This is a genomic window from Bradyrhizobium manausense, assembly GCF_001440035.1.
GTDB classification, from domain to species: domain Bacteria; phylum Pseudomonadota; class Alphaproteobacteria; order Rhizobiales; family Xanthobacteraceae; genus Bradyrhizobium; species Bradyrhizobium manausense.
This window is the reverse complement of record NZ_LJYG01000102.1, coordinates 174,286-215,254: the sequence shown is the minus strand read 5'-3', so window position 1 is coordinate 215,254 and position 40,969 is coordinate 174,286. Positions and strand designations below refer to the sequence as shown.

Below are 40,969 nucleotides of genomic sequence, written 5' to 3'. Positions count from 1 at the left end.
GAGCCTCGAAGGGCGACGGCCCGGCTCTCGCCGCACGGCCGTTCATCCTTCGAGGCTCCCATGGGACGCGTTGCGTTCCATGCTTCGCACCTCCTGCGACAACCGCTTCGCGGTTGCGCGGGGATGACGGATCGAGATCTCGATTATCCGCCTCACGGAATCACCCCCATCGTCCGCATGAGGCCCCGCCCTCACCGCAAGCCCCCCCAATAGACATTTCCCACCCCCGGCGGCATCCTCCCGCCATCAATCGAGAACAGAGCCTGTCACACAGGCGTGGGAAACGTCATGCTGCAAACACGGTTCACAAAGCTTGTCGGTGTCGAGCACCCGATCGTCCAGGGCGGCATGCAGTGGGTCGGGCGCGCCGAGCTGGTCGCGGCGGTCGCCAATGCCGGTGCGCTCGGCTTCATCACCGCGCTGACCCAGCCGACGCCGGAGGACCTGACCCGCGAGATCGCGCGCTGCCGCGACCTCACCGACAAGCCGTTCGGCGTCAACCTCACCATCCTGCCGGCGATCAAGCCGCCGCCTTATGCCGAATACCGCGCCGCCATCATCGAGGCCGGCATCAAGGTGGTCGAGACCGCCGGCAACAAGCCGCAGGAGCATGTCGACGAGTTCAAAAGGCACGGCGTCAAGGTCGTGCACAAATGCACCAGCGTCCGCCATGCGCTCTCGGCCGAGCGGATGGGCGTCGACGCCATCTCGATCGACGGGTTCGAATGCGCCGGCCATCCCGGCGAGGACGATACCCCCGGCCTGATCCTGATCCCGGCCGCCGCCAACAAGGTCAAGATCCCCATGATCGCCTCCGGCGGCTTTGCCGATGCCCGCGGCCTGGTCGCGGCGCTGGCGCTCGGGGCCGAGGGCATCAACATGGGCACCCGCTTCATGGCGACCAAGGAGAGCCCGATCCATCAGCTCATCAAGGAGAAGATCGTCGCCAATGACGAGCGCGAGACCGAGCTGATCTTCCGCACCATGCGCAACACCTCGCGCGTCGCCAAGAACGAGATCTCGACCAAGGTCGTCGCGATGGAGAAGGAAGGCGCCAGGTTCGAGGACATCCGCGAGCTGGTTGCGGGCGCCCGCGGCAAGATGGTCTATGCCACAGGCAATTCGGACGAAGGCATCTGGTCGGCCGGCCAGGTGCAGGGCCTGATCCAGGACATCCCGAGTTGCGGCGAGCTGATCTCCCGCATCGTGCGGGAGGCGGAGGCGATCATCCGCGGCCGGCTCGAAGGCATGATCGTTCAACCAAACGCGCAAGCCGCGGAATAGTCACTGCAAGAAGCGAGAGTAATTCATGAAGGCTTACGTCTACGGCGCTGAAGGCGCTCGGATTTCCGACGTCGCTCAACCAAAGCCTAAAGGCACGCAGGTGCTGGTACGCGTCCGCGCCTGCGGTCTCAATCGCGCCGACACCGGTATGCGCAAGGGCCATGCCCATGGCGCGGCCGGCGGCGTCGGCACCGTGCTCGGCATGGAATGGGCCGGCGAAGTGGCCGAGCTCGGACCCGATGCGAAGGGCGTCAAAGTCGGGGATCGCATCATGGGCTCGGGCGGTGCCGCGTTCGCGGAGTATACGCTTGCCGACCATGGCCGGCTGTTCCGCGCGCCCTCGAACATGAATTTCGAGGAGGCCGCCACCCTGCCCGTCGCGCTCGCCACGATGCACAACGCCGTCGTCACCGTCGGTGGCGTGCAGCCGGGGCAGGCCGTGCTGATCCAGGGCGCAAGCTCGGGCGTCGGCTTGATGGCCATGCAAATCGCAAAGCTCAAGGGCGCAAAGCTGGTGATCGGATCCTCGACCGATGCCTATCGCCGCGGACGACTGAAGGACTACGGCGCCGACCTCGCGGTCGATTCCTCCGATCCCAAATGGGTCGACGAGGTGCTGAAGGCGACTGGCGGCGAAGGCGTCGACCTCATCGTCGACCAGGTCTCCGGCAAGGTCGCCAACCAGAACCTCGCGGCAACCAAGATCCTGGGCCGCATCGTCAATGTCGGCCGGCTCGGCGGCACCCATGCCGACTTCAACTTCGACCTCCATGCCGCCCGCCGCATCTCCTATATCGGCGTGACCTTCCGCACCCGCAGCATCGAGGAGGTCCGCGCGATCTTTGAGGAGGTCCGCAAGGACATCTGGGGCGCGGTGGAATCGCGAAAGCTTCAGCTGCCGATCGACCGCGTCTATGCGTTCTCCGACATCGACAAAGCGTTCGCGCACATGGAGGCGAACAAGCACCTGGGGAAGATCGTGGTGACGGTGCCGTAGCTCCGGCCGCGGCCGTCATTCCGGGGCGATGCAAAGCATCGAACCCGGAATCTCGAGATTCCGGGTTCGCCTGCGGCGCCCCGGAATGACAGGACTTGAGGGCGCATCCGCTCCTGCAACTCACTCGCGACTAGTTCTGTGGATCGTCGCTTGATGTTCGCGAACGCCCTGCTAAATCCCCGCCATGAGCGGACAACACGACAAGACATCGGTCGCGGCCATCTCGATCCTGGCCAGCGGCGGCATGGCGGCGGCCAAATTCGCGGTCGGGATCGCGATCGGATCGCTGGCGCTGATCTCCGAGGCGCTGCACTCCTCGATCGACCTGGTCGCGACCATCATCACCTGGGCGGTGGTGCGGGTCTCGGACAAGCCGGCCGACGACGAGCACCATTACGGCCACGGCAAGCTCGAGAGCGTCTCCGCGCTCGGTGTGACCGCCCTGCTCTATGTGCTCGCCGGCGGCATCCTGGTCGAATCCTACAGCCGGCTGCGCGAGGGAACCCCGCCGCCGACGATCTCGGCCGTGCCATTCGTGGTGCTGGTGCTCGACATCGCCGTCAATCTCTGGCGCGCCCGCGCCCTGCACAAGGCCGCGCGGGAAACGCGGAGCCAGGCGCTCGCGGCCGACGCGCTGCATTTTGCCTCCGATGTCATGGGCTCATTCGCTGTCATCATCGGCCTGATCCTTGCGGCCTTCGGCTTCTGGTGGGGCGACGCCGCGGCCGCCGCCGCGGTCGCCGTGATGATCGCCCTGCTCGGCCTGCGCATGGCGGGCTCGACGGTGCAGACGCTGGTCGACCGCGCGCCGGAAGGGGCACAGGACAAGGCCACCGCCGCGATCCGCAGCGTGCCCGGCGTGATCGACGTCGAGCGGCTGCGCGTGCGCATGGTCGGGGCGACCACTTTCATCGACAGCATCGTCAAGGTGCCCAGGACCTACCCGATCGACCGCGTCGAAGGCATCAAGCGCAACGCCGAAGCCGCCGTCGGCAAGATCTTCGGCGATGCCGACCTGTCCTTCGCCGCCGTCCCCGTCGCCCGCGACAACGAGACCGTGCGCGACCGCATCATGGTGATCGCGCGCAATTCGGGCCTCGCCATCCACCACGTCACGGTGCACGACCTGGGTGCGAAGCTGATCGTCAGCATCGACCTCGAGGTCGACGCCGACATGCAGCTCGAGGCCGCCCACGACGTCGCCAACAGGCTGGAGCGCAGCATCCAGGAAGAGTTCGGCGCTGACGTCGAGGTCGACGTCCATATCGAGCCGCTGGAGCCGGAACTGCCGTTCGGCGCCGATGCCGCGCCCGACAGGGTACAGACCATCGCCGCCGCGCTCACCGAATATGCCGCCGGCGGCGAGATTCACGACATCCATAATGTGCGCGTCCGCGACACCGAAGGCGGCGAGATCGTCAACTTCCATTGCCGCGCCGCGCCGTCGATGAGCGTGATCAAGGTTCATGAGCAAGTCGATGCGATCGAGCGCCGCTTGCGCCGCGCGTTCCCGAGCGTGAAGCGCGTCATCAGCCACGCCGAACCACCGCGCGCGTGAGGCGGAAAGCGCGAGGAGTCACACGTTCTCGTTTCGGACTCCTGATGCATGTGAGTTTGCGGAGCAGAAGCCGCGCAAACTCTGCATTGGATAAGAATTATTTCGCGTTAACCTTTCGTTGACTCTCGACAGCCTGCGCAAACTGGATTCAAATCGCTGTGATTCGAAAGCGTTGTGGGGCTGCTTTCGAATGGTGTTGCAGACAGGTTTTCAGGGGGCCGAAGGCATGGCGCGCGCAGACGCCGCGAACGCGTGCGTCCAATCCGATTCGATCAAGGGATTGGCGCAATCGATCGCGAAACCTGCCTATCATCGGCTCCTGATCGCGGAGCCGGCGCTGCGTCGCGCCGTGCCGACGCTCATCATTGCCTTCCTCATCACGATCTGCCTCGGCGCGTTCGTCCAGGTCGTCGACCAGACACGCCAGAAGCGCCTGGTGATCCAGAACGACATCTCGATGCTCGCCGAGCTGCTCGCCGAGCGCATCGACCGCGCGACCTCGTTGCGCGCCGAGCGACTGAAGGCCATCGAGAACCTGCCGACGCTGCTGCCCGACATGATCCCGAACAAGGCCAGGGTCTCGGGCCGCCACGTCGTCGTCACCTCGGCCGGCGTCAACGGTCACATCCTCGCCCGCATTCCGATCGACAGCGATCCAGCAGGCAACGACCGCCTGCTCGATGCGATCACCACCGCGCAGCTGCTTGCGGCGCCGCCGCGCGACAACAACGTCGCGGACATGACGCTGCCTGACGGCAGCACGGCGCTGGCGACCGCGCGGCCGATCAAGTCGTTGCCGGGTCTCGTCACGGTGATCCAGGAGCGCAACGAGCCGATCTGGGGCTCGGACGCAGCGCTGTCGGTGACGCTGTCGGCGACCACGGGCTTCGTCGTCCTGATCCTCGGCTTTGCCTTCCACTGGCAGTCGACCCGCGCCCGTGAAGGCGACCTCATCAACGACGCGGTGCGCGGCCGCATCGACACCGCGCTCAACCGCGGCCGCTGCGGCCTGTGGGACTGGGACCTGTCGCGCGGCCGGATCTTCTGGTCGCAATCGATGTTCTCGATGCTGGGCCTCGACGGCCGCAACGAGCTGCTCACTTTCGGCGAGGTCAATGCGCTGGTGAAGTCGGACGACATCGACCTGTTCGAGATCGCCGACCAGCTGATCTCCGGGAAGATCGACCACATCGACCAGACCTTCCGCATGCAGCACGTCGAGGGCCACTGGATCTGGCTGCGCGTCCGCTGCGAGCGAACCCGCGGCGCAAGTGATGCCGGCATCCACCTGATCGGCATCGCGGTCGACATCACCGAGCAGAAGAGCCTCGCCGAGCGGACCGTGGAAGCCGACCTGCGCCTGCGCGATGCGATCGAGACCATTCCGGAAGCCTTCGTGCTGTGGGACGCCAGCGACCGCCTGGTGCTCTGCAACTCGCACTTCCAGCGCCTGCACAAGCTGCCCGACACCGCGGTGATCCCCGGCACCTCCTACGAGACCGTGCTGGAAGTCGGCCGCATGCCCGAGGTCCGCACCCGCCACAACGACACCGGTGCCCAGGGGCCGGGCGCGCGCACCTTCGAGGCCCAGCTCGACGACGGCAGCTGGCTGCATATCAGCGAGCGACGGACCAAGGACGGCGGCTACGTCTCCGTCGGCACCGACATCACCCGCATCAAGGAGCACGAGCAGAAGCTCGTCGACAACGATCTGCGCCTGCGCGCCACCGTCATCGACCTCAAGCGCTCGCAGGCCGCGCTGGAGCGCCAGACCATCGAGCTCGCCGATCTCGCCGAGAAGTACCAGCGCGAGAAGACCCGGGCCGAGGAAGCCAACCAGACCAAGTCGAAGTTCCTCGCCAATATGAGCCACGAGCTGCGCACGCCGCTCAACGCCATCATCGGCTTCTCCGAGATCATGGGCTCGGGCATGTTCGGCGAGCTCGGCAGCGAGAAGTACCAGGAATACTGCCACGACATCCTGACCAGCGGTCACTATCTGCTCGAGGTCATCAACGACATCCTCGACATGTCCAAGATCGAGGCCGGCCGCATGAAGCTCGACATGGAAGAGCTCGACCTGTCGCAGACGTTGGCTGAATCCTTGCGCGTCGTCGCCGGCCGAGCCCAGGACAAGCACCTCAAGCTCGATGCCGACATCGGGAAATCGATCTCTGTCGTCGCCGACCGCCGCGCCACCAAGCAAATCGTCGTCAACCTGTTGTCCAACGCCGTGAAGTTCACGCCCGACGGCGGCCGCATCGTGGTGCGCAGCCGGCAGCTCGAGGACAGGATCGTGCTGATGATCGCCGATACCGGCATCGGCATCGCGCCGCACTCGCTGGCGCGGCTCGGACGTCCGTTCGAGCAGGTCGAGAGCCAGCTCACCAAGACCTATCACGGCTCCGGCCTTGGCCTTGCGATCGCGCGTTCGCTGGCGCAGCTCCACGGTGGCTCGATGAAGCTGCGCTCCAGGCTGGAAGTCGGCACCGTCGTCCGCGTGACGCTGCCGCGCGACGCCGTCAAGGTGGCGTCAGGGATTTCGGCCGCGGCGTAGGGCTCAATCAGCTCTGGTTGAATCGAAGCGACCCAAAAGCACCGCTCCAGTAGGGTGGGCAAAGGCGCACTTGCGCCGTGCCCACGCTGTGTTGGATCGACGCGGCTAAACCGCGTGGGCACGCTTCGCTTTGCCCACCCTACAAGGCTACCCCGATAGCCCTTACGACTGCAGCGACGGCGCGACTTCGCGGGCGATATTGACCAGCGCTGCGATCAGCGGCGTCATCGGGTCGCGCTGCGGGATGACGAGACCAATGCTGTAGGTGACCTCGGGGTCGACGATCGGGATGGTGCGGACCTTGTCGGACAGGCCGAGCGTCTCGGCGAGCTTGGCCGGCATCACGCTCGCCCACCGGCCGGTCTTGACGTGGGTGAACAGCACCAGCAGCGAATTCGATGTCAGCGTCGGCGTCGCCTCCGCGCCGACCGAGCGCAGCGCGCGGTCGATGATGCGGCGGTTCTGCATGTCAGGCGTCAGCAGGCACAGCGGCACCTGCCCGACCTCCTTCCAGGTCACCGTCTCGCGATCGCCGAACATCCCATCGGGCGCGGTGAGCAGACGATAGCTCTCATTGTAGAGCGGAATGGTGCGCACCTTGCCGATCGGCTCGTTCTCGATATAGGTCAGCCCCGCATCGACCTCGAGATTTTCGAGCAGCCCCAGCACCTCCGACGAGGTCGTCGAGCGGATGCTGAAGCGCACCTCGGGATGCCGCGCACGGAACGGCGTCGTCAATGACGCGACCATGCCGAGCACGGTCGGGATCGCCGCAATACGGATCTCGCCGGAGAGCTGATGCTTCAGTCCGTTGATCTCGTCGCGCATCGCACGAGCATCGCCGACGATGCGACGCGCCCAGTCGAGCGCCCGCTCGCCTTCGGGGGTGAAACCCTGGAAACGGGAGCCGCGCTGGACCAGCATCACGCCGAGGATCTCCTCGAGCTGCTTCAGCCCGGTCGACATGGTCGGCTGGGTCACGCCGCAGGCCTCTGCCGCCCGTCCAAAATGCCGCTCCTTGGCCAGCGCCAGCAGCAGTTCAAGCTTGTCGATCAATCGTCCGTCCCTTCGGATTCCAACGCGGCATGCAAGCTATCACGCCGGGGCTGCACCAACACGCAAAAACCGGCAGCCGATACGAGTTTCATTGCCTGACCGTATCGGTCGATTGCGCTTTCCGATCGATCCGAATTCGCAATCGCAGCATGAGACAGCTTTATTGATCTTCGAATGATTCCAAATAGTTTGCGGAAGGGACGCTCAATTTGAGAACGAAGAATGACAGTGGTTTTTGAGCCTTCATACGAGCCTTCATGCGAACCTTGGAACGAGATTCGCGGCGCCGAGATCATCGCCGAACATGCCAGCCAGGAAGGCGCAATGCTCGTCATCCTCCACGCGCTCCAGGCGGCGTTCGGCTACGTGCCGGAGGCCGCGATTCCCATGGTGGCGCAGGCGCTGAACCTGTCGCGCGCCGAGGTCCATGGCGTCTTCACCTTCTACCATGATTTCCGCCACAAGCCGGCCGGCCGCCATGTGCTGAAGCTGTGCCGCGCCGAGGCCTGCCAGGCCGCCGGCGGCGATGCGCTGGCGGCGCGCGCCGAGGCGAAGCTCGGCGTTTCGCTTGGCAACACCACTGCGGATGACCGCGTCACGCTGGAGCCGATCTACTGCCTCGGCCTCTGCTCGACCGCGCCGTCGGCGATGCTCGACGGCCGCCTCGTCGGACGGCTCGACGAGAAGCGCCTCGATGCGCTGGTTGCGGAGGCGCAGCGATGAATATGAGGATTTTTGTTCCGCGGGATGCGACGGCAATCGCCGTCGGCGCCGATGACGTCGTCACAGCGCTTGACCAGATCGCGCAGCAGCGCGGCCTGGCGATCGAGATCATCAGGACCGGCTCGCGCGGATTGCACTGGCTGGAGGCGATGGTCGAGGTGGCGACGCCTGCGGGCCGCGTCGCCTACGGGCCGGTGAGCGCCGAGGACGTCGCCTCCGTGCTCGAGTCCATGGCGAGCGACGGACCGCACGCGCTGCGGCTCGGCGTCACGGACGAGATCTCCTGGCTGAAGCGCCAGACNCCCGCCTCACCTTCGCCCGCTGCGGCGTGATCGATCCGCGTTCGCTCGACGACTATCGCGCCCATGGCGGCTACAAGGGTCTTGAGCGCGCGCTGTCGCTGGGCCCGGACGCGATCCTCGACGAAGTGACGACGTCGGGCCTGCGCGGCCGCGGCGGCGCCGGCTTTCCGACCGGCATCAAGTGGAAGACCGTGGCGCAGGCCAAGGCCGACCGTAAGTTCATCGTCTGCAATGCCGACGAAGGCGACAGCGGCACCTTTGCCGATCGCATGATCATGGAAGGCGATCCCTTCCTGGTCATCGAGGGCATGACCACCGCCGGCATCACCGTCGGGGCGACCAAAGGCTATATCTACATCCGCAGCGAATATCCGCACGCGGTCGAGGCGATGAATGCGGCCATCAAGGCCGCCAGGCGCGGCGGCTATCTCGGCGACAGGATCGGCGGCTCGACCCATAGCTTCGACATGGACGTGCGCGTCGGCGCCGGCGCCTATGTCTGCGGCGAGGAGACCTCGCTGCTGGAAAGCCTCGAAGGGCGCCGCGGCCTGGTGCGCGCAAAACCGCCGCTGCCGGCGCATCATGGCCTGTTCGGCAAGCCGACCGTCATCAACAACGTGCTGTCGTTTGCCGCCATCCCCTTCATCCTCGCCGAGGGCGCCAAGGCCTATGCCGATTTCGGCATGGGCCGTTCGCGCGGCACCATGCCGATCCAGCTCGCCGGCAATATCCGCCATGGCGGGCTGTTCGAAACCGCGTTCGGCGTGACGCTGGGCGAGCTCGTCGACGACATCGGCGGCGGCACGTTCACGGGACGCCCGGTGCGCGCGGTGCAGGTCGGCGGCCCGCTCGGCGCCTACTTCCCCCGCGCCCTGTTCGACACGCCGTTCGACTACGAGGCCTTCGCCGCGCGTGACGGCCTGATCGGCCATGGCGGCATCGTCGTGTTCGACGACAGCGTCGACATGCGCAAGCAGGCGCGCTTCGCCATGGAGTTCTGCGCCATCGAATCCTGCGGCAAGTGCACGCCCTGCCGCATCGGCTCGACCCGCGGCGTCGAGACCATCGAGAAGATCATCCGCGGCGAACGCGTCTCCGAAAATCTCGCGCTGGTCGAAGACCTCTGCAACACCATGAAATTCGGCTCGCTGTGCGCGCTCGGCGGCTTCACGCCCTACCCCGTGCTCAGCGCATTGAAGCACTTCCGGGAAGATTTTGTCCCGGCCCCGACCACGCTTCAGGCCGCGGAATAGGAGAACGACAATGTCGCTGATCGAAGAAATCGACTTTGGCACGCCGCGCTCCAAATCATCAACGATGGTCACACTGACCATCGACGGCAAAGAGGTCACGGTGCCCGAGGGCACCTCGATCATGCGCGCCGCGATGGACGCCGGCCACCAGATCCCAAAACTGTGCGCGACCGACATGGTCGATGCCTTCGGCTCCTGCCGCCTCTGCGTCGTCGAGATCGAGGGCCGCGCCGGCACGCCGGCCTCCTGCACCACGCCCGTGATGAACGGCCTGGTGGTCCACACCCAGAGCGAGCGGCTGAAGCAGCTGCGCAAGGGCGTGATGGAGCTCTACATCTCCGACCACCCGCTCGACTGTCTCACCTGCGGCGCCAATGGCGATTGCGAATTGCAGGACATGGCCGGCGCCGTGGGCCTGCGCGAAGTCCGCTACGGCTATGAGGGCGAGAATCACGTCTTCGCGAAATCCAACGGCGAGGTCAACGCCGCCTGGATGCCGAAGGACGAGTCCAACCCCTATTTCACCTACGATCCCTCCAAGTGCATCGTCTGCTCGCGCTGCGTCCGCGCCTGCGAGGAGGTGCAAGGCACCTTCGCGCTGACCATCTCCGGCCGCGGCTTCGACAGCCGAGTCTCGCCGGGCATGAGCGAGAGCTTCCTCGGCTCCGAATGTGTCTCCTGCGGTGCCTGCGTGCAGGCCTGCCCGACCGCGACGTTGACGGAAAAATCCGTGATCGAGATCGGACAGCCCGAGCACTCCGTCGTCACCACCTGTGCCTATTGCGGTGTCGGCTGCGCCTTCAAGGCGGAAATGCGCGGCGAGGAAGTGGTGCGCATGGTGCCCTACAAGGACGGCAAGGCCAATCGTGGCCATTCCTGCGTCAAGGGCCGCTTCGCCTGGGGCTACACCAACCACAAGGAGCGCATTCTTAAACCCATGATCCGCGAGCGGATCGAGGACCCGTGGAAGGAAGTGTCCTGGGACGAGGCGTTCTCCTTTGCCGCCGCCAGGATGCGCGGCATCCAGAAGAAATACGGCCGCGATGCCATCGGCGGCATCACCTCGTCCCGCTGCACCAATGAAGAGACCTATCTGGTGCAGAAGCTGATCCGCGCCGGCTTCGGCAACAACAATGTCGACACCTGCGCCCGCGTCTGCCATTCGCCAACCGGCTATGGCCTGTCGCAGACTTTCGGCACCTCGGCCGGCACGCAGGACTTCGACTCGGTCGAGGACACCGACGTCGCCGTCATCATCGGGGCCAACCCCGCCTCGGCTCACCCGGTGTTCGCCTCGCGCCTGAAGAAGCGGCTGCGCCAGGGCGCGAAGCTGATCGTGATCGATCCGCGCCGCACCGAGATGGTGGAATCACCGCATGTGAAGGCGCTGCACCTGCCGTTGATGCCCGGCACCAACGTCGCGGTCGTCACGGCGCTGGCGCATGTCATCGTCACCGAGGGCCTCGTCAACGAAGCCTTCGTGCGCGAGCGCTGCGACTGGAGCGAATTCGAGGAATGGGCCGCCTTCGTCGCGCAAGCAAAGCACAGCCCGGAAGCCACCGCGATCCTCACCGGGGTCGATCCGAAGGTGCTGCGCGAAGCCGCCCGCCTCTACGCCACCGGCGGCAATGGCGCGATCTATTACGGCCTCGGCGTCACCGAGCACAGCCAGGGCTCGACCACCGTGATCGCGATCGCCAATCTCGCGATGGCAACAGGCAATATCGGCCGTCCCGGCGTCGGTGTGAATCCGCTGCGCGGCCAGAACAACGTTCAAGGCTCCTGCGACATGGGCTCGTTCCCGCACGAGTTGCCCGGCTATCGCCACATCTCGGGTGATGCCGTGCGCGATCAGTTCGAGGCGCTGTGGAACGTCAAGCTCAACCCGGAGCCGGGCCTGCGCATTCCCAACATGTTCGATGCCGCGATCGAGGGCACGTTCATGGGCCTCTACGTGCAGGGCGAGGACATTCTCCAGTCCGATCCCAATACCAAGCATGTGGTGGCGGCGCTGTCGGCGATGGAATGCGTCATCGTTCACGACCTCTTCCTGAACGAGACCGCGAACTACGCCCATGTCTTCCTGCCCGGCTCGAGCTTCCTCGAGAAGGACGGCACCTTCACCAATGCCGAGCGCCGCATCCAGCGCGTCCGCAAGGTGATGTCGCCGAAGAACGGCATGGCCGACTGGGAGGTCACCATCGGCCTCGCCAAGGCGATGGGCTTTCCGATGAACTACAGCCACCCCTCGGAGATCATGGACGAAATCGCGGCGCTGACGCCGACTTTCACCGGCGTCTCCTATGCCAAGCTCGACGAGCTCGGCTCGGTGCAGTGGCCCTGCAACGAGAAGGCGCCCGAGGGCACGCCGGTGATGCATATCGACGGCTTCGTCCGCGGCAAGGGCAAGTTCATCGTCACCGAATATGTCGCGACCGACGAGCGCACCGGCCCCCGCTTCCCGCTGCTGCTCACCACCGGCCGTATCCTCAGCCAGTACAATGTCGGCGCGCAGACACGGCGCACCGAGAACGTGGTCTGGCATGCCGAGGACCGGCTGGAGATCCATCCCCACGACGCCGAGCAGCGCGGCGTGCGCGACGGCGACTGGGTGCGGCTGGCGAGCCGGGCCGGCGAGACCACGCTGCGCGCCGAAATCACCGACCGCGTGTCGCCGGGTGTCGTCTACACCACCTTCCATCATCCGGACACGCAGGCCAACGTGATCACCACAGACTATTCGGACTGGGCAACCAATTGTCCGGAATACAAGGTCACGGCGGTGCAGATCTCGCCCTCGAACGGGCCGTCCGACTGGCAGAAGAGCTACGACGCGCAGGCGCGGCACTCCCGCCGCATCGCGCCGGCCGAGGCCGCGGAGTAACCGCATGCACGTACCGGTCCGGGCCATCGACCGCGAGATCTGGCGCGACGCTGTCGCGTCGGCAGGAACGCGGCTGATCCCAGAGGAGACTCCGCTGGCGCTGACCTATAATGGCGGCACCTATGCCGTCATGATGGGGACGCCGCAGAACCTGGAAGATTTCGCCGTCGGTTTCAGCCTGGACGAAGGCATCATCAGGTCCGTCGACGACATCAAATCGCTCGATGTTGTCAGGCTCGACGACGGCATCGAGCTGCGCATGTGGTTGGAGTCGGAGGACGCCGCGTGCATCAGCGAGCGCCGCCGCCATATCGCAGGTCCCACCGGCTGCGGCATCTGCGGCATCGAGTCCATCGCCGAGGCCATACGGCCGCCGGCGATCGTGCCGCAGGGTCAGATCTTCACGCCGCGCCAGATCATGACGGCGATGCAGGCGATCGCTCCCCTGCAATCGATCAACATGCAGACCCGCGCAGTGCACGCCGCCGCCTTCTGGTCACCGTCGCACGGCATCGTCGCCTTGCGCGAGGACGTCGGCNNNNCCGCCACAACGCGCTCGACAAGCTCGCGGGCTCGCTTGCGCGCAGCCGGACAAGCGCATGCAACGGCATGGTGCTGCTGACGAGCCGCGTCTCCGTCGAGATGGTGCAGAAGACGGCTGCAATTGGTGCGCCCGTGATGGTCGCGGTCTCCGCGCCGACCGCGCTTGCAGTACGTACCGCGGAGGCTGCCGGCATCACGCTGACTGCAATTGCCCGCAACGACGGGTTTGAAGTGTTCACGCATCAGGGTCGCGTTGCCGCTGATTGTGCTCCGGAGATCATCGATGTCGTCGCCTGACCGCCTCGTCTACATGGCCAATCAGATCGGCACTTTCTTCCGCAGTCAGGGCCACGACAGGGCCGTGCCCGGGATCGCCGACCACATCAAGAAGTTCTGGGATCCCCGGATGAAGCGCGCCATCTTCGCGCATCTCGACGCGGGCGGCGCAGGGCTGGAGCCGAACGTGCTCGAAGCCCTCATTTCGCTCAAGCTGGCGACTTCCCTTCCAGAAGCGCGCTGAACACGCGCCGCACCTCGCTTTGCGTCTCCTTCACGCGTGCCTCCAGCGAGGAGAAATCCGGCGCGTCGCCGGCGCGCGCCATCACCCGCTGCAGATCGGTGCCCGCGGTTTCCGGCTTGAAGCGGTCGCTGACGCAGAGCCGCAGGATCTGCGTCAGATCATGATAGAGCCGCGCGGCGGCGCGCAGGATTTCGGTTTCAGGTTGCCCGATCACACCGAGCCTGCATGCATTATCCAGCACCTGCAACGTGCTGACATCGAGAATCTCGGGCTTGTCGTGGGCGTGCACAAGTTGCAGGTATTGCGCGATAAAATCGATGTCGACCATGCCACCCGAGGCGTATTTCAGGTCCCAATAGTCGGTCTCGCCCTTCTCCTGCGCGATCGCGCGGCGCATGTCGGCGACGTCGTTGGCGATGATGGCCCGGTCGCGGCGGCGGGTCAGGACCTCGCGGATAATCTGCTCGATGCGCGCGGTGAATTCGGGCGACGCCGACACCACGCGCGCGCGCGTCAACGCCATGTGCTCCCAGGTCCAGGCCTCATTGGCCTGGTAGTCCGCAAAGGAGACAAGGCTCGACGCCACGGGACCCGCGCGTCCCGAGGGCCGCAGCCGCATGTCGATCTCGTAGAGCACGCCGTAATTGGTGCGGGTCGTGAAGGCGCTGATCAGGCGCTGGGTGAGGCGGGCGAAATAATGCGCGCCCTGAAGTGATTTCTCGCCGTCCGAGTCCGGATGGTCGCTGTCGAAATCGTAGAGCAGGATCAGATCGAGATCCGAGGACGCGGTCATCTCGCGGCTGCCGAGCCGTCCCATGGCGATGATCGCGGTCTCCTGCCCCCTGATCCGGCCGTGTTGCGCGGCAAAGCGATCGGCGACGAGACCGTGGACGGTGTGAACGATGCCCTCGGCGACGTCGGCAAAAGCCGTACTGGCCTGCTGCGCCGAAACGGTGCCGGACAGGATGCGGGTGCCGATCAGGAACAGGCTCTCCTGTCCGAACAGGCGCAGCCGGTCCAGAAACTCCTCATAGGAGCCCGCATCCTGCACCGTGGCCGCAAGCCGTGCCGACAGTTCCCGCCGATCCGGCATCGCGCCGAAGAAGCGCGGATCGATCAGGCCGTCCATCAATTGCGGTTGCCGCGCCAGCATCTCGCCAAGCCGGGGCGCGGCGCCAAGCACCAGCGCCACGAGCGCGACGAGATCGCGGTTCTGGCCGAGCAGCGTGATCAGCCGGCCGCCGCGCTGGAGCGCCCGGAGGAAATGATCGAATGCCGTCACTGCGCGGTCCGGCTCCTCCGCATGCGCCAGGCCGTCGATCAAGGCCGGCACGAACTCGACGAAAGCGTTGCGCGTCTGCTTGTTGCGGAACACGCGATAATCCGCGGTGAGCCAGTCGCAGACGGTCTGCGCCACCGCGGCAGGCTTCTTGAAACCAAGCGTCGTCAAATGCTGGAGCAGGCGCGGATCGTCAGGGCCGACCCGATAATCGATCGCCGGCAGGCTTGCCGTGCCGGCCGGATCATCGCCCTCGAACAGTTTTTCGTAGTGCCCCTGGACGATCTCGAGCTGGTGCATCAGGTCGCGCGCAAAGGCCTCGCGGCTGCCATAGCCGAAGAACCAGGCGAATCGTTCGACCGCCTCCTTGTCATCAGGCAGCGCATGAGTCTGCTCGTCGGCGATCATCTGGAGACGATGCTCGATCCGGCGCAGGAATTCATAGGCCTTGGTCAGCTCGTCGCGGGCGGCGGAGGTGATCCAGTTGCGCGCGGCGAGGACATTGAGCGCGGCCAGCGTCGGCCGCACCCGCAATTCCGGATGGCGGCCGCCGGCGATCAGCTGCTGGGTCTGGGCGAAGAACTCGATCTCGCGGATGCCGCCGCGGCCGACCTTGACGTTGTGCCCCTCGACCGCAATCTCGCTCTGGCCGCGATAGGTCTGCATCTGCCGCTTCATGTCGTGCACGTCGGCAAGCGCGGCGAAGTCGAGATGCTTGCGCCAGACGAAGGGCGCGATTTCGGCCAGCAGCGCCTCGCCCGCTCTCGCGTCGCCGGCGCACGCCCGCGCCTTGATCATGGCGGCGCGCTCCCAGGTGCGCCCTTCCCGCTCGTAATAGTTCAGCGCTGCATCGCGCGAGATCGCGACTTGCGTCGAGGATGGATCGGGCCGCAGCCGCAGATCGACGCGGAACACGTAACCGTCATAGGTGCGCTGCTGGAGAATGCGCGCCAGGCCTTGCGTGACCCGCACGAAGAACGGCTGCGGCTCGATATCGGGCACAAGCGTCGCGGCATCGGGGTCGAAGAACACGATGAGATCGATGTCGCTGGAGTAGTTGAGCTCGCCGGCCCCCATCTTGCCCATGGCGAGCACGATCAGGCCGCAACCGACCTCGGGCGCCTCGGGATCTTCAGGCAGGATCTTGCCGCGTGCGGCTTCCTGACGCAGCAGGTACTGCAGCGCCGCCTGCACCGAGGAGACCGCGAGATCGGTCAACGCCGCCGTCACCCGCATCACCGGCCAGACCCCGCCGATGTCGCACAGCGCGATCAGCAGCGCCGCCTCAGCCTTCATACGGCGAAGCAGCCGCATCACCTCGGCTTCATCAGGCGCGGCAAGTACCGCGCCCCTCGCCTCCGCGATCAGCGCGGCGAGATGCGCATCCGGCTCGCATTCGAGCAACCGAATCAGGCGCAGCGGATCGGCGCGCACCAGATCGAACAAATAAGGCGAGAATTGCGCGATGCCGGCCAGGATGTCGCGCGCGAAGGGTTGAGCCAGCAGCGCTTCCAGACGAGCCAATTGGGCCGGCTCGAGCTCGGCCAGCCAGCTGTCGAAACGTCGTTCGTCTGATGTGGAAACGGCAATATGGGGAGCCTCCGCGAAGCGTGCGGCAAGGCTCTCGCCAGTCTTGTCCGCGTTTCCCGGCGCGGAGTGGTTCATGCCACCTTCTGTGGCACATCCGGCATTGGCGGGGCAACCCTGTCGCCGGCACCGGCGCGCGCCGGCAGCACCAGCGTGGCGACGAGGCCGGGATGGGCATCGCCCAGGCGCAATTCGCCGCCATGCAATGTGGCAACGGCCGCGGCGAGGCTGAGGCCGAGGCCGGAGCCCGGCATGGTGCGGCTCGCTTCCAGCCGCACGAAGCGCTCGATGGCGTGTTTGCGATCGCCTTCCGGAATTCCCGGGCCGCGATCGGTGACGCTGAGCAGCACCTGATCACCTTCGCGCCTGGCCTCGATCGTGATCTGACGCGCGTCCATGCTGACCACTGACCCCGCCGACTGCGTGGCCGGCTTGCCGTATTTGATCGCATTCTCGACCAGATTGGCGAGCGCCTGGCTGATCAATTCGCGATTGCCGTGAATGGGCGCTGCTTCCGTCTTGACCTTCAAGGTCATGCCGTCGTCTTCGGCGAGCGGCTCGTAGAGCTCGTGAATGCCGGCCGCGACATCGGCGGCATCGAAATCATCCATGTTGCCGCGCGCCTGACCGGATTCCGCGCGTGCGATCATCAGAAGCGCGTTGAAGGTGCGGATCAGCCCGTCGGATTCCTCGATGGTCCGCTCCAGCGCGGCGCGATAGTCGGCCTCGCAACCGGATTTCGCCAACGCCTCCTCGGCGCGGTTGCGCAGGCGCGTCAGCGGCGTCTTGAGATCGTGGGCGATGTTGTCGGAGACCTCTTTCAGCCCCGCCATCAGCGCCTCGATCCGCTCCAGCATGGCGTTGAGGTTTTCGGCGAGGCGATCGAGTTCGTCGCCGCTGCGCCCGACCGGCAGGCGCTCGCTGAGATCGCCGGTCATGATGCGATGCGCGGTGCCGCTCATCGCGTCGATCCGCGTCAACACCCTGCGCGCGACGAAGACGCCGCCGCCGAGGCCGAGCACGACGACGATCAGGATCGACCATTGCGCGGCCTTGGCGACGATGCCGAACAGGCGCCGCCGCTCGGCGAGATCACGGCCGATCAGGAGGCGGAAACCATTTTCCAATTCGATGACGCGAACGAGCGCCCGATGGTCGCGGTCATCCGTATCCTCGATCCGCCGATAGGCGGTCTCCGACCAGCCGATGGTCGCCATCACGCCCGGCGCCAGCGAGCCGACATTACCGGCGATCGCCTGGCCGGTGGGCGAGGTTATGAGGTAGAGATTGGCGCCCGGCCGCAACGCGCGGGACTCGATCGTGCGCGCGAGGCCGTACAGGCCGCGACGGCCGTAGATCTCGTTGATCTCCGAGGTCTCGGCATTCACCGTCTGCGTGATCTCTTCGGTGATCAGCCGCCGCGTGTTCCAGGCGAAATAGCCGAGCAGCGAAGCCGCGAAAATCGCAAACAAAAACAGGTAGACCAGCGTCAGCCGGAACGCCGTGGTGCGGACGAGTTTACCGAATGCCGTCACGGATCATACCCCGACTATCGCGACAGAAAGCAGCCGACTGCATCGCCATCGACGCCAAAACTAGTCAATTCGCTGCTCAGCCTACTCTTCGTGACAAGCATGAATTTCTGATCTTCGGGCTCAAAGACAAGCAGATAGCTTTTCTTGTCGTCCGCAACGACAGCACAGGACCTTCTTGTCTTGACGTCGTCGACAACCTCGATCCAATAAGGATCAACAAGCGCCTCTCTGAAGGTGCGAAGCTCCCGTTCCACTTTTTCGGGAGACCACGGATTGCCATACGCGCCTTTGGGCACGTCATAGACGTACTCATCGATTTCACGCTCGACGGTCCGTCTTAGCTCCCGAAGGTCCAGTTGGTGGGGCATCAGACCTCAAGCCACCTTCTTTAGCGTATTCCGTCTCTTATCATGTACCCGGCGCCGCGGATCGTGTGCAGCAGCGGCCGCTCGAACCCCTTGTCGATCTTGGAGCGCAGCCGCGAAATGTGCACGTCGATCACGTTGGTCTGCGGATCGAAATGATAGTCCCAGACGTTCTCCAGCAGCATGGTGCGCGTCACCACCTGGCCGGCATGCTTCATCAGATATTCAAGCAGGCGGAATTCGCGCGGCTGCAGCGTCAGCTCGTCCTTGCCGCGGGCAACGCGGTGGGAGAGGCGGTCGAGCTCGAGGTCGCCGACACGGTAGAGCGTGTCCTCTGCAGGCCCGCCGCGTCGGCGCGACAGCACCTCGACACGGGCGAGCAGCTCGGCGAAGGAATAGGGCTTCGGCAGATAGTCGTCGCCGCCGGCGCGCAGACCCTTGATGCGATCGTCGACCTGACCGAGCGCGGACAAGATCAGCACCGGTGTCGTGTCGCCCTTGTCGCGCAGCGCGCCGATCAGCGACAGCCCGTCGCGCTTGGGCAGCATGCGGTCGACCACCAGCACGTCGTAATCGCCACTCTCGGCCATGGCGAGGCCTTCCTCGCCGTCACCGGCGTGGTCGGCAATGTGTCCGACCTCGCGAAACGCCTTCACGAGATAGTCGGCGGATTCGCGGTCGTCTTCGATGATGAGGAGGCGCATCGTGCGTTCGGCGGCAGTCAAGGAGGTCAACCTTCTCTAAACATGGCGCTAGCGGCAATCGCATGCAAGCCGAGTGAGCGAGACTTGGTCGAGAACTTGGGTGGGCAAAAAGGGCGGGCGGTGAAGCTGGGGGGACCTCACCGCCCTATGCCTTCCGACGGAGGGGGGCGTATTCCACCGGAAGGTAGGCTGGGAAGCGAAAATTACGCTGCTTCCCCGAAGAGCGCCGGCGGCGGGGGCGACTGATGCCGGCGACACCCTTCATGTCGTAAGCCTCCTGAGGCTCAGCCCTTGTCAGCCCTTGGCGATGGGCACTGCGACAAAGCGCGACTGGCCGCCGCTCTTCACGCGCATCAGGACGCTGTTCTTGTTGTCGGTCCGCGCCGTGTTGATGGCGTCGCGGACGTCGCCGGCGGTGCTCACGCTCTTGCCGCCGACTTCGAGGATCACGTCGCCTTCCTTGAAGCCGCGTTCGGCCGCGGCGCTCTTCGGATCGACTTCGGTGACCACGACGCCGTCCTTGCCGGCGCCGGCCACGGAGTTGGCGGGCGCAACGGTCATGCCGAGCTTCGGCACGTCGGTGCCCTTGCTGGCGCCCTTGCCGCTGTCGTTATCGATGTCGGCCTTGGCCTCGACCGTGTTCGGCAGCTGGCCGAGGGTGAGGTTCACGACCTTGTCCTGGCCCTTGTGCAGCACGTTGAGCTTCACGGACGCGCCGGGCGCCATGCCGCCGATGGTGCGGGCGAGCTCGCGCGCATCCTTGACGGCTTCGCCGTTGACCGACGTGATCACGTCACCGGATTCGATGCCGGCCTTCGCGGCCGGACCATCCTTCTGCGGCTCCGCCACCAGCGCGCCTTCGGCCTTCTTCATGCCGAGGCTGTCGGCGATATCAGAGGTCACGGGCTGGATCTGCACGCCGATCCAGCCGCGGCTGACCGAGCCCTTGTCCTTCAGCTGGGCGACGACGCTCTTCACCGTCGCGGCAGGAATCGAGAACGCGATGCCGACGCTGCCGCCGGAGGGCGAGTAGATCGCGGTGTTGACACCCATCACCTCGCCGTTGGTGTCGAACGCCGGACCGCCGGAATTGCCCTTGTTCACGGGCGCGTCGATCTGAATGAAATCGTCATAGGGGCCGTTGCCGATGTCGCGGCCGCTGGCCGAGACGATGCCCGCGGTGACGGTGCCGCCGAGGCCGAAGGGGTTGCCGACCGCGAGCACCCAGTCGCCGATCCGCGGCTTGCTGTCCGCGAGCTTTGCGAACGGGAAGTTCGAGCCGCCCTCGACCTTGATCAGAGCCAGATCGGTACGCTGGTCGGTGCCGATCACCTTGGCGCTGTAGGTCTTGCCGTCGTCGGTGGTGACCTCGACCTTGTCGGCGCCGTCGACCACGTGGTTGTTGGTCACGGCATAACCGTCAGCCGAAATGAAGAAGCCGGAGCCCTGGCCCTGCACGACGCGGCCACGACCACCGCCCTTCAGACCGGGGATGCCATCCGGACCGCCGAAGCGGCGGAAGAAGCGCTCCATCGGCGAACCCGGCTGGAACGGCGAGGCGGAATCATCGCCGTCGTCGTTGCTCGCAGTTTTCTCCTTGATGTTGACCTTGACCGAGATCACCGAAGGCTTCACGCGCTCGACGATGTCGGCGAAACCGATCGGACGCTCGACCTTCTTGACCTCGTTGTTGACCTGCGCGTGGGCCGGGCTCGAGAACAGGTCCGCGGGCGACGTCGACGGGCTGAAGCCGTGGACGGCGATGCCGAGACCGGCGACGACCGAGGCCATCAGCGCGATCCTGCGGGCTGATAACACCGAGCGGCGGGGCCGCCGGTAGGACGGAAGGTTGGTGAGATCGGAACGGTCGGTCATGCAGAGGTCTCCAGCGCCTTGAAATCCATGCGGTGCCTGATAGCGGCACCTTTACGGACCTGAACATGGGGACTTGCGCCTTACCGCGCGCTGGCTGGCAGGTTAAACTTTTGTAATAAAGACGGTGCCGGGGTGCGGCAGTTTAGCGCAGCCGGAAAATCGTGATCTTACAGGAACTTAACGCGATTCCGGCAACCGGCGCCAGGCGCTTCAGCTGGCCCGGACGCTGGCGATGAATTCATCGACTTCGCGCTTCAGGGTTTCCGCCTGCTGCGACAGGTCGACGGCGGAATCCCGGGCCTCAGCCGCCATTCGGCCGGCCTCCGCCGACGTCGAGGTGATCTGGACAATGTGGTTGGAGACGTCGAGCGTGCCGCGCGCGGCGTCCTGGACGCTGCGGCTGATGTCCCTGCGTGGCATTGCGCTGCTGGGCTGTATCCACCTCGATCCCGGACATGATCGACGAGATCTCCGACAGCGTCTTCGAGATGGCGTCGATCGCCTCGCGCGTCTCCGCGGTGATGCCCTGGATGCTGGCGACGTGCGAGGTGATCTCCTCGGTCGCCTTGCTGGTTTGGTGCGCAAGGCTCTTCACTTCAGAGGCCACCACGGCAAAGCCCTTGCCGGCCTCGCCCGCCCGCGCCGCCTCGATCGTCGCATTGAGCGCGAGCAGGTTGGTCTGCGATGCGATCGCCTGCACCAGCTGGACGACCTCGCCGATCTTGTCGGCGGCATCCGACAGCGTATGGATGGTGTCGCGGCTCTTCTCGGCCTGGGTTGCGGCGCCTTCGGCGCGCTGGGTCGCATCCGTGACGCGACGGCTGATCGTGCCGATCGAGTTCGTCATCTCCTCCGCCGAGCCCGCCACCGTCTGCACGCTGGCGCTGGCCTGGCTCGCGGCGCTCGCGACCGCGTTGGCCTTGGTGCTGGTGTCGTTGGCGGTCTGCGACAGTGCCGCTGCGTTGCGTTTCAGGTGCACTGCCGACGATGCCACGCTGTCGACGACGCTGGCGACGAGTTCGTTGAAGCGCTTGATCCGTGCGTCCAGGAATTTCGACCGCTCGGCCTGGTGCCGGGCTTCATGCAGCTGCTGCTCGGTCAGGCGCCGCCGCTCGATCCCGTTGGTCTTGAACACCTCCAGCGCGCCGGCGAGCAGGCCGATCTCGTTGGTGCCGCCGAGGCCCGGAACCGGTGTCTCGAATTTCTGGTCGGCAACCTCGCGCATGGCGTGCACGATCGCCGCCAACGGACTGAGGATGCCGTTGCGCACGGCGAACCAGGTGACGAGGCAGATCGCGATCGCAACGACCGCGATCACAGCACAGGCGACCAGGAACCAGGAGAACGCGGTCTGGGCCTGCTGGTAGATCTGCATCGCGTGGTCGCGCGCAGGGCCGCTCAGCGCGGCAAAGTCAGACGACAGGCCGGTGATCTCGTTGTTGAGATAGAGCACCGCGACGAAGCCGGTGCCGCCGCCGATGCCCAGCAGGAACAATAATGCAGCGACGACGGCGCCAACCAGAAAGCGGATCGTCAGATTGCTGTTCGTGAACATCGCTTGAGCACTCAAAATCTGGAATCGAATCTTACGACAAGCTTCCAGACAAAGGTCAACAGAGCATGAAACGCGCTCCGCCCGCGATCACTGCGTCGGCTCAAGAGGACTTTGCGTCCTCGGACATCAACGCGGCGAGCTTCGCCTCCTCGTCCGGTGTCAGCGGCGGCGTCGGTACATCTGCACCTTCCCGCGCACGACGGCGGTTCTGCCGCCACAGTGCAAAGCCGCCTCCGGCGAGCAGCAGCGGCGCGAGCAACCAGAGCAGCATGGTCTGCCGTTCGAAGCGCGGCCTCAGCAGCACGAACTCGCCGTAGCGCGCGACCAGGAAATCGAGCACCTGCGAATTGCTGTCGCCGGCCGCGATCCGCTCCCGCACCAGCAGTCGCAAGTCGCGCGCGAGCGGCGCATCGGAATCGTCGATCGACTGGTTCTGGCAGACCATGCAGCGCAGCTCGCGCGACAATTCGCGCGCACGCGCCTCCTTGACGGGATCCGACATGATCTCGTCGGGTTGCACGGCATGCACCGCAGGCGCGGCCAGCAGCATCAGCGCTACGATCGCGAACATCATCCGACGCATCGATCACTCCGCCGGTTGCAGGCGCTGCTTGGCCCGCGCCGGCTTCGGCGCGCCGACGCGCAAGCGCCGGTCGGACAGCGACAGCATGCCGCCGAACGCCATCAGCACCGGGCCCCACCAGATCAGCAGCACGAACGGCTTGTGATAGATACGGACCGCGATGGCGCCCTCAGTGGTGACGTCACCGAGCGAGATGTAGAGCTGGCTCGCGCCGCGGGTCAAAAGCGCGGCCTCGGTGGTCGAGGAGCCGCGCGTCGTGAAGCTGCGCTTCGAGGGCGTCATGAGGCTGAGCGCTTCGCCGCCGCTGCTCACGTTGAACTGGGCGACCATCTCGCGATAGTTCGGCCCCTGGCGCTCGAGCAGGCCGTCGAGCTTCAACTCATAACCGGCGACCTCTGCGACGTCGTTCGGCTTCATCGTCGCGATATATTCGCTGTTCCAGGTCGTCTCGCAGACGATCCCGATCAGCGCGACGCCAAGACCGGCATGCGCAAACGCGGTGCCCCAGGCCGAGCGCGGCAATCCGCGGGCACGGTGTAGCGTCGTCGCAAACGGCAGGCGAAACAGGCCGGTTCGCTCAGCCATATCGGTCACGGGGCCGGCGATGACAAAGACCCCAAGTCCGATCGCGAGCGGCGCCAGCGCGCTGCCGCCGCGCGTCCAGGCCCAGATGATCGCGACCACGACAAGACCGGCGACCCCGGCGGCCAGCAGCCGCTGGGTGACGCCGAGCAGGTCGCCGCGCTTCCAGGCCAGCATCGGTCCGAACGGCACCGCAAGCAGCAGCAGCGCGAACAGCGGCACGAAGGTCAGATTGTAGAACGGTGCGCCCACCGACATCTTGAAGTCCGCGAGCACTTCCATCGCCAGTGGATAAAGCGTTCCGAACAGCACGACCGCGCAGGCCACCGTCAGCAGCAGATTGTTCAGCACCAGCGCACCCTCGCGCGAGATCGGTGCGAACAGGCCGCCCTGCTTCAGCGAGGTCGCGCGGCCCGCGAACAGCGACAGGCTGCCGCCGATGAACAGGCAGAGGATCAGCAGAATGAAGACCCCGCGGGTCGGATCGTTGGCGAAGGCATGCACGGAGGTGATGACGCCCGACCGCACCAGGAAGGTACCGAGCAACGACAGCGAGAAGGTCAGGATCGACAGAAGGATGGTCCAGACCTTCAGCGCGTTGCGCTTCTCCATCACCAGCGCCGAATGCAAGAGCGCAGTGCCGGCGAGCCAGGGCATCAGCGAGGCGTTCTCGACGGGGTCCCAGAACCACCAGCCGCCCCAGCCGAGCTCGTAATAGGCCCAGTAGGAGCCCATCGCGATGCCGAGCGTCAGGAAGATCCAGGCCATCAGCGTCCACGGCCTTACCCAGCGCGCCCAGGCCGCGTCGATCCGACCCTCGAGCAGCGCCGCGATGGCGAAGGAGAACGAGATCGAGAAGCCGACATAGCCGAGATAGAGCATCGGCGGATGCACGGCGAGACCGATATCCTGGAGCACCGGATTGAGGTCGCGTCCCTCGATCGGCGGATTGGCGATGCGCAGGAACGGGTTCGAGGTGATCAGGATGAAGAGATAGAAGGCGCTGGCGATCCAGGCCTGGACGGCGAGCACATGCGCATGCAGCGACAGCGGCAGATTGTTGCCGAAGGCCGCGACCAGTCCGCCGAACAGCGCGAGGATCGACACCCACAGCAGCATCGAGCCTTCATGGTTTCCCCACACACCGGTGATCTTGTAGATCAGCGGCTTCATGGAGTGGGAATTCTCGTAGACGTTGGCGACCGAGAAATCCGAGTTCACGTGCAACGTCACCAGCGCGACGAACGAGGCGCCGACGAACAGCAGCTGCGCCAGCGCGGTGGAGCGCGCCACGTTCATCAGCGCGGGATCGCGCAGGCGCGCGCCCATCACAGGCACGAAGGACTGGATCAGCGCCAGCGCGAGCGCCAGCACCAGCGCGTAATGTCCGGCTTCCGCGATCACCGCACCGCTCCCTGCGAATTGCCCTGCGCCGTCGCCGCCGCGGGCTTTCCGGCATAATCGTCCTTCCAATGGCCCTGCTTCTTCAAGGCATCGGCGACGTCCTTGGGCATGTAAGTCTCGTCGTGCTTGGCGAGCACGGTGTCGGCCTTGAACACGCCGCTGGCATCGAGCGCGCCCTCGGCGACGACGCCCTGCCCTTCGCGGAACAGATCCGGCAGGATGCCCTTGTAGGCAACCGGCAGTTTGGCGCCGCCGTCCGCGACCTCAAACGTCACGGCGAGATTGTCGCCGCGCTGGAGCGAACCGGGCTGCACCAGTCCGCCGAGGCGAAAGCGCTTGCCGGGGGCGACATGCTTCTCGGCTACCATGGTCGGGGTCGAGAAGAACACGATGGAGTCGCGAAGTGCGTTGAGCACCAGCGCGGCCGCGAGCGCGAGCACGGCGAGCGAGCCGCCGATGATGGTCATACGTCGCTGCTTGCGCGTCATGGCGTATCCGTTCTCCGCTCGTCTTTCGCGGCGACGATCATCCGTCGAGCCCGAGATTCTTGAGGCCTTCATTGAGCTGGCGCAGCCGCTCGGCATCCCCGGCGACCGCCTGGCGGGCATCGGTCGTCGCACCAAGCGCCTTGTCGCGATCACCCATCACAAGATAAGCGCGAACCAGGCGCAGCCAGCCCTCGACGTCGTCGCCGTTCTGCCTGAGACGCGTGGCAAGACGTTCGACCATGCCGCGGATCATCGCGTTGCGATCGCCGTCGTTCATCTCCTTGGTGGCCGCGATGGTCTCGTCGGACAGCGCCGGCAACGTCACACCGCCACCGCCGACCCGCGCCAGCGAGGTCTGCACCAGCGGCCGCCACGGCGCATCCGCCGGCGCCTTCGCCAGCAGCGCGCGCCAGATATTGGCCGCGTCCTCCTTGCGGCCGTCCTGCTCGGCGGCGAGCCCCAGGAAATAGTTCGCCTTGGGATCGTCAGCGCTCAGCGCATGTGCGCGCTCGAACTCGGCCTTGGCCTCCGCCGTCACCACGCCGCCTGCAGCGGCCGTGATCGCCTCACCGAGATCGGCGCGGCGCTCCGGGCTTTCGCCATTGTAGGTGAGCGAATTGCGATAGGCGCGCACCGCCTCGTCGAAACGGCCGAGCCGCTCCAGCACCGGCGCAAGCACGTTCCAGCCGCGGCCGTCGGTCGGATTCTTCTCCAGGTGCTGCTGAACCTGCGCGACCAGGTTCTCGAGCGACTGTGCCATGCCGGGCCCCGCGCCGCGCTGTCGCTGCGCCAGCGGGAAATCACGAAGCGCAGGCGAGCCGAGCGGGACGTAGATCGCGACCGCCACCAAGGGCAGGCCGACGAGCGCGAGAACGGATGCCGCCCGGCGCCATTTCAGGCTGGAATCCGGCGCGGGCATGGGCTCGCTGCCAGCAGCGGCGAGCAGCCTGCAGCTGATCTCGATTCGCGCCGCCTCGGCTTCCGGCGCGGCGATCAGTCCGGCGGCAAGGTCGCGCTCGATCTCGGCCAGCTGGTCCTTGTAGACCGCGACGTCACTGCCTTGATTGTCGGGACGCCCGCCACGGCCGAGCGGCCAGAGCACGGCGAATATCGCCGCGACCGTCATCAGCGCGAACACGAACCATAGCGTCATCAGGCAAGCTTCCGGCAGCGCGCGAACCGCGCCCGTACGTGGCTTTACACCACGGCCGGATGATGCGGCAATTGACAATTGTCAATTCAGCGCGAGCCCACACCGTCCCGAAATAGTGAATATCCAACGGCTTAGCCGATCTCGAAGTCCGCGCTCCGAGCAGCGTCCTCGCCATGCCCGTTGAAGGCCCTCAGGAAGTATGTTCCCGGCTCGATGGCCTCAGGCAGTCTGATCCGCAAGGCTCCGATCGGAACAGGCGATGCAACCCGGGTGACCGTCTCCGCCAGCTGCCGACCGCTCGCCTTTTCGACCAGCACCATCTTCGCGCCGACCATCAGCCTCCGGTATTTGGCAACAATGACGCGGTTCTCAATTTCGATCGAACTGATAATGGGTTTCATGCGCCGACAAATAGAATTCCAAAAACTTGCACGGCGAGCGTAGGGCTCGCAAGCCACACCGTCAACCGCAAATTGTGACGACGAAGAGATGCGCTTGAATCAGCTTGCGCGCGTCGATTTGCGCTCGCCGGTCGCGGCGTTCTCCGCGGCGCGGCTCATCAGGGAGGCGTAATCGTCGCCGAACAGCACCTGGCAGAAGCGGATTGCGGCCTGCACCTGCTGCTGGCGGTAGGCGCGGACCTTGTGATCTGCGCCCCGCAGCGACTGCACCGCCTGCTCGGTCGAGCGTTCGACATATTGCTGGAGGTCGGAATAGGTGCGCAGCGTCACCTCGTTGATGGCGAGTTCGCTGGCATAGTTGCGGCAGGTCGCGACGAAGTCGATCAGCGCCGCGGTTTCCTCGACGTCGGTGGTGTCGATCCGTGCCCCGGGCGGAATGTCCTTTTCGGGGCGCTGGCGCAGGATACGGCGAACCCGGCCGGGAACGCTGTCGATTTCCGATTGCAGGGCATTGGAGATGTCGGCCCGGATTGCGGTCAGTTGCTTGCCCCAGGCCGAATCGTTGCGCAGGTCGAGTTCGGTGCGCAGGCCGCGCACGCCATCATGCAGCGCTTTCAGATTGTCGGCGACGGTCTCGAATTGGCCGCGCTTGATGTCCATGCGCAGATTGGCGGCAACGCGAGACAGATCGTGCAGCGCCATCGTGACGGCGACGCCATACGGGGTCGCCGCGACGCGAATCTCGTCGTCGGACGCGGCGATCTTGATGGCGAGACGAATGATCTGCCAGGGCGCGGTCATGCGCTGAACCACCACGGACAACGCAAAGGGCAGCATTTGCGGCGTCTGCAGCACGGGAATGTTGAGCGCCGCGGTCACCGAGGCGATCTGGGGATCGCCGAACTGGCGCAGGAAGCGCGGCAGCTTTTCATTGAGCGTGCCGAGGGCCTCGCGAACGGCGAGCACTGCACCGATCGAATAGAGGTCCTCGATCACGCTGGGCGGACCGACCCGGGCGAGCGCACGCGACTTGTCGCCGCCGCCCGGTCCCGTCAGCTCGAAGATGGCGTCCGCGGCTACGGCCTGAAGCTTGAGCGCCAGCGCCTCGACCTGCCCCGAATTGTCTGTCGCCGGCATGCGCGCCAGCGCCACCTCGAATTCGCTGATCTTGTCGGGGGCACCGTCGCGGCCAAGCCATTGCCAGATTGGATGCAGCGAGGAGCGGCGGATCTGGCCGACCCGGATCGGGGCTCCGGCCTCCACCAAGAACGGTTCCAGCACCTGGAACAGCAGCCGTGACAGATCATCGGTACGCGGCGGCGCAGCTTCGTCGGCTTCGGTCTTGCGCACGATCTTGCGCAACTGCTCGAGCACGAGGGTCGCGACAGCCGTGTCCTGGCCGCGCTCGAGTGCGCGTTCGAACTCCCGCATCAGCAGCGCCTGCGCCTGCGGCGGGAGCTGTGCGAGATATTCCCTCAGCCGCTCGATCGATGTCTGGCTCATGCGCCCGGGTATGCACGGTAAAATGGCAGACGTGGGATGCGTCCGCCCTGATCATAGGTTGGCGCGCCTTAAGAAGCCGTTGAGGAAGTGGTTCCGAAACCATCCGGTTTGCACCGGAAGCCCAAATAATCGAGCCAGATCAGAGGATTAAATTCCCGGCAGCACCAGCTCCGCCCGCAGGCCCCCGATCGGGGCGCTGCCGAGCGAGAGACTGCCGCCGTAGAGCGCGGCAAGGTCGGTCACGATCGAGAGCCCGAGCCCTGAGCCCGGCTTCGATTCGTCGAGCCGCTGGCCGCGCCGGGAGACCTGGGCCCGCTCGGCCTCCGAGAGGCCGCGCCCGTCATCATCGACGATCACCCGTAGCCGGGGCCCGGCGCCCGCCTGAGCGGGTGGCTCGACCAAGACCTCGATGAAGACCCGCGAGGCCGCCCATTTGCAGGCGTTGTCGACGAGATTTCCGACCATCTCCTCCAGGTCCTGGCGCTCGCCCCGGAATTTCGCCGACGGTTCGGCCTTGGCCTCGACCGCGACGCCGCGGCCGCGATAGATCTTCTCCATGGTCCGCCGCAGCGCCTCGATGGCGGGGGCGACCTCCGTCACGGTGCCGACGATCGAGACCCTCGCCGCGATGCGGGCGCGCTCCAGATGATGCGCGAGCTGGCTACGCATGACGTCCGCCTGCTCCATCACCTTGGCCGCGAACGGATCGGCCGCGTGCGTTCCGGCCTCGTTGACGATCACGGACAGCGGCGTCTTGATCGCATGGGCGAGATTGCCGACATGGGTGCGCGCCCGCTCGACGATCTCCCTGTTGGCGTCGATCAGCGCGTTGGTCTCGCGCGCCAGCGGCGCAATCTCGACCGGAAATTCGCCCTCGAGCCGCTCGGCCCTGCCGGAACGAATGTCGGCGATGGCTTCCGAGATACGCTTGAGCGGTGCGAGACCGAAGCGGACTTGGAATACGGTGGTCAGCAGCAGCACGATGCCGAGCGCGGTGAAGGTGCCGCCGAGGTAATAGTCGAAGCTGCGGGTCTCATCGAAGATCTCGGTGGAATCGCCGGCGACGCTGACGAGGTATTTGCCGTCGGCGCCGAGATCGACCGGACGCTCGACCATGCGCAGGTTCTGGCCCTCCGGCCCGTCGACATAGGCCAGGCGAATGCCGGCGGCCGTGAGCTCGACGCCCAGATCTTCCAGCTTCGGCAGCTTCTTGTCCCACAGCGAGCGCGAGGAGCGCAGCTCCGGCTTCTCGGTGTCGGTGCGCGTGATCTGCCAGTACCAGCCGGACAGCGGCAGCTCGAACAGCGGCTCGCCGAGCGACTGGAACTGGCGGTCCGGCGGCTCGTCGGGGGTGGCGACCTCGGCGATGAGGGTGCGCAGATAAAGGTTGAGACGGCGGTCGAAGGCCCGCTCGGTCGCGTTCTTGTAGACCGACGACAGCACCACGCCCGTGATGGCCAGGATCACCACGAGCCAGGCGGTCGCCGACAGGAACAGGCGGTTCGCAAGCGAGCTGGCGGGCATCGGGATGATCCCGGTGGCGCGAGGTGGTGGCATGGCGTCGGCGGTCATATCAGGACCAAGGCCCGCCTCGGGCCGCCCGTCAAGCCTGCACTGCTCAGGCGCCGGGGGCCGGCGGCGGGGTCAGGAGATAGCCGAGGCCGCGGACGGTCTGGATGATGTCGACGTCGAGCTTCTTGCGGATGCGGCCGACAAAGACCTCGATCGTGTTGGAGTCGCGGTCGAAATCCTGGTCGTAGAGGTGCTCGACCAGCTCCGTGCGCGACACCACGCGCCCCGAATGGTGCATGAGGTAGGCCAGAAGCCGATATTCGTGCGAGGTCATCTTCACGGGATTGCCGGACACGCTGACCCGGCCAGTGCGGGTGTCGAGCGTGACGGGTCCGCAAGAGAGCTCGCTCTGGGCATGGCCGGTGGAGCGGCGCAGCAGCGCGCGGATGCGCGCCAGCACCTCCTCGAGGTGGAACGGCTTTGGCACGTAATCATCGGCGCCGGCATCGAAGCCCTGTACCTTGTCGCTCCAGCGATCGCGAGCGGTGAGGATCAAAACCGGCATGGTGCGGCCGTTGCGGCGCCAGGCCTCCAGCACCGAGATGCCGTCCTTCTTGGGCAGGCCGATATCGAGCACCACCGCGTCGTACGGTTCGTTGTCGCCGAGATAGTGCCCCTCCTCTCCGTCGAAGGCGCGATCGACGACGTAGCCGGCGTCCGTCAGCGCCTTGGTGAGCTGGCGATTGAGATCAGGGTCGTCCTCAACAACAAGCAGGCGCACGCTTCTCTCCAGAATTAGGCCGCATCAACACCGCACCAGATGAGCAATTCCGGCGTGAACTGAATATGAACGCCGGGAACCGGCCGCGTTACTTTTTGGTCATATACCGAGGGCCTCAGTCAATGCGACTGCGCCCGTCAGGCCGGCGGCATGACGGGCGCAATGTGCCGCGTCTTGCGGCTATTCGGAAGGTCCGCCCTTCCTGTCAATTTGCCATCGACTTCGCCATCAGGTCCGGAAGAACACGAACCAGATGACGGCGAGGATCAGGACCGCAAGCCCGGTCGAAATGGCGAGCAGCGCGGCCACCGACGGCCCAGGTTCGCCCTGGCGTGCCTCGGTCGCTGTTTCGACGATCTGACGGTCCTCGCGCGTGGTTGCCATGGTGACCTCAATCCTGGATGTCGTCTGCGATGGCCGCGACCTCCTTACGGCCCTCTATCCCGAGCCAACGCCCGATCCGATTTGATGTTCCGGCATTTGGGACTGGATCGGTCCGAACCGCCGGGGTGAGCGACTGGTTAACGCAGTTGCAAGATTCCGACCGAACCTCTGTATGATTCGGTGTTCCCCGATGGTATCCTCATAGGTCTGTCCCTGTTGCGTTTGGAGTAGCCCATGGCCCCCCGCGCCAATTGGAAGGGTTTTCTGCGTCTCTCGCTCGTGACCTGCCCGGTTGCGCTGTATCCGGCCACGTCGGATACCGAGAAGGTCTCGTTCAACCAGATCAATCGCAAGACGGGCCACCGGATCAAATATCTGAAGGTCGACGCCGAGACCGGCGACGAGGTGACCTCCGAGGACATCGTCAAGGGCTACAAGGTCGATACCGACACCTATATCGAGGTCACCAAGGACGAGCTCGACGACATCGCGCTGGATTCGACCCATACGATCGAGATCGACGAGTTCGTGCCGAAGGCCGACATCGACAACCGCTACCTGATACGCCCCTATTATCTCGTGCCCGACGGCAAGGTCGGCCACGACGCCTATGCGGTGATCCGCGAGACCATCCGCAGCATGGACAAGGTGGCGATCGGCCGCGTGGTGCTGACCAACCGCGAGCACATCATTGCGCTGGAGCCGCTTGAGAGCGGACTAATGGGCACGCTGCTGCGCTACCCCTACGAAGTGCGCAGCGAAAAGGAATATTTCGACGACATCCAGGACGTGAAACTGACGAAGGATATGCTCGACCTCGCCAAGCATATCGTCGAGAAGAAGTCCGGCGCGTTCGAGCCCGAGCTGTTCGAGGATCACTATGAGACCGCGCTGATCGATCTCATCAACAAGAAGCGCGCCGGCACGCCGATCGCGGCCAAGGCCACGCCGAAGAGCGGCGGCAACGTCATCAATCTGATGGACGCGCTGAAGAAGAGCCTCGCAAACGAGAAGGACGCGGCGCCCGCGGCGAAGGCCGCCAAGGAGACTGCCAAGGAAACCGCAAAGGCCAAGAAGCCGAAGAAGCGCGTCGAGGGTCAGCGCGAGATGCTGCTGCCGATCTCCGGCAAGGGCAGCAAGGAGGCCGCAGCCAAGGAAGCCGCGCCGAAGAAGGCCGACAAGCCGGTGCGCGCGACGACGACACGGACCAAGAAGGCCGGCTGACCGCATCACACCGCCGGCCGCGCCGTGACGTCTTCCCTTTCCGATCGAGCGGACTGACATGCCCTGGTCGACGCCGTTCGCCGATCCGATCGGCTTGCGCGGCGGACGCAGCCTGCGCACGCTGCAGGAGGCCGCTGACTTCATCATGCAGCTGCCTGAGGAGGAGCAGCAGGAGCCGCGCTGGCAGACCGCAATCGAGATGCTGATCAACGCGGCGGAGAGCGGCGGCGGCTGGCTGCTGTTCGCCCGCATCGGCGTGTTGCGCGCGTTGAATGGGAACGGCCGGCGCGATTGAGGCCATGATCGCCATGCTTGCCGACCGGTTGACGAACAGCCTCAACGAACCCTTAAGCGGCCGGGTCTTTTTTGGCACGACGATGCCAACTTGCCGCACCGGGTATTCCTACGGGACGGAAAATTAACCGCTGATTGCCTTTGCGCGCACCATGGTTCCATCGATTGAGCCAGGGTTCGCACCTCCGTGTCGCAACAGGACGCCAGGAAGAACTACATCGGCATCGTGAGTGAGGCCGAGGAAGAGCGCATCGCCGACACGGTGCTGCGGGCGCGGTCGCTTGTCATGCGTGATCTGTTCGGACGCCTCGCGGCAGCGCTGGGACGTCCGCGCAAGGGCGCGCCGGGACACACCACCAGCAATTGAGGCTGGCCGCTTCCGCTCATTTGCAGCGGATAATGAAACCTTCGTTTAACGGCTGCCGCGTTAAGACACGGCAGGCTGGTCGGCCGGACCTGCGAATTTGACGCGCGAACAGCGCCTCTTCGATCGCTTTACCAGTTTGATAACGACGCGCGGCTACATTGGACCCGATGAACAGGAGTTGGCGATGATTGTGCTCAGGTCTTTTCTTGCCGATGAAAGTGCCGCCACCGCGATCGAGTATGGCCTGATCGCCGCCGGCATCGCGCTCGCCATCGTCACCATCGTGACCAACACCGGCAGCGTCCTCCTGAGCAACAAATTCAACTCGATCAGCGCGGCCACGAAGTAGGCTCGCAATCGGCAGCCGATCTCGCGGACCATGATCTGAGTCAAGCCCGCCGAGACAGCGGCAGCTAAGCATGACGGACCCAGCTTTGCGGTCCGTCCATGAATCCTGATCTGTCACCCTTCCCGCTCAAGATACGCCGTGTCCATCTCGATACGGGCCGCGAAAACGTCGTCGTCATTTCCAGGCGGTCAAAGGCGCTGCGTGCCGATATCTTTCGCGGCTTCAGCCGCGTCGAGCTTCGGCTGGACGACAAGACGCTGCTCGCGACGCTGCTGATCACCGATGACGACGCATTGGCAGCCCAGGACGAAATCGGCCTTTCCGAGCCTGCGTTCCACCGCTTCGGCAAGCCGGTCGGCACCTTGGTCACGGTGGCGCCGGCCGCGCCGCCGGAGAGCCTCGAGGCGGTGCGCGCCAAGATCCGCGGTCGAACGCTGGATAAAGCGGAGATCAGCGCGATCATCAACGACCTCGCCCATTTCCGCTATTCCGACATGGAGATCGCCGCCTTCCTGATCGGTTCGGCAAGCTTCATCACGAGTGACGAACTGCTGGCCCTCACCGGCGCCATGGCCCAGGTTGGCACGCAGCTGGTATGGCCCGACCCGATCGTGGTCGACAAGCATTGCATCGGCGGCATTCCCGGCAACCGCACCTCGATGGTGGTGGTGCCGATCGTCGCGGCCCACGGCCTGCCGATTCCGAAGACCTCCTCGCGCGCCATCACCTCGCCGGCCGGAACGGCCGACACCATGGAGGTGCTGGCGCGGGTGAATGTCGGCGTCGAGGAGATGAAGTCGATCGTCTCCTCCTGCAACGGATGCCTGATCTGGGGCGGGCACGTGAACCTGTCGCCGGCCGACGATGTGCTGATCTCGGTCGAGCGGCAGCTCAGCCTCGACACCCGCGAACAGATGGTCGCCTCCATCATGTCCAAGAAGATCGCGGCGGGATCGACGCATCTGCTGATCGACATTCCGGTCGGGCCAACCGCGAAAGTCACCAGCGCCATCGATGCAATGCGGCTGCGAAAGCTGTTCGAATTCGTCGGCGACCGGTTCGGCCGCTCGGTTGAGGTGATCACCACCGACGGCCACCAGCCGATCGGCAACGGCATCGGCCCGGTGCTCGAAGCCAATGACGTGGTGGCGGTGCTCGGCAACGAGGCGGATGCGCCGCACGATCTGCGCGAGAAATCGCTGCGCCTCGCCGCCCATCTGCTGGAATACGATCCGAAGCTGCGTGGCGGCGCCGGCTATGCACGTGCGCGCGAACTGCTGGAGAGCGGCGCCGCGCTGAAGCAGATGCAGAAGATCATCGACGCCCAGGGCCCCTCGAAATGCAGCGCCGAGCTTGGACCCATCAGCTTCGACGTCAAGGCGGCACATGAGGGCGTGGTGTCCGCGATCGACTGCCTGCGCCTGAATCGTCTCGCCCGCACCGCGGGTGCGCCGCTCGACAAGGGGGCCGGCATCCGCCTGTTCAAGAAGATCGGCGACCGTGTCGAACAGGGCGAGCCGCTCTATCGCGTCTACACCTTCGACGGACCCGAGCATGATCTGGCCGCCTCGGCCGCCCGGCAGGAAACCGGTTACATCCTCAACGGTCATGAAGCTCTCCAAAGCAGGACGCCGTCGTGAGCGCGATCGCGCTTCAAGCGCTGCCCTCCGGCACCGGCGCGGCAAAACGGCTTGCGGCGCGGCTTGACTCCGGGTCTGGGCTTGGCTGCGACGAAATCGCCCTGCACCGCTTTCCGGACGGCGAGCTACGCGTCACGGTCGCGCCGGCAGCAGACACCACCATCCTTTTTGCCCCGCTCGATCAGCCCAATGACAAGCTCATCGCCCTGCTGTTCGCCGCGGAGGCGCTGCGGCGCGATGGCGCCAGGCGGCTGGTGCTGGTCGCGCCCTACCTCTGCTACATGCGGCAGGACATCGCGTTTCATCCGGGCGAGGCCATCAGCCAGCGCGCCGTGGGCCGCCTGCTCGCAACGCTGGTCGCCCGCGTCGTCACCGTGGACGCTCACTTGCATCGCACGTCCGAGATCCGGTCCGTATTTCCGGACATCGAGGCGGAGAACCTGTCCGCGATGCCGGCGATCGCGGATGCCCTCGCCGCCGATGGCATCGATCCGGCGACGGTCGTGATCGGTCCCGACGCCGAGTCCGAGCCCTGGGTGAGCGATCTGGCGAGCCGGCTGCGGCTGCAGCACACGGTGGCCCGCAAGAGGCGGCATGGCGATCGCTCCGTCGAGATCGATTTTGCCGATCCGACGCTGCTCGCAGGACGACCGGCGCTGATGGTCGACGACATCGTTTCCTCGGGAACGACATTGATGGTCGCAGCGCGTGCGCTGCGCGCGATGGCCACAACGGCTGTCGATGCGGTCGTGACGCACGCGCTGTTTCCCGCCGCGATGGCCACCGCATTCACCGCCGCCGGGATCCGGTCGATCCGTTCGACCGACAGCGTGCCGCATCCGACCAATGCGATCGCGCTCGACGAGGTTCTCGCCGCCGCCCTGCGGTCCGAACTCGGCACGACACGTTCGCGGGAGACGACGAGATGAGCATCACTATTCGCTTCTGCGGGGCTGCCCGCACCGTCACCGGCTCCAGCTATCTGTTCCAGACCGCCGCGGGCGGCTTTCTGGTCGATTGCGGCCTGTTCCAGGGCCAGAAGACGCTCAAGGAGCTCAATTACGGCGTCTTCCCGTTTCGTCCCGCCGATATCCGGACAGTCCTGCTCACGCACGCCCATATCGACCACAGCGGCCTGCTGCCGAAGCTCGTGCGCGAAGGCTTTGCGGGGCAGATCCTGGCGACGCGCGGCACGATCGACCTCTGCTCCTATATGCTGCCGGACGCCGGCAACATCCAGGAGTCCGAAGTCGCGCAGCTGAACCGGCGCAACAAGGCTCGCGGCCGCAGGGAAGTCGAGCCGATCTACACACAGGCCGATGCGGTCGCATCGCTGCAATCGTTTCGCGCGGTCGATTATGAACACTGGACCAGTGTGATCCCGGGGGTCCGCGCACGCTACTGGAACGCCGGCCATTTGCTCGGCTCCGCCTCGATCGAGCTCGAAATCGCCGAGCAGGGCTCGCCACGCCCGCTTCGCGTGCTGCTCTCCGGTGATGTCGGGCCGGAGGCCAAGCTGCTGCAGCCCGATCCCGAAGCGCCTGTTGACCTCGACTATGTCATCTCGGAATCCACCTATGGCGACCGCGTGCGAGCTGCCACGACACCTGCGCTCCGCCGGCAGCATCTCGCCGCCGAGGTGCGCGAGGCGGCGGCGGGTGGAGGCGCACTGCTGATCCCCGCCTTCGCGGTCGAACGCACCCAGGAACTGATCGTCGACCTCGTCGACCTGATGGAGCACGGCGAGATTCCGACCGCGCCGATCTTCCTCGATTCTCCGCTGGCGATCCGGGCCACCGAAGTCTTCCGCCGGCACGCCGCGAGCCTCGACCCGAGCGTCGACGCCGACCGCCTGCTCAACTCGCCGCATCTCAAATTCACCGAGACCGCCGACGAGAGCAAGGCGATCATGCGGCTCAGCGGATTTCACATCATCATCGCGGCAAGCGGCATGTGCGATGCCGGACGTATCCGCCATCATCTCAAGCGGTGGCTCTGGAACGAACGCGCGACCGTGCTGCTCGCCGGCTTCCAGGCCAGCGGCACGCTCGGCCGCTTCCTGCAGAACGGCGCGAAGGCCGTCCGTATCCAGGGCGAGGAAATCCGGGTCGCGGCACGGATCCGCATGATCGATGAATATTCGGGTCATGCCGACGGCGCCGGCATGGCTGGCTGGATCGCGGCACGCCGCCCCATTTCCCGCGGGCTGTTCCTGGTCCACGGCGAGGAAAGCGCCATCGCGGGCCTGGCCGAGCGCGTCGCCGAACGCATCATTCCGGCGGCGAAGGTCTACCAGCCGATGCTGGACGACATCTACGAGCTCGCCGCCCCCGAACCGCGCGTGATCGACGTCGATCACCGCCGGCGGCTCGCGCCCGAGGCCGTGACCCGCCTCGACTGGCACAACGAGATGTCGGAGCTCACGCTCGACATCAACGACAGGATGGCAGCAGCAGCCGACGACCGCGCCCGCGGCGTCATCATCCGGCGACTCCGCCGCGCCCTGGACGAGAAGGCATAAGCGTGCCCGCCCCTGAAGTCGGCACGCGGCGGCGCAATGGATATTTCGAGAGTTCCAGCAACACGAGGCAGACGAGCGCGACCGCGGCCGTGACGGCGAGATCATCCGCATGCAGGGGACCAAAGCGGAACAGGTCGGCCGCGGCCGGCCACAGCAGGCTCAGGGCGAGCACCGACGTCACGAACATGACGATGATGACGAGCATGCGGTTCGGCCGGGTGAACGCTTCGACCAGCGAGGTGGAGAACGAGCGGTTGACGAAGATCAGGCTGACGATCACCAGCACCAGAGAAAAGAACGTCAGCGCACGGACCTCGCTCGCCGGCATGCCGTAGCGGTTTGCCGTCACCATCACGCCGCCGGTGAGGGCCAGAGCCAGGCCGCCCTGCAATGCCGACCAGATCAGCAGCGACCTTGGCAAGAGCGGCTCGTCAGGCGAACGCGGCGGCCGCCGCATCACGTCGCTCTCCTCGGTCTCGGCTTCGAAGACCAAAGAGCAGACGGGATCGATGATCATCTCGAGAAACGCGATGTGAACCGGGCCGAACAGCAGCGGCATCCCCGTGAGCAGCGGCAACAGCGCAAGTCCTGCGATCGGAACGTGGACCGCGAGAATGAAGCTCATCGCCTTGCGCAGATTGTCGTAGATCCGGCGGCCGAGCCGGATCGCCTTCACGATCGAGCCGAAATCGTCGTCGAGCAGAACGATCGAGGACGCCTCGCGCGCCACGTCGGTGCCACGTCCGCCCATGGCGATGCCGATATGGGCAGCCTTCAGCGAGGGGGCGTCATTGACGCCGTCGCCCGTCATGGCGACGATCTCGCCGGCGTCCTTGAGCGCATTGACGATGCGCAGCTTCTGGGCCGGTGCTATTCGCGCGAAGACGGCCCGTCCCCGCGCCGCGCCGGCAAGTTCGGCATCGCCCATGGCTTCGACATCCGCTCCAGTCACGACACGTTCGGGATCGAGGCCGGCCCGCATCGCGATTGCCGACGCGGTTGCGGGATAATCGCCTGTGATCATGACCACGTGGATGCCTGCGGAGCGGCATTCGGTCATGGCGTCCATGACTTGCAACCGCAACGGATCGGCAAAGCCGATCAAGCCGCAAAAGCGAAAAGGGAAGCCGTGTTGCGTCTCGGGAAGATCGGTCTCCGTCCAGCTCGCCCGCGCCACGCCGAGCACACGAAGCCCTTCCCGCGCCAGCGCGTCGATGAGCGCGCGCAATTCGGCCAACTCTTCCGCACTCATTCCGCAAAGCATGCCGATCGTCTCGGGCGCGCCCTTCGCCGCGACAATGCAGTCATCGCCGCACCACACGTTCGACATTGCGAGCAGATCGGGACGCAAGCCATAGCTCTGCACGAGCCGCCGGCCCGCGCCGGCGTCAGAGGCCAGCGCATGCAACGCCTTCTCCATCGGATCGAACGGCTCCCGGACACAGGCCAGCACGCCGGTCTCGATCAACCGATCGAACGCGGGCGCCGCGCGGACCGCGGTATCAGGCGTGTGTTGCGTGCCGTCAGGCAGCACCAGGCGCGCAACCGTCATGCGGTTTTCCGTCAGCGTGCCGGTCTTGTCGGTGCAGAGCACGGTCGCGGCGCCCAGCGATTCAATGGCCGAGGCGCGCCGCGTCAACACGCGCGCCTGGGAGATGCGCCAGGCGCCCATGGCGAGGAACACCGTCAGGACAACAGGGAATTCCTCCGGGAGCATCGACATGCCGAGCGCGATGCCGGCCAGTACGCCCTCCAGCCAGCCGCCGCGATAAAGCCCATACAGGAGAACGGTCAACCCGATCACGAAGGCGCTGGCGACGGCGAATGTCGCCACCAGCCGCGTCGTCTGTTGTTGCAGGCGGGGCGCTTCTGTCGCCAGCGAATGCAGCGATTGCCCGATCTTGCCGATCTCGCTCAGGACGCCGGTCGAGGTCACTTCGGCCACCCCGCTGCCGCGAACCACAAGCGTGCCGGAGAACACGAATGGCTGGTCATCGCCGCCGACGTGGGGCGCTATCGATGTTTCGGGTGACGGCAAGGCCTGTTTTCTGACTGGAACCGATTCCCCCGTCAGCAGCGATTCATCCAGCAGAAGATCGATGGTTTGAACGACCGTGGCGTCGGCAGCCACGCGATCCCCCTCGGAGAGTACGATCAGGTCACCGCGAACGACCTCACGACCGGGAATTCGGATGCGCTCGCCGCCCCGGATGACCAGTGCGCGCGGGCTGGTCAGATCGCGTAGCGAGTCGAGCACACGCTCGGTGCGGGCCTCCTGCACGATGGTGATGACGATCGAGATCGATGCGAAGGCAAGAAGCAGCAACGCCTCGGCAAGATCACCCAGAACGAAATAGATCAGGCCGCCGGCCAGCAGCAACAGCAGCATCGGCTCGCGCAGCACCTCGACGATGAGACGCAGGATCGTCCGCCGGCCCGTGCGCGGCAGCTCGTTGAAGCCGTCGGCCTTCAGCCGGGCCTGTGCTTCGGACGCGGTCAGCCCCTGCATCGCCGGCGATCTCATGGAAGTTCCTAGGGGTCCTTGCTCGATGAGGATGCGTCATCCCCGTCACCTACCATCATCTTGCCATGCCACAGCCAGCCATCGGCTTGACGTGGGTCAAACGTTGCAACGCGACAAGCGACATCCCGTTCGGATAGCTCCCATTTCCGTCAAGTTTGACGCGCATGTCACGGCTGTTATTCTTCCCGGCGCGGCTCGATGAGCGCCTCAATCGCTGAACAAAGGCCATTTGAAAGATGCATACGAGACGCAATTTGCTCCTGGCTCTCAGCCTCATCTTGATCGGCGCCTGGTCACAAGATCGCGCGAGAGGACAGAACTCGGCCACGCCGCCGGTTTCGTTGGCTCCGCCCAATGCGTCGGTGCCGCATGCGGGGACGAAGAATTCGCCGAGAACGTCCGCCGGCGTGCCGTCGACGCCGCCGACCAACGGGCTTCCACAATTGCCGAGCCCTGCAGCCGCCTCCGACTACGACGGCTTCAGCGCCGGTACTGACGACAGCGACGCACCGAGCCAGGTGACGCCGCCTGCGAGGTCGCGCGCGACAAACGGCCTCGACGCGCAGTCGTTGGTCGATCAGGAAGACGAGGCGTTGAAGCGCAAGCTGACGATTTGCAAGAACTGCAAATAGGACCGATCGCCAAGCTTGTAGCCCGGATGAAGCGAAGCGAAATCCGGGGA

Annotated in this window: 35 protein-coding genes and 3 pseudogenes; 19 read left to right on the top strand and 19 right to left on the bottom strand. The window is 65.5% G+C overall.

Annotated elements, in window-relative coordinates; translation table 11 throughout:
* Positions 1 to 288 precede the first annotated feature (288 nt).
* The 4 genes from AOQ71_RS26935 (at position 289) to AOQ71_RS26920 (ending at position 6,396) form a co-directional block, all read left to right on the top strand.
* On the top strand, positions 289 to 1,284 hold the full coding sequence (locus tag AOQ71_RS26935) for an NAD(P)H-dependent flavin oxidoreductase (protein WP_057753090.1): 996 nt from the start codon (positions 289 to 291) through the stop codon (positions 1,282 to 1,284).
* A 25-nt stretch (positions 1,285 to 1,309) separates the two neighbouring features.
* The gene (locus AOQ71_RS26930) at positions 1,310 to 2,281 is read left to right on the top strand and encodes a zinc-binding dehydrogenase (protein ID WP_057753089.1); all 972 of its coding nucleotides are present in this window, start codon (positions 1,310 to 1,312) and stop codon (positions 2,279 to 2,281) included.
* A 184-nt stretch (positions 2,282 to 2,465) separates the two neighbouring features.
* Positions 2,466 to 3,839 (top strand): cation-efflux pump, encoded by a 1,374-nt coding sequence (locus AOQ71_RS26925; protein WP_057753088.1) that lies wholly within the window; start codon positions 2,466 to 2,468, stop codon positions 3,837 to 3,839.
* A 226-nt stretch (positions 3,840 to 4,065) separates the two neighbouring features.
* Positions 4,066 to 6,396 carry a PAS domain-containing sensor histidine kinase gene (locus AOQ71_RS26920; RefSeq protein WP_057753114.1) on the top strand — a complete coding sequence of 777 codons (2,331 nt, stop codon included), beginning with the start codon at positions 4,066 to 4,068 and terminating at the stop codon, positions 6,394 to 6,396.
* Between the two features lie 162 nt (positions 6,397 to 6,558).
* Here AOQ71_RS26920 and AOQ71_RS26915 read toward each other — a convergent pair whose 3' ends face one another.
* Together AOQ71_RS26915 and AOQ71_RS46035 are read right to left on the bottom strand one after the other, a co-directional pair.
* Positions 6,559 to 7,452 carry a LysR family transcriptional regulator gene (locus AOQ71_RS26915; RefSeq protein WP_057753087.1) on the bottom strand — a complete coding sequence of 298 codons (894 nt, stop codon included), beginning with the start codon at positions 7,450 to 7,452 and terminating at the stop codon, positions 6,559 to 6,561.
* A complete protein-coding gene (locus AOQ71_RS46035; RefSeq protein ID WP_162268408.1) occupies positions 7,449 to 7,787 on the bottom strand; it encodes a hypothetical protein in 339 nt (112 codons plus the stop codon). Before AOQ71_RS46035 ends, AOQ71_RS26915 begins: the two co-directional genes overlap by 4 nt.
* On the opposite strand from AOQ71_RS46035, the gene AOQ71_RS26910 reads away from it, so the two are divergent.
* The 7 genes and pseudogenes from AOQ71_RS26910 (at position 7,675) to AOQ71_RS26890 (ending at position 13,677) form a co-directional block, all read left to right on the top strand.
* Positions 7,675 to 8,175: a formate dehydrogenase subunit gamma gene (locus AOQ71_RS26910; RefSeq protein ID WP_057753086.1), complete on the top strand. Its 501-nt coding sequence runs from the start codon at positions 7,675 to 7,677 to the stop codon at positions 8,173 to 8,175. The genes AOQ71_RS46035 and AOQ71_RS26910 overlap by 113 nt on opposite strands.
* Positions 8,172 to 8,476: pseudogene (locus AOQ71_RS48590) on the top strand (formate dehydrogenase); the annotation flags it as partial. The gene AOQ71_RS26910 and the pseudogene AOQ71_RS48590, both read left to right, overlap by 4 nt.
* Position 8,477: 1 nt before the next feature.
* Positions 8,478 to 9,730: complex I 51 kDa subunit family protein (locus AOQ71_RS26905; protein ID WP_245317167.1), on the top strand; the 1,253-nt coding region annotated here is incomplete at its 5' end.
* A 10-nt stretch (positions 9,731 to 9,740) separates the two neighbouring features.
* Entirely contained in the window at positions 9,741 to 12,614 is a 2,874-nt protein-coding gene (gene fdhF, locus AOQ71_RS26900; protein WP_057753085.1) for a formate dehydrogenase subunit alpha, read from the top strand.
* 4 nt (positions 12,615 to 12,618) lie between these two features.
* Positions 12,619 to 13,152: pseudogene (locus AOQ71_RS48585) on the top strand (formate dehydrogenase accessory sulfurtransferase FdhD); the annotation flags it as partial.
* Between the two features lie 4 nt (positions 13,153 to 13,156).
* Positions 13,157 to 13,454, top strand: a 298-nt coding sequence (locus AOQ71_RS48580; protein ID WP_245317165.1) for a formate dehydrogenase accessory sulfurtransferase FdhD, incomplete at its 5' end; no start/stop codon positions are given.
* The gene (locus AOQ71_RS26890; protein ID WP_057753084.1) at positions 13,441 to 13,677 is read left to right on the top strand and encodes a formate dehydrogenase subunit delta; all 237 of its coding nucleotides are present in this window, start codon (positions 13,441 to 13,443) and stop codon (positions 13,675 to 13,677) included. The genes AOQ71_RS48580 and AOQ71_RS26890, both read left to right, overlap by 14 nt.
* Here AOQ71_RS26890 and AOQ71_RS26885 read toward each other — a convergent pair.
* The 15 genes and pseudogenes from AOQ71_RS26885 to AOQ71_RS46395 form a co-directional block, all read right to left on the bottom strand.
* The gene (locus AOQ71_RS26885; protein ID WP_057753083.1) at positions 13,643 to 16,621 is read right to left on the bottom strand and encodes a bifunctional [glutamine synthetase] adenylyltransferase/[glutamine synthetase]-adenylyl-L-tyrosine phosphorylase; all 2,979 of its coding nucleotides are present in this window, start codon (positions 16,619 to 16,621) and stop codon (positions 13,643 to 13,645) included. The two genes, AOQ71_RS26890 and AOQ71_RS26885, sit on opposite strands and share 35 nt — an antisense overlap.
* On the bottom strand, positions 16,618 to 18,078 hold the full coding sequence (locus AOQ71_RS26880) for a sensor histidine kinase (protein ID WP_057753082.1): 1,461 nt from the start codon (positions 18,076 to 18,078) through the stop codon (positions 16,618 to 16,620). Before AOQ71_RS26880 ends, AOQ71_RS26885 begins: the two co-directional genes overlap by 4 nt.
* 14 nt (positions 18,079 to 18,092) lie before the next feature.
* A complete protein-coding gene (locus AOQ71_RS26875; protein ID WP_057753081.1) occupies positions 18,093 to 18,446 on the bottom strand; it encodes a hypothetical protein in 354 nt (117 codons plus the stop codon).
* A gap of 20 nt (positions 18,447 to 18,466) precedes the next feature.
* Positions 18,467 to 19,147, bottom strand: a complete 681-nt coding sequence (locus tag AOQ71_RS26870; RefSeq protein WP_057753113.1) for a response regulator transcription factor — start codon at positions 19,145 to 19,147, stop codon at positions 18,467 to 18,469.
* Between the two features lie 294 nt (positions 19,148 to 19,441).
* Complete coding sequence (locus tag AOQ71_RS26865; RefSeq protein ID WP_057753080.1) at positions 19,442 to 21,022, bottom strand: Do family serine endopeptidase; 1,581 nt, start codon at positions 21,020 to 21,022, stop codon at positions 19,442 to 19,444.
* Between the two features lie 210 nt (positions 21,023 to 21,232).
* Positions 21,233 to 22,577, bottom strand: a pseudogene (locus AOQ71_RS26860) (methyl-accepting chemotaxis protein).
* 100 nt (positions 22,578 to 22,677) lie between these two features.
* Entirely contained in the window at positions 22,678 to 23,160 is a 483-nt protein-coding gene (locus tag AOQ71_RS26855) for a cytochrome c-type biogenesis protein (RefSeq protein WP_057753079.1), read from the bottom strand.
* Positions 23,161 to 23,163: 3 nt separating this feature from the next.
* Positions 23,164 to 25,146, bottom strand: coding sequence for a heme lyase CcmF/NrfE family subunit (locus AOQ71_RS26850; protein ID WP_057753078.1), 1,983 nt, complete (start codon positions 25,144 to 25,146; stop codon positions 23,164 to 23,166).
* A complete protein-coding gene (gene ccmE / locus AOQ71_RS26845; protein ID WP_057753077.1) occupies positions 25,143 to 25,634 on the bottom strand; it encodes a cytochrome c maturation protein CcmE in 492 nt (163 codons plus the stop codon). Before ccmE ends, AOQ71_RS26850 begins: the two co-directional genes overlap by 4 nt.
* Before the next feature lie 37 nt (positions 25,635 to 25,671).
* Positions 25,672 to 26,787 carry a c-type cytochrome biogenesis protein CcmI gene (gene ccmI, locus AOQ71_RS26840; RefSeq protein WP_057753076.1) on the bottom strand — a complete coding sequence of 372 codons (1,116 nt, stop codon included), beginning with the start codon at positions 26,785 to 26,787 and terminating at the stop codon, positions 25,672 to 25,674.
* A 131-nt stretch (positions 26,788 to 26,918) separates the two neighbouring features.
* A complete protein-coding gene (locus AOQ71_RS26835) occupies positions 26,919 to 27,122 on the bottom strand; it encodes a hypothetical protein (protein ID WP_430648654.1) in 204 nt (67 codons plus the stop codon).
* A 165-nt stretch (positions 27,123 to 27,287) separates the two neighbouring features.
* On the bottom strand, positions 27,288 to 28,691 hold the full coding sequence (locus tag AOQ71_RS26830) for a hypothetical protein (RefSeq protein ID WP_057753074.1): 1,404 nt from the start codon (positions 28,689 to 28,691) through the stop codon (positions 27,288 to 27,290).
* A gap of 147 nt (positions 28,692 to 28,838) precedes the next feature.
* Positions 28,839 to 30,215, bottom strand: coding sequence for a sensor histidine kinase (locus AOQ71_RS26825; RefSeq protein ID WP_057753112.1), 1,377 nt, complete (start codon positions 30,213 to 30,215; stop codon positions 28,839 to 28,841).
* A 94-nt stretch (positions 30,216 to 30,309) separates the two neighbouring features.
* On the bottom strand, positions 30,310 to 30,984 hold the full coding sequence (locus AOQ71_RS26820; RefSeq protein WP_014496705.1) for a response regulator transcription factor: 675 nt from the start codon (positions 30,982 to 30,984) through the stop codon (positions 30,310 to 30,312).
* A gap of 228 nt (positions 30,985 to 31,212) precedes the next feature.
* Positions 31,213 to 31,368 carry a hypothetical protein gene (locus AOQ71_RS46395; protein WP_167353998.1) on the bottom strand — a complete coding sequence of 52 codons (156 nt, stop codon included), beginning with the start codon at positions 31,366 to 31,368 and terminating at the stop codon, positions 31,213 to 31,215.
* A gap of 234 nt (positions 31,369 to 31,602) precedes the next feature.
* Here AOQ71_RS46395 and ku point away from each other — a divergent pair, with 234 nt between their 5' ends.
* From ku to AOQ71_RS26785, 7 genes are all read left to right on the top strand, one after another.
* Positions 31,603 to 32,592, top strand: coding sequence for a non-homologous end joining protein Ku (ku, locus tag AOQ71_RS26815; protein ID WP_057753073.1), 990 nt, complete (start codon positions 31,603 to 31,605; stop codon positions 32,590 to 32,592).
* 58 nt (positions 32,593 to 32,650) lie between these two features.
* Complete coding sequence (locus AOQ71_RS26810) at positions 32,651 to 32,887, top strand: hypothetical protein (protein ID WP_057753072.1); 237 nt, start codon at positions 32,651 to 32,653, stop codon at positions 32,885 to 32,887.
* Between the two features lie 186 nt (positions 32,888 to 33,073).
* A complete protein-coding gene (locus AOQ71_RS26805) occupies positions 33,074 to 33,253 on the top strand; it encodes a hypothetical protein (protein ID WP_057753071.1) in 180 nt (59 codons plus the stop codon).
* Between the two features lie 184 nt (positions 33,254 to 33,437).
* Positions 33,438 to 33,602, top strand: a complete 165-nt coding sequence (locus AOQ71_RS26800; protein ID WP_057753070.1) for a Flp family type IVb pilin — start codon at positions 33,438 to 33,440, stop codon at positions 33,600 to 33,602.
* A gap of 98 nt (positions 33,603 to 33,700) precedes the next feature.
* Positions 33,701 to 35,242 carry a thymidine phosphorylase family protein gene (locus tag AOQ71_RS26795; RefSeq protein ID WP_057753069.1) on the top strand — a complete coding sequence of 514 codons (1,542 nt, stop codon included), beginning with the start codon at positions 33,701 to 33,703 and terminating at the stop codon, positions 35,240 to 35,242.
* On the top strand, positions 35,239 to 36,171 hold the full coding sequence (locus AOQ71_RS26790; protein ID WP_057753068.1) for a ribose-phosphate diphosphokinase: 933 nt from the start codon (positions 35,239 to 35,241) through the stop codon (positions 36,169 to 36,171). Before AOQ71_RS26795 ends, AOQ71_RS26790 begins: the two co-directional genes overlap by 4 nt.
* Positions 36,168 to 37,763 carry an MBL fold metallo-hydrolase RNA specificity domain-containing protein gene (locus AOQ71_RS26785; RefSeq protein ID WP_057753067.1) on the top strand — a complete coding sequence of 532 codons (1,596 nt, stop codon included), beginning with the start codon at positions 36,168 to 36,170 and terminating at the stop codon, positions 37,761 to 37,763. Before AOQ71_RS26790 ends, AOQ71_RS26785 begins: the two co-directional genes overlap by 4 nt.
* On the opposite strand, the gene AOQ71_RS26780 is transcribed toward AOQ71_RS26785, so the two are convergent.
* Positions 37,723 to 40,287, bottom strand: a complete 2,565-nt coding sequence (locus tag AOQ71_RS26780; protein ID WP_057753066.1) for a cation-translocating P-type ATPase — start codon at positions 40,285 to 40,287, stop codon at positions 37,723 to 37,725. The genes AOQ71_RS26785 and AOQ71_RS26780 overlap by 41 nt on opposite strands.
* A 55-nt stretch (positions 40,288 to 40,342) precedes the next feature.
* Positions 40,343 to 40,717, bottom strand: coding sequence for a hypothetical protein (locus AOQ71_RS50010; protein WP_347336713.1), 375 nt, complete (start codon positions 40,715 to 40,717; stop codon positions 40,343 to 40,345).
* 13 nt (positions 40,718 to 40,730) lie between these two features.
* Between AOQ71_RS50010 and AOQ71_RS50005 the strand changes: the two genes are divergently transcribed.
* Positions 40,731 to 40,919 (top strand): hypothetical protein, encoded by a 189-nt coding sequence (locus AOQ71_RS50005; RefSeq protein ID WP_347336712.1) that lies wholly within the window; start codon positions 40,731 to 40,733, stop codon positions 40,917 to 40,919.
* Positions 40,920 to 40,969 lie beyond the last annotated feature (50 nt).

Coding starts and splice junctions, on each gene's coding strand:
- AOQ71_RS46035 (WP_162268408.1), bottom strand. CDS start 7,787: ATGACGAGCATTGCGCCTTCCTGGCTGGCATGTTCGGCGATGATCTCG.
- AOQ71_RS26910 (WP_057753086.1), top strand. CDS start 7,675: ATGACAGTGGTTTTTGAGCCTTCATACGAGCCTTCATGCGAACCTTGG.
- AOQ71_RS26935 (WP_057753090.1), top strand. CDS start 289: ATGCTGCAAACACGGTTCACAAAGCTTGTCGGTGTCGAGCACCCGATC.
- AOQ71_RS26890 (WP_057753084.1), top strand. CDS start 13,441: ATGTCGTCGCCTGACCGCCTCGTCTACATGGCCAATCAGATCGGCACT.
- AOQ71_RS26870 (WP_057753113.1), bottom strand. CDS start 19,147: ATGCGCCTCCTCATCATCGAAGACGACCGCGAATCCGCCGACTATCTC.
- AOQ71_RS26785 (WP_057753067.1), top strand. CDS start 36,168: ATGAGCATCACTATTCGCTTCTGCGGGGCTGCCCGCACCGTCACCGGC.
- AOQ71_RS26795 (WP_057753069.1), top strand. CDS start 33,701: ATGAATCCTGATCTGTCACCCTTCCCGCTCAAGATACGCCGTGTCCAT.
- AOQ71_RS26830 (WP_057753074.1), bottom strand. CDS start 28,691: ATGAGCCAGACATCGATCGAGCGGCTGAGGGAATATCTCGCACAGCTC.
- AOQ71_RS26855 (WP_057753079.1), bottom strand. CDS start 23,160: ATGCGTCGGATGATGTTCGCGATCGTAGCGCTGATGCTGCTGGCCGCG.
- AOQ71_RS26835 (WP_430648654.1), bottom strand. CDS start 27,122: ATGGTCGGCGCGAAGATGGTGCTGGTCGAAAAGGCGAGCGGTCGGCAG.
- AOQ71_RS26885 (WP_057753083.1), bottom strand. CDS start 16,621: ATGAACCACTCCGCGCCGGGAAACGCGGACAAGACTGGCGAGAGCCTT.
- AOQ71_RS26925 (WP_057753088.1), top strand. CDS start 2,466: ATGAGCGGACAACACGACAAGACATCGGTCGCGGCCATCTCGATCCTG.
- AOQ71_RS26875 (WP_057753081.1), bottom strand. CDS start 18,446: ATGCCCCACCAACTGGACCTTCGGGAGCTAAGACGGACCGTCGAGCGT.
- fdhF (WP_057753085.1), top strand. CDS start 9,741: ATGTCGCTGATCGAAGAAATCGACTTTGGCACGCCGCGCTCCAAATCA.
- ku (WP_057753073.1), top strand. CDS start 31,603: ATGGCCCCCCGCGCCAATTGGAAGGGTTTTCTGCGTCTCTCGCTCGTG.
- AOQ71_RS26930 (WP_057753089.1), top strand. CDS start 1,310: ATGAAGGCTTACGTCTACGGCGCTGAAGGCGCTCGGATTTCCGACGTC.
- AOQ71_RS26865 (WP_057753080.1), bottom strand. CDS start 21,022: ATGACCGACCGTTCCGATCTCACCAACCTTCCGTCCTACCGGCGGCCC.
- AOQ71_RS26825 (WP_057753112.1), bottom strand. CDS start 30,215: ATGCCCGCCAGCTCGCTTGCGAACCGCCTGTTCCTGTCGGCGACCGCC.
- AOQ71_RS26810 (WP_057753072.1), top strand. CDS start 32,651: ATGCCCTGGTCGACGCCGTTCGCCGATCCGATCGGCTTGCGCGGCGGA.
- AOQ71_RS46395 (WP_167353998.1), bottom strand. CDS start 31,368: ATGGCAACCACGCGCGAGGACCGTCAGATCGTCGAAACAGCGACCGAG.
- ccmE (WP_057753077.1), bottom strand. CDS start 25,634: ATGACGCGCAAGCAGCGACGTATGACCATCATCGGCGGCTCGCTCGCC.
- AOQ71_RS26920 (WP_057753114.1), top strand. CDS start 4,066: ATGGCGCGCGCAGACGCCGCGAACGCGTGCGTCCAATCCGATTCGATC.
- ccmI (WP_057753076.1), bottom strand. CDS start 26,787: ATGACGCTATGGTTCGTGTTCGCGCTGATGACGGTCGCGGCGATATTC.
- AOQ71_RS26800 (WP_057753070.1), top strand. CDS start 33,438: ATGATTGTGCTCAGGTCTTTTCTTGCCGATGAAAGTGCCGCCACCGCG.
- AOQ71_RS26780 (WP_057753066.1), bottom strand. CDS start 40,287: ATGAGATCGCCGGCGATGCAGGGGCTGACCGCGTCCGAAGCACAGGCC.